Source organism: Roseivirga sp., from assembly GCF_049099775.1.
Lineage (GTDB): Bacteria > Bacteroidota > Bacteroidia > Cytophagales > Cyclobacteriaceae > Roseivirga.
The window spans coordinates 1-57,671 of the sequence record NZ_JAGDZM010000010.1; the positions used below are offsets into that span (position 1 = coordinate 1).

Consider the following 57,671-nt stretch of genomic DNA (forward strand, 5'->3'; position numbering starts at 1 on the left):
CAGAAAGACATCACTGACAGACATTTTTGATCAAATGAGGTTCGTCCCGAAGCTTCGGGACCCTCAGCGCCCACACCAAAAAGCAGTCAGATATGGCTGCTTTTTTTGTTTCTATGCACTTTGTTTATATAATATACTCTATCAATATTGACCGATTTTACATTGGGGAAACTGCAGGTTGAACTTCTTTGAGAAGCTTTTATGAGTAATTAGGATTACTCCACTTTCTTTTGCCATCCGTCATACAGGTCGTCACGATTGCCATCCTGATCCCAATCTAATATGCTTATAAACCTTGCCTGACCATCCTTGAAGTTTACATGATATGTATTCTTATAGCCGGCAGAATTTATGGCTAAAGAGTCATTAACTACTTTCCAGTCACCATTTTCTTCACCTACGGAGTTGCCTTCAAGGTCGAAATACTTGGCCACGAATGTGCCATCTTCAAAATAAGTGGTTCTGATGGGTTTAATTTGTAAAATGGATTCCCACTCACCCAATTCAATTATTAAAGTACTATCCAGGTTTGATTTGTTGTAAGATTTGATATCAACATTGAGTGTTGTGTTTTCCCAGGTGCCAACAATTTGGCTAGGGTCTAATTTAGGGCTCTTTTGGCAAGAAAAATTGACGCTCAAAATGAGGAAAAGTAGGATAGACTTCTTCATGCTAATAAATATAATACATAAAAAAAGAGGTGCTTTTCAGTACCTCTTTCTAATTCACGAAATCTTTTTCCTAAAGATTAGCCAATTTTTCTTCCAGCACTTTAATTTTTGATTCAGCGTCGGCTTGTTTTTTCTTTTCACTTGCCACTACTGCCTCTGGTGCATTATTAACAAAGCGTTCGTTGCTCAGCTTTTTGTTTACACTATTTAAAAAGCCTTTGGCATATTCAAGTTCCTTTGCGATCTCCACTTTTTCTTGTTCCACGTCAATAGCACCTTCTTGCATTGGTAGGTAGAACTCGTCTGACTTGATTACAATACTTAAGGCGTTAGATACTTTTTTATCAGTAAAGGCAAAAGTGCCAATATTGCCTAACTTTTTGATTACACCTTCAAATGCTTCATAAGCACTTTTATCGGCACATTTAATATAAAGGTCTAACTGCTCTTTTGGTGACAAGCCTTTGCTGCTTCTTGCATTTCGAATCTGCGATACCAATTCAAACACTTTATCGGCCTGATCGATCATATTACCATCAACATCTCCAATAACTGGCCAAGTAGAAACAATCAAATCTTGTCCTTCTTCTCTTGTCCTGATATTACTCCAAATTTCCTCCGAGATAAAAGGCATAAATGGGTGCAAAACTTTCATCAGTTTTTCAAAGAGGTTCAATGTTACCTGATGTGTAGCTGGGTCGATAGGTTCTCCGTAGGCAGGTTTGATCATTTCCAGATACCAAGAACAGAAGTCATTCCAAACTAACTTGTATGTGCTCATCAGTGCATCTGACATTCTGAATTTACTGAAGTGATCTTCAATTTCAGTCAATGCCTGATTGAACCTTGCATCGAACCATTGCACCGCAATTTGATTTTCTGCTGGCATAGATGTACCGCTAATCTCCCAGCCTTCAACAAGCCTAAAGGCATTCCAGATTTTGTTGGCAAAATTTCTGCCTTGTTCTACAAGTTTCTCATCATAAAGCAAGTCGTTACCCGCTGGTGAAGAGAAGAGCATTCCTGTTCTTACAGCATCTGCTCCTAGTTCTTTGATAAGGTCTAAGGGATCAGGTGAATTGCCTAGAGATTTAGACATTTTTCTTCTCTGTTTATCACGAACTATACCAGTAAGGTAAACGTGTTTAAATGGCTTCTCACCAGTGTACTCATAACCTGCTATGATCATTCTAGCTACCCAGAAAAATAAGATTTCTGGCGCTGTTACTAGCACTGAGGTAGGGTAGAAGTAATCTAGATCGGCATTCTTCCCTTTGATTATTTTCCCGGTTTCCTTATCGAAACAGTCATCATTAAAACCATCGAAAACAGCCATTGGAAACAACCAAGATGATGCCCATGTATCAAGAACATCCTCATCTTGTCTAAGATCAGCGGCCGTAAGGGCTTTGCCAGATTTTTCTTTGGCTAGTTGAAGCGCTTCTTCTGGTGTTTCGGCCACAACGTATTCATCATCTCCAGTACCGAAATAGTAGGCTGGAATTCGCTGCCCCCACCAAAGCTGACGTGAGATACACCAATCGCGCACGTTTTCCATCCAATGATTATAGGTGTTTTTGAACTTGGCTGGTACTAATTCAACTTCGTCGTCCATCACTGCCTTGTGAGCAGTTTTGGAAATTTCTTTCATGTTGATGAACCATTGGAGCGAAAGCTTAGGCTCAATTACAGAATTGGTTCGTTCAGATCGTCCAATTTTTGTCGTAAAATCTTCGTCCCCAACTAGAATTCCAGCGGCGTCTAAATCTTTGATAATCTGCTTTCGAACCTTAAAACGATCCATGCCAATATATGCTGGTACTTCACATTTTTCGTTCAGTTTACCATCTAGACTAATCGTATCTATTACTTCTAAATTATGTCTCAGACCAATCTCATAGTCATTAGGATCGTGAGCGGGGGTTACTTTCAGGCAACCTGTTCCGAACTCAATCTCAACATAGTCGTCCCCGATGATTGGAATTTCCCTGTTAATAAAAGGAACTAACGCTTTTTTGCCGATAAGGTGTTTGAAGCGATCATCCTTAGGATTAATCGCGATTCCTGTATCGCCTAGAATTGTTTCAGGACGCTGTGTAGCTATAATTACTTTCTCATCTGAATCTTTTATGCTGTACTCTACTTTGTAAAGTTTCGATTGCTCTTCTTTATCAGCATATATAACCTCTTCGTTGGAAACCGTTGTTTTGGCCTCTACATCCCAGTTTACCATGCGCCAACCGCGGTAGATGTATCCTTTTTTGTTCAAGTCAACAAATACCCTGATAACAGCTTTGTGATAGTCTTCGTCCATGGTGAAGGCTGTGCGGTCCCAATCACAGGAAGCACCCAATTTCTTCAATTGTTCGAGGATTATACCACCATATTTTTCCTTCCATTCCCAGGCATGAGATAAGAACTCATCTCTCGTGAGATCGGATTTTTTAATGCCTTGTTCGCGAAGCATACGCACCACCTTGGCCTCAGTAGCAATGGATGCATGATCAGTACCAGGTACCCATAGCGCTTCTTTCCCTTCCATTCTTGCCTTACGTGTAAGAATGTCTTGAATGGTATTATTCAGCATGTGTCCCATATGTAAGACACCCGTTACATTCGGCGGAGGAATGACGACAGTAAAAGGTTCTTTGTCAGGATTGGCTTTAGCTTTGAAATAGCCTTTTTCCATCCAATGGGCGTACCATTTATCTTCTACTTCTTGAGGGTTGTACTTTGCTGAAATTGACATTGAACTGTTTGAATAAAATTAAGGTGCAAAAATAGCGGGAATAGTCGGAAGTCGGAAGCTAGAAGTCAGAAGATTAAAACGTAGTTAGTTAGCCTGAGAATTACCTTATTTTATTCAAGGCTAAAGCAATGTACCTTATTGAAGGCAGAGAAATCCTCAGGTATTATTTGGTTATTTGCTCTCTAATTTTTCTAGTCTTTTCAAAATACTTTGAAGTGTCTCTTTTAGCTCCATATTCTCTTTTTTTAGTTTGTCTTTCTCTTTACTTTCCTGAATTAGATAGAGCGTCAATTCCTCTACTTTTTTCAAGAGCGTTGCATCCATAGCACCAAGATCAAGTCCTTTAACTTCTATTTCGGATTCAGAGGGTACTTCTGGAAGGTGCTGATTTTCTTGGATATACCGTTCGAGTTCATTTAAGGATCTTAATTCATAGTTTTTTGAAAACACATAGTCTGGCCAGCCGCTGGCTTCTACTTTTACTTTTTTAGAACGAATTGTTCCATTTACATCTAATTTGTTTCCTGGTGATGTAGTACCAATACCTACGTTGCCAGAGGAACTAATGCGCATTGCCTCATTTCCATTATATCTAAACTGGAGGTAAGTGCTGTACGGGTATACTCCATAGTCATTAAGAGAATTTCTAAGGCCAAAATTATTATCTGTATAGAAGACTCCACCTACAGCATAAATATTACCGTGGACCTGTAATTTCTGAATGGGTGAGTTGGTGCCTATGCCAATATTGCCAGAGGAGTTAATGCGCATTGCCTCATTTCCATTATATCTAAACTGGAGGTAAGTGCTGTACGGGTATACTCCATAGTCATTAAGAGAATTTCTAAGGCCAAAATTATTATCCGCATAGAAGACTCCACCTACAGCATAAATATTACCGTGGACCTGTAATTTCTGAATGGGTGAAGATGTGCCAATTCCAACTTTACCCGAATTGAAGTAAACTGGGTTTGTACCTAACCACTGGGCAGATAAAGTCGAAGAAATGAAAGTGAAGAATAGTAGAAATAGTGATTTTTTCATGTTGGTGCTATTTTAAGTGTGTTTATTTGATTCAAATATGATAAGCATCAGAAATAATTCTGAATATTTTGAGGAGTTAAATTACTATTTAAAAATAAATTATTAATAATTTAATGAGCTATTAGCTGTATGCCAATTATTTATCTTACTTACCTTACTATAGAAACTGAACCTCGGATGGATTCATTAAAGACTTGACCATTAACGTTGAATTGATAGTTAACTAAATAGGTGTATTTACCTAGACCAACTTCCTTGCCTTCAAAAGAGCCATCCCATCCATTATCTACTTGGTCGGACGAAAAAAGAGGTTTCCCCCATCTGTCATAAATCACCATCTTGAATTGATCAAGACTACAAGTAGCTACTGGTGAAAATGTATCATTAACCATATCGCTATTCGGCGAAAAGGCAGACGGAATTACAATCCTTGGAAATCTTTCAACTACTTCGACGGTTTGGCTTGTGGTACATCCATTCATATCTGAAATGATCACGCGATAAGTGCCTCTAGATAGGCCAGTTGCTATTGGACCAGTTTGCTGAGGTACAAGTTCCCAAACAAAAGAATAGTCAGGTGTGCCACCTCTAGCGCCAACCGTTACTTCACCATCTGTAGCCTGTGGGCAAATGGGGTTATTTAAAAGCTGGTCTAAATCGGGTTGTAGTAATGTAGGTTCTGTCAGCCTGAAAGTGCGGCTCGCGGTGCAATTATTGGCATCGGTTAGAATCAGCTCATAGTTACCAGCTGCTAAATTATTAGCAACCGTTGGTGAATTATCAACACTATTTCCATTCCTTCTCCAATCGTATTGGTATGGTGCTGTTCCGCCTGATACAGTGGCCTGTGCAATACCACTATTGTCTTCAAAGCATAAAAGATTAGTGGCCATAATATCGTCAATTGACAAAAGAAGAGGTTCAGTAATTGTAATAGTTTCAGAAACCTGACACATATTAGCATCGGTAACTGTATATGTATAATCGCCTGCAATCAATCCAATCCTGTTTTCGTCGGTATTGCCATCGTCCCATAGTACAGTAAAAGGCCCTAAACCACCCGTTATACTTAATTCAATACTCCCTGTATTTTCGCCAGCACAGCTGACATCGGTTTGACTGGTAATCACAAATACTTGTGGAAAGAAATTCACAGTTTGCATAGGAGAGGTTCCTTCACAATTGGCAATGGAAGGATTAAATTCTCTAAACCATACCATACCCGGCGAATCACCATTCCATCGAATGGTTACCTCGTTGGTATTATTAGAGCCAACAAATGTACCATTGCTAACAAACCACTCATAGGTTGATCCATTCGAATTAGGTACGCTATAGGTTCCTAAAGTATTGTCAGAAATACAAACGAGTAATGGGCCAGTTGGAATCGCTGGTTCTAGGCGAGTATTAATTGTAACATCCAGTCTGATAACATCCCCTTCACAATTAGCAGCATTTGTAGGGATAGCTTCTAAAAATGCATTAGGGTTCGCGCTGCCCCAATTCACTTCTATCTGATCAGTATTTCCTCCGGAAACGATAGTACCACCATTTGCCGACCAGATATAGGTATTTCCAGGGCCATTCGGAATAGTATAGACTACATTGTCAACATCTGGGCAAACCGATGAAGGGCCAATAATTTCTAAGCCTTCGGGCCTTGGAGAGAAGTTCAGTAAAAAACTGCCTATAGAGGCACAGCCATCACTAGTGGAGGTAGCACGTGCAAAAATTTCATCTCCATTGCTTGCTGAATAAATCGTGGGGAGCGGATTATTGCCCAAAGTGGCATCAGCATCATTTAAATGATAAGAAACAATTACTGTGGGAGAACCACCAGATACCAGTAAGTCTAATGTGCTTAGGTCAAAGTCTTCAGTCCCATCATTGTTGACATCGCAAATTTCTTGATCGGGAATGGTGTTTAAAGGAGGTGCGTCAACTATTTGTGCTGTACCAGTCCAAACCAAATCAAATCCCCTGTTTGAGTTGCTAAAATTGTCGATAAGGATAGTATAAACATCGCCTGCCTGCACTTGAAGTTCTGCGACAAAGCCATCACCTCCACCATCTTCAGAGTTATCAGTAGCCGAACTATTCAGTCCAGTCTGAAACCCGCTAGCAGTACTTGCGAATGAGCACCTAATCGCGTCTCCTAATGCATTACAGTCTACATTAGGACCAAAAACGGCAAAGTCAAAATCGTCATTATTGTTCGGAGTAATGTTAAACCCTAGTGTACCATCTGACGCAATAGGAACCCTTAGCCACAAGCTTTGGTTTTCTTGAACACCACAGCCCGGCTGCGGATTATCTATCGGTGCAAAATCGTCGTTACCAGGGCCTGCCGAATTAAAACTTAGATTTGTGTTTCCGCAAACTATAAGGGCATTAGAGCAGTCATTGGGGTCTTGTCCTCTTGCAATAAAAGGGACTAGAAGAATAAGAAGAACGAAAATTTTTCTAAACATCTTTGGGACAAAGCAACTCAGTATCTAAACTGGTTTGTCTTGATTTTATTTTTCAATAGCCAAGAGGGGTTCGTTATAAATATATTGCCGCCAAACATATTCAACTCCATATAAGCGATAGCGCAAATCTAAATGTTTTAAGTTATCCGTCCCCTTCTAAAGACTAAAAGCAGTTTTATGTATGTTTTTTGAAAGCACAAAAGAACTTTGAACTTGACCAAGGTTGGCAATGGTAGAAAGCTTATTCAAAATAAACGCCTCATAAACCTCCATATTCTTAACTACAATCTTTAGTAGAAAGTCAAAATTCCCAGCAATATGATAGCATTCCATCACTTCAGGGTATTGATTTACTTCGTTGACAAACTTTTCTAAGTATGACCTTGAGTGCTTTGTAAGGCTTATTGAAATAAACGCAGTAAGTACAAGGTCCAATTTTCGATTGTCGAGCAAGGCAACATATTGTTTGATAATGCCATCCCTTTCCAGTCTTTTTACCCTTTCAAATACTGGAGTGGTTGATAGATTGAGTTGATCGGCAAGCGCTTTGGTGGTAATCCTGCCATCATGCTGCATGATTTCTAGGATCTTAATATCTGTACTATCTAATTTCATAAGATGATTCGACTAATTAGCCCTTAAAAATACATCTGATTTAGTGATATCTTCTTTAAAAAGTAAATATGGTAGGCAAATCACATAATTCATTGATCATAAGCCGATGATTTACATATATCTCTTTTCTGTTGTTTAGTTTTGTTTACATCGATACAAATTCGAAATCCATGGATAGTTTATTAGAGAAATTTGAAAATAAAGCGCCCGAAATAGTCTTCGAGTGGCGCGATCAAGAAACCGAAGCTGAAGGCTGGGTAGTGATAAATTCACTTCGTGGCGGAGCCGCTGGAGGCGGAACGAGAATGCGTAAGGGCTTAAATAAACGAGAAGTCGAATCCTTAGCTAAAACCATGGAGGTAAAGTTTACCGTTTCGGGTCCTGCTATAGGTGGTGCCAAATCTGGAATCAATTTCGACCCAAAAGATCCTAGAAAAGAAGGAGTACTTCAAAGATGGTTTGCAGCAGTAAGTCCGCTTTTAAAATTTTACTACGGAACAGGTGGTGATCTTAATGTGGATGAAATCCACGAAGTCATCGCCATGACTGAGGAAGCTGGTATCTGGCATCCGCAAGAAGGTGTTTTCAATGGCCACTTCAAGCCGAATGAAGCATCGAAAATCAATAGAATCGGTCAGCTTAGAAATGGAGTAGTCAAAGTAATCGAGAATCCCGAGTTCACTCCAGACGTGTCTAGAAAGTATAAAGTAGCCGACATGATTACAGGTTATGGTGTAGCTCAAGCCATACACCACTATTATGATATTTGGGGGCAAAATTATCGAGAAAAACGCGCGGTAATTCAAGGTTGGGGCAATGTAGGTGCTGCCGCTGGTTTTTACCTTGCACAAATGGGTATCAAGGTAGTTGGTATCATAGATCGCGACGGTGGAATTCATAAGCAAGAAGGCTATAGCTTGGAAGAAATCCGAAACTTGTTTTTGAATAGGAATGGTACTCAGCTCGCTTCAGATGACATGATTCCTTATGACCAAATCAATCAAGAAATTTGGGACTTAGATTTTGAAATATTTGTTCCGGCAGCTGCCTCAAGGCTTATTACAAAAGATCAGGTAGATCGAATGATTGGGACGAAACTGGAAGTGATTTCATGCGGTGCCAATGTACCATTCAATGACCCTGAAATCTTCTTTGGCAAAACAGGTCTTTATGCCGATGATAACCTATCAGTAATTCCTGACTTTATTGCCAATTGCGGTATGGCGCGGGTTTTTGCGTATCTTATGCAAGGAGGCGTAGCATTAACGGATGAAGCAATCTTTGAAGATACTTCAGAAGTGATTAGAAAGGCATTACAAAATGTATTCGACCTTTCTCCAAGTTCACAAGGAATCTCGAAAAGAGCCTTGGAGCACTCCCTAAAACAATTAGTAAAATAAACCTGATGTCAAATGCCATTTTATCATCAACTCGGTAAAATCCCGCACAAGCGACACACCACTTTTAAAAAAGAAGATGGTGGATACTACTATGAGCAACTTTTCGGAACCATAGGCTTCGATGGTATGGCTTCGACCTTGTATCATATTCATCGACCTACGCAAGTAAAGGAGGTCATCAAATCATATGATGTATCACCCAAAATAGCGGTAGAGAAAAATATGCTTTCCTTAGGCCTGAAAGGATTTTCAGTTCCGCCGAAGGCCGATTATTTAGAAAGCAGAACACCCGTTTTGGTCAACAGTGATTGCCATATTGTGCTGGCTTCGCCTCAAAAATCATTGACAGAATACTTTTACAAGAACACGGATTGTGATGAAATGATCTTTGTTCACGAAGGGTCTGGAACTTTGAAAACACTCTTGGGGAATATAGAATTTAGTTATGGAGACTATTTGGTAGTGCCGCGCGGTATGATTTATCAGATAGATTTCGATACAGAAAATAATAGACTGTTTATCGTAGAGTCGTTCAGGCCGATCTATACTCCTAAGCGATATCGTAACTGGTTTGGCCAGTTACTAGAGCACTCTCCATATTGTGAGCGCGATCTGAGAAGGCCAACCAATTTAGAGCCGCATGATGAAAAAGGTGATTTCATTATCAAGGTTAAAAAACAAGGCATGATACACGAATATGTTTATGCCACGCACCCTTTCGATGTAGTAGGATGGGATGGATATAATTTCCCATATGCCTTTTCAATTCACGATTTTGAACCGATAACGGGTAGAGTACATCAGCCGCCACCAGTGCACCAAACATTTGAGACCGATGCATTTGTCGTATGTTCATTTGTTCCCCGATTGTTCGATTATCACCCTGAAGCAGTACCTGCGCCATATAATCACAGTAATATCGATTCCGATGAAGTGCTATACTATGTGGATGGTGACTTTATGAGCAGAAACAACATTGAACGCGGTCAAATTACCCTTCACCCAGCCGGAATACCGCATGGGCCACATCCTGGTGCCATGGAAAGAAGTTTAGGCGTAAAAGACACAGCAGAATTAGCCGTAATGGTCGATACATTTAAACCTTTGAAAGTAACAGAAGAGGCCATGAAGATATTGGTAAAAGACTACCATAAATCTTGGTTAGAGCATTAGTAAGAGATAATTTTTAGAAAATGGCAACAGAGAATACAACATATCCCGGAGAGAAAATTTTCGAAGGAGCACAAGATTTCCTTCCAATGAATGGAACAGACTACGTGGAATTATATGTAGGAAATGCAAAGCAAGCAGCCCACTACTATAAATCGGCATTTGGTTTTCAGTCTGTAGCTTATGCCGGTCTTGAAACAGGTTTGAAGGATAGAGTTTCCTATGTTTTACAACAAGATAAGATCAGGTTGGTATTAACATCGCCACTTAAAGAAGGCGGACCTATCAACGAGCATATTAGCAAGCATGGTGATGGCGTAAAAGTTATTGCACTATGGGTTGATGATGCTACAAAAGCTTGGGAAGAAACAACCAAAAGAGGAGCAGTTTCATGTATGGAGCCACATCGTGAAGAAGATGAGCATGGTTATGTCGTAAAATCTGGTATTAAGACTTACGGCGAAACGCTGCATATTTTTGTAGAAAGAAGTAATTACGATGGCGTATTCTTACCAGGCTTTCAAAAATGGGATACCGACTTTAACCCACCAGTTGTTGGGTTAAAATATATAGACCATATGGTAGGAAACGTAGGTTGGGGCGAAATGAATAAGTGGTGTGAATTCTATGAGAAAGTGATGGGATTCACTCAGCTCGTATCCTTTGATGATAAAGACATATCAACAGATTATACAGCCTTAATGAGTAAGGTGATGAGTAATGGTACCGGTCGAATTAAATTTCCAATAAATGAACCAGCCGAAGGACGAAGAAAATCTCAAATAGAAGAGTATATCGATTTTTATAATGGAGCTGGCGTACAGCACGTGGCCTTAGCAACAGACAATATTATTGAAACGATTACAGGGTTAAGAGCACGAGGGGTTGAGTTTTTGAAGGTCCCTGAAGTTTATTACGACGACGTTTTAGATCGTGTAGGAGAAATAGATGAAGATTTAGAGCCTTTGAAAAACCTGAATATTCTTATCGATAGAGATGATGAAGGTTACCTACTTCAGATTTTTACTAAACCCGTACTAGATCGTCCAACAATGTTCTTTGAAATTATTCAGAGAAAGGGCGCGCAGTCATTCGGTAAAGGAAACTTTAAAGCTCTTTTCGAGGCCATTGAGCGAGAGCAAGAATTAAGAAATACATTATAAACAAAAAACTAAGCGTCAAGCCCTGAAAATGAGGAATTTCATCTTTACGGGCATAACATTAGAGCGATAATGATCAAAGCAAATAATCCTGAATTGAAATCTTGGGTTTCAGTACCTGAAAATTCTGACTTCCCTATACAAAATATACCGTTTGGTATATTTTCAGTTAATCAATCACAATCTCATGCGGCAACGGCTATTGGAGATCAAGTATTAGACCTTGCCGCCTTACACTCGGCCGGATTATTCAATGGAATTGATCTTCCTGCGAATGTATTTGAGCAAAATACGCTTAACGACTTTATGGCTTTAGGAAAGAAAACCGCTAGGGCACTAAGAGATAGAGTTTCTGAGTTGCTTTCTGAAGGTAACACCGAATTAAAATCGTATGATGCCTTATGTGAGAGTGCTTTCCATAACATGGCAGATGTTGAAATGCATCTGCCAGTTCACGTACCAAATTATACGGACTTTTATTCTTCTGAACAGCACGCGTTCAATGTAGGAACGATGTTTAGAGGTCCAGAAAATGCGCTGATGCCAAACTGGAAGCATATTCCTGTAGGATATCATGGAAGAGCATCATCGATTGTAGTGTCAGGTACGCCTTTCCATAGGCCTAAAGGACAAACTAAAGCCGACGATGCGAATCAACCTTCTTTCGGCCCATGTAGATTATTAGATTTTGAATTGGAGATGGCTTACATCACCTGTAAGGAAAATCAATTAGGAGATTCAGTTTCTACGGAGGAGGCTGAAGATTATATCTTCGGTTTTGTTATTCTAAATGACTGGTCGGCAAGAGATATACAAAAATGGGAGTATGTTCCTTTAGGGCCTTTCTTGGCTAAAAATTTTGCTTCCCATGTTTCACCTTGGGTTGTAACTATGGATGCGCTTAAGCCATTTACTGTTGAAGGACCGGAGCAAGATCCTGAGGTATTGTCTTATTTAAAATATGATGAAAAGACACATTTCGATGTGAAATTAGAAGTGGCTATCGCTCCTGATGGTAGCGAAGAACAAACTGTATCAAACTCAAATTTCAAACATATGTATTGGAATGTGAGGCAGCAGTTAGCACACCATACCGTTAATGGCTGCAATATGCAGGTAGGTGATATGTATGGCTCTGGGACTATTTCAGGGCCAGAAGAAAGCGCTTATGGTTCCATGCTTGAACTTTCTTGGCGGGGTACTAAACCATTGCCAATGAAAGATGGATCGGAACGGAAATTTATTCAGGATGGCGATACGGTTATCATGCGCGGACATGCCGAACAGAATGGTGTGAGAATAGGTTTTGGTGAAGTAAAAGCCAAAGTTTTACCGGCTAAATAGTAGCTGATTATCGATAGAAATCAATAAACATGAGAATTGATCCTAAAGAAATTGCAACACCTGATTTACATGCTCAATTATTAGGCTGTATTGGGCCTAGGCCTATTGCTTTTGCTTCTACGGTAGATGCTGAGGGAAACCCAAACCTCGCCCCGTATAGCTTTTTCAACGTTTTTAGCACCAATCCGCCCACACTAATTCTATCTCCTGCAAAACCAAGAGATTTGCAATTGAAGCATACTTTGCTCAATGCCATGGCCACAAAGGAAATTGTGATCAATGTGGTGAGTTACCCTATTGTAGAACAAATGTCTTTGAGTAGTACGGCATATGCCAAAGGGGTCAATGAATTCGTGAAATCTGGGTTGACTGCTATAGATGCTGAAATGGTTTCCGTACCACGCGTAAAAGAGTCGATTGCTTCTTTTGAATGCAAAGTGAAAGAAGTAGTTCATTTAGGAGAAGAAGCTGGAGCAGGGAATTTGATAATCTGTGAAATTCTATTAGCGCATATTAGTGACGACGTGTTAGACGAAGAGGGTAAACCAGATCCGTTTAAGACCGATCTTGTAGGGCGTATGGGTGGCGATTGGTATTGTAGGGCCAATGGGTCTGCGATATTCAAATTACCCAAGCCGAACCGAAATTTAGGCGTAGGAGTGGATCAAATACCCGATGCCATCCGCAATAGTCCTGTCTTAACTGGCAATAATTTAGGGAGATTAGGAAATATTGATAAAATCCCCGAAAATGATCGCATATTTGCATTCTCAGAAACGCCTGAAATAGTTGAGATAAAAACACGTTTTATCAATGATCCTGAATCCTTGGAAAACCAATTGCATGAATTAGCAAAAAGCTATTTAGAAGCAAATGAAGTTGAAAAGGCATGGCTCACACTTTTACAGGCGCTCAGATAATTAGTTTACGACTAACTACATATTTTAAATAAAACATCATGAAAAAACTCATTTTAACACTAGCACTCGTTGTAATATCAGTTGGTGCTTCAGCTCAAGTTTCATTTGGGCCGAGAATTACTTTAATTTCTTCTAACCTTGACTTAAGAGAGGAAGTTGCAAACGTTCAGTCTGGCGATGCCGAATTTGGATTCCAATACGGTGTGTTTGCTAGAGTGAAAGTGCCGGTAATCGGTCTTTACATTCAGCCTGAATTATTATTTAGCCAAACAGAATCTACTATTACTTCAAGTGCTCAAGATGTCGATTTGTCATTCAACAGAGTGGATGTGCCAATTATGATTGGTGGTAAAATTGGACCATTAAGAATTAATGCTGGACCAGCACTTAGTTTCTTAACAAGTGCTGAAAGTGATATCGCTGGAGCAGTTACTGATATTAAAGATAACTATAGCAGTACGACTGTTGGATTCCAAGCGGGTATCGGTATCGATTTACTGAAGTTTGTAATTGACCTTAAATACGAAGGCGCTTTGAGTGAGAAATTTGGTGATGCAATTACCGTTGCCGGAAATTCTTTCTCTACAGACGAAAGAGGAAATCAGATTGTCTTAGGAATTGGTTTCAAACTGTTCTAAGAGATAAACAGAACGAATTTAAAAAAGAAAGGAAGCTATATAGCTTCCTTTCTTTTTTTATTAGCCTTTTTAGTGGCCTCAACATTCTTTTCAATTCTGTGACCCGGCCTTGACCATTTCACTTTTTCCGCTGCTGATTCGGTACTTTCTTCAGGTGCAAGTGGAGTAGGCTTAGCTCCCTTAGCGTAAGGTTTCATTGGGTTAATACCCAGAATTTTGAATAATTCCATATCCTCATTTACATCGGGATTTGGAGTCGTCAATAGTTTATCCCCAGCGAAGATAGAACCTGCTCCAGCTAGGAAACAGAAAGCCTGACCTTCTTTGCTCATTTCAGTTCTGCCAGCAGAAAGCCTTACCGTTGTATGTGGTAATACTATTCTCGTAAGCGCTACCATTCTAATCATATCCCAAATCGGCACCACTTGTTCCTCTTCCAAAGGTGTTCCTTCTACAGATACTAAAGCGTTAATAGGAACGGACTCTGGTTGAGGGCTCAGTGAGGATAAAGCAACCAGCATTCCTGCACGATCTTCGATCTTTTCACCCATTCCGATAATACCACCGCTACATACCGTAACATTTGTCTTACGGACATTTTTCAAGGTTTCTAGCCTATCTTCCCAGCCTCTAGTCGAAATAATTTCTTTATAGTATTCTTCTGATGAATCAAGGTTGTGGTTATAGGCATAAAGTCCAGCTTCGGCCAATCTCTTGGCTTGGTTTTCACTTAGCATACCTAAAGTACAGCAAACCTCCATATCCAAACCGTTGATGGTTCTAACCATATCCAATACTTGATCGAATTCTGGCCCATCTTCTACGTTTCTCCATGCTGCTCCCATGCATACTCTTGAAGAGCCAGATGATTTTGCTCTTAACGCCTGTGCCTTCACTTGGTCGACAGTCATTAAGTCATTTGTTTCTATATCGGTATGATAACGAGCAGCTTGCGGACAGTATGCGCAATCTTCGGGGCATCCTCCGGTTTTTATAGAAAGGAGGGTACTTACTTGTACCTCATTCGGGTTATGAAAATTTCTGTGAACTGTGGCTGCCTCGTAGACTAAATCAAGAAGTGGTTTATTATATATCTCAAGAATTTCTTCTTTGGTCCAGTCGTTTCTTATCTCGCTCATTCTCTATTTTTAAACTCTTGGCAAAATAGGCACACGCTGAATCAACTCCAATAACTAATACTATATTTGACGAATATGAGTGGCATCTATCTTTTATTGGGTACTAATTTGGGAGAAAGAGCTTCTAATTTAAGGCGCGCTTGTGAGCTATTGGTGGTAGAGCGAATTGCCATACGCAAAGAATCTTCTATTTATGAAACGGCGGCATGGGGTGTTGAAGATCAGCCGAGTTTTTTGAACCAGGTAATAGAAATAGAAACCAATAAAACACCTGAGAGATTGTTAGCTTTAGTACAAGCTATAGAAATAGAAATGGGACGAAAAAAGAAGGTAAAGTGGGGTGAACGTTTAATTGATATTGATATTCTTTACTGTAGTGACACCATTGTTAATCATCCAGATTTGGTTGTGCCGCATCCGGAAATACAAAACCGTCGTTTTACATTAGTTCCACTGGTTGAAATTGCTTCAACCTTCAAGCACCCGGTTTTAAAAGTCACACAACAAGAATTATTGGACAATTGCCCGGACCAGCTGGCAGTTACTCCTTTTGTACTCAATTATTAGATATAAAAAAATCCCTCGAGAGGGATTTTTAATAAGCTTTTATTCAAGGACTTTATTAGATGCTAGAAACTTCAGCTTCTCTGTGAATCTTTTTCACTAAACCTTGTAATACTTTGCCTGGTCCTGATTCTACAAAACTTGTGGCACCATCTGCTACCATTGCTTGTACAGATTGCGTCCATCTTACCGGTGCTGTTAATTGCAGCTTCAAGTTCTCTTTTATTTCTTCAATGTCAGTTGAAGCTTTCGCTGTTACGTTTTGGTAAATTGGGCAAACGCCTTTACTGAATGTCGTTGCGTCAATCGCTTTTTCTAACTCTTCTCTGGCAGGTTCCATTAGTGGCGAGTGAAATGCTCCACCAACGGGTAAAGGAAGTGCTCTTCTCGCTCCAGCTTCTTTGGCCTTTTCGCAAGCGATTTCAATCCCTTTATGAGATCCTGAAATTACTAATTGGCCAGGGCAGTTATAATTTGCTGCTACAACAACGTCGTCAATTGAGGCACATAAGTCTTCAACTACTGCATCTTCTAGTCCTAGAATTGCCGCCATAGTGGAAGGGTTAGCCTCACACGCTTTTTGCATGGCCATAGCACGTTGAGATACTAGTTTTAAGCCATCTTCAAAAGACAATACCCCACTCGCAACGAGTGCAGAAAATTCTCCCAATGAATGGCCTGCAACCATGTCAGGATTAAATGAATCGGAAGTTTTAGCTAAGGCTACTGAGTGGAGGAAGATTGCCGGTTGAGTTACTTTGGTTTCTTTTAGCTCTTCCGGTGTTCCTTCGAACATAATATCGGTGATTCTAAAGCCTAGAATGTCATTTGCCGACTCTAAAAGTTCTTTTATCTCAGGTGAAGATTCGTATAAATCTTTGGCCATTCCAGGAAACTGTGCCCCTTGGCCAGGAAATACATATGCGGTCATGTGATAATTTTTTTGCTAGCTACAAAGCTAATCAATAATCACTAAGCTTCCACAAATCGAGCGCGTAGCTCAGGGGTAGGCATTCTGCAAGAGTTTCTTTTTCCCCACCATCTATATCTGTTCTTGGCGATTATATCGTAAACGCCATGTCTGATAAATGGGGGGATAATTATAAAGATGTATAAGAGCGGGTAAAGGCCCGACATCTTTTTGGCTATTCTAAGTGCTGCACTACTTTTTCGATGAACATTTCCGCCACTCAAAAGCACCAAGCTATCGAATGACTCTTGGTCGTAACCAAGTTCCTTTAGTTTTTCTTGACCAAAATCTGATTGTAAAGCAGCAAACTTGAAATGTCCTTTCGGGTCATGATCAATAATCAGATTGACAGAGCTGTTACATAGGTTACAAACACCGTCAAAGAGTAAAATGTCCTGGTTCGCTATCGTATTATCTTTACCCAATTTCTAAATTCCTGAGTCCTTTTGCTTTCATCAAGTACATCAAAGGTAACAACTACATGGTAATAATATGTTCCCTCTGCTAAAGGATTGCCTGACTTATCGCGGCCATCCCAATTAATAAATATGTCTGGCTCCGTTTCACCGCATGTAGAGTAACTATAAATTTCTTTTCCTCCCCACCGATTGAAAACTCGGAACTCAACTTCTTTAACAAAACGTGGACACTCTGAATTTGGTTCGTTAAATGCACTAAAAGTATCGTTTCTAGTATCAGAATTTGGAGTAAAAGTATTTGGCAGGCGATAGAAAGGGCAATTATCAAAGCAAATGGTTTCACTGAACCCACTTTCATTTCCTGATCTATCAATTGTTGAAATTCGATAGCAACCTTTTAAAGATGATAATCCACCATGTATGTACTCTATGTCTTCTGTAAAACCTAAAAAGGTAAAACTATCAGTAAGACCACTTTCAGAAAAGTAAACTCTATAGCCGGCTAAATCAGAATCAGTATTATTCTGGTTCCACCGCACTGTATTCGAGAAGTTATCATAATTGCATGGCGTATTGGTTATGTTTTGGCAGTCTTCAGGGGTAACCAGTATTACTGAATTACCATCAATGTCTATCCGATCAGGATTGTTATCAACTAGAATGTCTGGATCGATTGGTGGAACTTCATCACCAGGTACGGCGCAGATTTCTTGAGAATTGTTAAGCAGCGGACTGTCGATTTGGGCATTGCCATAACTTCCTTGTGTGGTTACGAAATAACAATATTCAACCTCTTCTTTAAGCGCTATGCCATTAAAGCTTCCGGTATCATTGTAAATGAAGTTCGATGTCTTACTGTTAATACTATCTATTAAAATAAAGTTTTGAGCATCTGAAGCATCGGAGTCTGTACGGTTTCTATAGATGTAATGGTATGGTGCCGATTCTGTTCTATTGTTCCATGGTACATTTGCAATCCATTCAACCTCTATGGCATTTTGTATGGCTAATGCGGAAAGTCTTACAGTTGAAGCAGGTTCGGAAATGGCAATGAGGTTATCAGGGTTAGCGACAGTATAGAGCTCTACGCTATAATTATAAGATTCATCAAGCGTATTTAGATTTGTATCCACAAAGGAGTTGTCTTGTGTGGTAGTGACTAATGTTCCGTTATTCGAACCAGAAAGTCCTTCAAATCGCATGAGATTATACTGATATGGAGGTGGAAATACATCGGTATCTATATCTAAGGGAGATGTCCACCTGATGGAGATTTCACCATTGGATTCATCAGTTTCTTCAATACTAACATTCGTTATTAGTGCTCTATCAATTGGTACAGTTACACAGAATTCGGTAGAGGCATAACTTTCGCCACCTTGAGGTAGAGGAAATTTCGCTACAAGCCGGTAACAATACTTTGTTCCTGGGCTTACATCCTCATTGTCGACCGTATTTGTTTGAGCTGATGGCACTTCTTTTATTAATTCGTAGGCTCCATCAGGAATACCAGTGTTACATTCAATAGGGGAGAATTCGAAGGTGTCAATTCGTCGCCAAACTTGGATCAGTGGATTTAAGTTGGCCGCTATATATTCGTCCCAAACGAGTTGAATACCACCATTATTGGTCAGCGCGCCGCTTAAGCCAGTAGGGGCAGGTGCCACTACAGTAATATTCCATGTTTCAAAACTTGCAAGGCTCGGTCCAGCATCATCAGGGGTATCATCCGATATTTTTAACTGAACCTGATATGGGCGTTCTCTGATATGAGAAGAATTTGTTTGCCAGTTAAACTCAAATTCTTGTGGAGAGGCTACAAATGATTGATCCGGAGAAATAGTCGCTGGGCTATTATTGATTTCGAAAGGACCACCAAATGCTTCTAATGAAATTGGGTGTCCATCAGGATCGCTTCCGATAATAACCTCCCTAATGTTTGTGCCAGCTTCTACACACAAATCCATCGGTACGGTGATTTCAGGCCTTTCGTTTCGACACTCATCTTCTACAAGAATCTGCATATCACGCGTCACAAAACCCAATTGCACCCACTCTTGTCTTAATTCTGAAAAACGCCATTCTTCCACAATGAACGCGATATTGTATTCACCAACAAATTGTGGTGCATCCCATGTTAAGAGCCCCGTTTCTTGATCTATTTGTAGTAAGGCGGGGTTTGAACCATCTTCACGTTCATTAGTAATGATAGGGTCATTTAAATCGGTATAACCTAGAATGTTTTGGTTTGGGGCTAGTTGTGGCAATACAATTTTAAATACAAGGCTGTCGCCATCAGGATCAAATGCCCCAGGGTTATGAAAGTAAGCTTGTCCAACGCATGCTTTGTCAATTGGCGGGATAGATAGCTTTGGCGATGAATTGACCGCATTCCCTGGCTCTATTCGGGTTACACCTTGAATGTGAAAAGGGGTGTCTACGGAATTGGGGATATTGATAATTCCTTCATTTCTATTCTGTTCGGTATAACTGGCTATGTAAGTTCTTGGGGCTTGGTAGGTATGAACAAAGACCATAACGACTTTGCCTACTTCATTATTTATTACGGTTCTCGATATAGATTCTGCCTGAGCAATGATGGCAGCTTCTCCTTCTATGGTTGTGCCATCGCCAAAGCGAAAAATTGGGTTTCCTTGTCCTATTCTCACTTCCGATCCTAGGTCGGTATAAAGCGTGAATGTGAATCTGTAGGTAAGGTTTGTCTGAGAAATTAATTCAATGCAAACATCTCCTGCTCGAATGTGCGTTGCTTTTGCAATTGAGGATATGCAAAGGAGTAAGGCTATGCCGAGTACAGCAATTTTGCCTGATCTTTTTGAGGAAGGCATAGTAGTTTCGGTTGATTGATAAAATCATAACGAACTAATACCTTCCAAGATTGCTTGAAATAGTGCTGAATTTTAGCGAATTATTCTCACCCAGTTTTTGAATTCCTCAGTGGCAATAGATTGATCCAACACATCATATGTTACGGTAGCCAGATAATAGTAAGTGCCTGATGGCAATACATTACCATTTTTATCTGTTCCATCCCAATCGATGAAGATATTGGGTTCAACATCTTCCGTAGAGTTATAGCTATAAATTTCTTGGCCACCCCAACGGTCGAATACTTGGAAAACTACCGATTCTACAAACCTAGGACAACGTCCATTTGGTTGATCGAAAGCGCGGAAAGTATCGTTGATATTGTCACCATTTGGTGTAAATGTATTTGGCAATTCATAATTCGGGCAATTGTCGAAACAAATCGCATCGCTCAGTGAACTTTCATTTCCAGATCTGTCCACGGAAGCTATTCTATAGCAACCTTTAATTGAACTTAAACCAGTATGATCGAAGGTGTTTGTTCTGCTTGAACCGACCAGTGTAAAATCAGCTTCTGCTCCTGTTTCGGAGAAGTACACATTAAAACTTGCAATGTCATTGTCAACATCATTTACGGTCCATGAGACAGTATTAGTGAAGTTGGCAAATGCACAAGGTTCTACGGTCAGCCGCTCACAATTTTCACTTTGCAATAATATAAGCGGAAGGCCATCTGGACCAGTTATAATAACATCATCACCAGGTGTATCAATTTCTGGCTCTTCTGGTGGAACATCATCATTTGGCTGAATACAGATGATTTGCGAATTATTCTCAAGCGGAGAAGGGATTAGTGGGTTTCCATAACCACCTCTAGTCGTTACAAAATAGCAGTACTCACGATCGTCCAATAAAGCTACATTATTGAAGCTTCCATCGTCTAAATACCGCAATCCATCCACTGTAACTCTTGCACTATCTATGAGTACAAAATTGTCGACATCAGATGCTGTGGCGTCCGTTCTATTTCTATAAATCAGGTGCCAAGGATCACTTTGTATTTGATTCGACCAAGGTACATCAGCATCCCAAGTCAGGTTGATTGACCTCACCTCGCCAAAGGCATCTAATCTTACCGATGAAGCTGTCGATGAGCTATCGATTAAGTTGTCATCTACATCATAAAACCTAACACGATAGTTATAAGCTTGCGCAGAAGTGTTTAAACCGGTGTCAGTAAAAACGGTATCACTGGTTGATGTAACAAGCGTTCTGTTATCGGTGCTGTTAAAGCCATCGTAACGAATTAGTTCATATCTATATGGAGGAGGGAACAAAGTCGCGTCTATGTCAAGTGGAGAAATCCATCTTACAAATACTTCTCCATTAGTTTCACTTGTCTCTTCTACAGAAACATTGGTCATCGCAGGAACATCGAGTGGAATAGTAACACAAAATTCTTGTGAAGCATAACTTGTACCACCGCTTGGCAGTGGGAATTCTGCTACTATTCTATAACAATAATTTACGCCTGGACGGATGCCATTTTCATCTAAAAAGGATGTTTGATTAATCGGTAATTCATCTATCAGTTCATAACCAGAATTCGCCGGAATACCGATGTTACAATTTTCGGGATCGAAGTCGAAGCTATCGACACGCCGATAAACTTGCATTACCGGGTTGAAATTCGCGCCAATATAATCGTCCCAATTTAACTGAATCGAAGTACTGGAAGTTATACTGCCTGTTAAACCAGTAGGTGCTGGCGCGACGACTGTAATATTCCACCTTTCAAAATCTGTAAAAGCTGGTGCGTCTGGATCGGACGGATTATCGGATATCTTGAATTGAACTTCGTAGGGTCTGGATCTTACATGAGAAATATCAGTCTCCCACTTAAAAAGAGATTCTGCCGGTTGATCTCTAAACCTTGGTGCTGCATCTTCGTCTGGTAAGCCTACAAATTCTGCTGGGGCAATGTTTAAGTCGAAAACACCTCCAAATGCTTCTATAAGAACTTGATTATTATCAGGATCAGTTCCTCGGACAATTGCTTCTAAAAGAGTGCCTGCTTCAATACAGGTGTCCAGTGGGACTTCTAACTCTGGTCTTTCATTATTACAGTCTTCCACAACAATTTGCATGTCACGGGTAACAAAACCAATAAGTTCATAGCGGTCGTTTAGCACCGAGAACCGCCATTCTTCGACAATGAAGGCCACGTTGTATTCCCCCTCAAATTGAGGGGCATCCCAAGTCAGATCCCCAGTTATAGGGTCAATTTCGAATATGGTTCCACCACCACCTCCTTCTCTTAAAGTAGAAATAGATGCATCGTCTAGTGGTAAGTAAGTTTCAATGGCAACGCCTCTATCTTGTAGCGGGGTAACTAGTTTATAAGCTAGGCTGTCACCATCGGCATCAAAAGCACCGGCATTATGGATAAAGCGCGAACCTATACACGCTCTATCAATTGGTGGAATCGTTAAAATGGGAGTGTTATTCAAGCCATCACCCGCTTGGATTCTAATGGCTGTTTCAACGTGAAAGGCAAGGTTTTCAGATGACGCGCCTCCTAAGTTGATGATATTTGTGTTTCTGTTTTGCTCTGTAAAACTTACTACATACACTCCGGGGGCATCGAATGTATGATCGAACTGAATGGTGATGATCGAAGTATTATTTCCAATGTTTACTTCACTGATAACATTGTCAACCGCTTCAGCCCTAAGCGCGTCAAGCGTAGGCCCAATAGTTCTGCCTTGGCCAAAATTAAATACACCACCTTGGCCAAACTCAACACCTTCAGTATCTCTGTAAATGGTAAGGGTAAATCTATACCTAAGACCGGATTGTGAAATTCTAACGGCGGTAATTTCTCCTGCACGAATGTGAGTTGCCTGAGCCTCTAAAAGGAAGGCTGTAAGGAAGGCAAAGCACAGGAAAAATCTTTTGAACATACTCATGCTATTGATTTCTAATAGGACTAACGCAATATCTGCAATTAGTTGTACTTAATTTTAAAATTTCTCTTCAATGTGTTAGGCGATTGACACACATCAAAAGTAGTCTTTAAAAATACCATTTTTATTATTTAACGATCTTAACCCAGTTTTTGAACTCTTGTTTTCTTTTTGCCGGATCGAAAGTACTGAAAGTGACTGTTGCGGTATAATAATACGTTCCAGGGCTAAGAAGCTTGCCGTCTTTATCTCTTCCATTCCAATCGATAAAGGTGTTTGGAATAGCTGCCTTGCTCGAATTGTATCCATAAATTTCTTTGCCACCCCATCTGTTGAAAACTTTAAATTCTACAGCTTCAACAAATCTAGAGCACCTACCATCGTTTAAATCGAATGCTCTGAAAGTGTCATTTATTGAATCGCCATTAGGAGTAAAAGTGTTTGGTAGTTCGTAATAAGGGCAATTGTCAAAACAAATGGAGTTAGTCATTTCACTTTCGTTGCCCGACATATCGACTGAAGTAATCTTATAGCAACCCTTAATTTCAAGTAGCCCTGAATGGATAAATTCTGTTGTGGTACTTGTACCTACAAGGTTATAAGACTCTTCTTCGCCAGTTGATGAAAAGTAGACATTGAAAAAGTCCACGTCATCCAAATTATTAACCGTCCAGTTCACTGTGTTTGAAAATTCAAGTTGCTCGCAAGGTGATAGTTTATCCAACTCACAATTTGGACTGTCTATAATGTTAAGCATTGTTCCATCGGGTCCTTCTATGGTAATAATATTATCTGGTAGTTCGATTTCAGGTTCTTCTGGTGGCCGATCGTCTTCTGGTTGAATGCAGATAATTTGAGAGTTATTGAGTAAAGGAGAAACAATAGCTGAATTTCCATAACTGCCTTGTGTAGTGATGTAGTAACAGTATATCAAATCGCGATCTAAAGGAGTCGTATTAAACCGGCCATTATCGGTATAGCGTTGACCAGATGTTAGAACATTCACACTGTCGATTAACACAAAGTTATTGTCATCCTGAGCACCTAAATCAGTTCTATTTCTATAGATATAATGGTAAGGTGAAGTTTGAATAGCGTTTGACCATGGCACATTCGTTTCCCAAGAAAGGTCTACTGCTCGAATGTCTGGAGTGCCGGTAAGTCTTGGGGTTGAAGCAACATCTGCACTATCGATGAGGTTATCATCAGCATCATAAAACCTTACATAGTAGTTGTATGCCTGATCTTGTGTGTTTAGGCCAGCGTCTATTAAAACGGTATCAAATGTTGACGCTACGAGGGTTCTATCACCAGTACCGTTAAGGCCATTTTGCCTAAATAGTTCATAACGATATGGGGAAGGGAAAAGTAGTTCATTGATGTCAAGAGGAGAGGTCCATCGCGTATAAACTTCACCAGCAGTTTGGTCTGTTTCTTCAACCGAAACGTTTATCATATTTGGTACATCAGCATTGTTTTTAAGACAAAATTCCTGTGATGCATAGCTCGTGCCACCATTGGGTAATGGGAATTTAGCGACTAGCCTATAGCAATAATTCACTCCAGACATTACGTTGTTATTGTCTAAATAATTCGTTTGATCAATTGAGATTTCATCGATGAGTTGGTATCCGGAGTTTGCAGGAATACCTACGTTGCAGTTAATGGGGTTGAAATCAAAGCTGTCAATTCTTCTATATACTTGCATTACAGGGTTTAAAGCAGCAGCGAAATAATTATCCCAATCAAGTTGAATTCCGTCGGGGCTGGCAATATTGCCAGTCAACCCAGTTGGTGCAGGCGCAACTACCGTGATGCTCAAAGTTTTAAAATCAGTAAGTGGATTCTGACTTCTATCTGCCGGCCTGTCGGTTACTTTAAAAACCACTTCGTAAGGCTGATCTCTAATGTGCGAAAGCGAGGTTTGCCAAGTAAAAAGACTTTGTGCTGGCTGATCTCGAAAGCTTCTGTCATCTACCAAGTCTGGTAGAGCGAGAAAAGATGCTGGAGAAGTATTTACTTCAAAAGATCCTCCAAAGGCCTCAATAAAAACCTTGTCATTATTAATGTCTCTAGCAGTTATAATGGCCTGAATTTCCGAAAGCGCACTGATGCAAGTGTCAGCAGGTAAAATCAATTCTGGCCTATCGTTATTACAAGTCACTGCAATGATCTGCATATCTCGGGTTACATATCCGATTAACTCGGCTTCTCCCGTAACTTCAGATTTTCTCCATTCTTCTACAATGAACGCTATGGAATATTCTCCCACAAATTGAGCCGCATCCCAAACTAAAGTTCCATCAAACGGATCTATTTCAAATCGAGCAGGAGAGCCACCGTCCTCTCGCAAGTTGGAAACGGTCGCATCATTTACTGGGAGGTAAAAATTAGCGTCAATATTCCTTCCTTGTTGAGGTGTTACTATTCTATAAGCCAAACTATCGCCGTCTATATCAAATGCACCCGAATTATGAAAGAACTGCGATCCGATACAGGCTCTATCTAAAGGGGGTACGGTTAGTTGCGGTGTATTATTTGAAAACCTAGACGAAATTCTCATGAAGGTTTCAATATGAAATGGTAAGGTCCCAGATGCTCCACCACCTAGATTTATAATATTTTGATTCCTGTTGCCCTCGGTATAACTGACAATAAAATCTCCTTCATTTTGGAATGTATGATCAAATTCTACGACTACAACAGAGGTGAAATTGGCTAAGGCGGTTTCTCTAAATCCTTCTACCGAAGCGTTGGTCATCGCTTGAATTCCGGCAACTATTCTTCCATCTCCAAAATTGAAAGTGCCATTACCCACCTGAACGCCAGATTCTGTATCGCGGTAGATCACTAAAGTAAATCGATAGCGGAAACTAGTCTCTGATATTCGCACGGCAGTGATATTTCCTGCTCTTAAGTGCGTTGCCGCCAATTCTGCAACGCATGAAAGAACGAGAAATAAACAAAGAAGCAATCGGCGCGACATGGACAAGAGGGCTCGTTTGAAATGAATAACGTAAATATGTAATACTTTAGACAAAAAATCTCAACAATTGGTTGTTACATGCTGTTGTGATGACAAAATGGATCAAAGACGAATTGACTTTGATTGCAAACGTTTGAGGTATAACTTTGGATTATAAATTTAACGACTAACATAAATGAGTTGGGTTAAACAAACCTTTAGCAGTTCCATAGGTCGCAAGTTCGCCATGGCACTGTCAGCACTGTTCCTTTTAGTATTCCTTCTTCAGCATTTTACCATAAACCTAATATCGGTTTTTAGTGAGACTGCCTTTAATGAGATTTCTCATTTTATGGGTACTAATCCATTGGTGCAATTTGCTTTACAGCCAGTATTAATTTTTGGTGTGGTTTTTCACTTCGTGATGGGATTCATACTAGAATTAAAGAATAACAATGCTCGGAAGATTAAATATGCCATGAATAAAGGAGAAGCCAATTCAACTTGGTTTTCTAGAAACATGGTTTGGTCAGGGCTTGTAATTCTTGGTTTTATTTGTGTGCATTTCTACGATTTCTGGATACCAGAAATTAACGTCAAATATATTCAAGGCGATATGTCTGGGATGATCAATGGCGAATACAGGTACTACGAAGAATTGGCACACAAATTCGAAGATCCAATTAAAGTTGGTATCTACGTTTTGTCTTTTGTTTTCTTAGCAATGCACTTGTTACACGGCTTCCAGTCGGCTTTTCAGTCTGTTGGTGCAAATCATAATAAGTATACTCCGGGAATCAAGAAGCTGGGTAAGCTCTACGCTATTGCGATTCCAGCAGGCTTTATTTTCATTGCTCTATATCATCATCTAACTGCGCATTAAGAAGTAAGTATGACGACTCTAAATTCAAAAATACCAGAAGGTCCTATTTCCGATAAATGGACCAATCATAAAAACAATATCAAGCTTGTTAACCCAGCCAACAAAAGGTCAATCGACGTTATCGTTGTGGGTACGGGTTTAGCAGGTGGATCCGCAGCTGCATCCTTAGCTGAATTAGGATATAACGTAAAGGCATTTTGCTATCAAGATTCTCCACGAAGAGCGCATTCCATAGCAGCACAGGGAGGTATTAATGCCGCAAAGAATTATCAGGGAGATGGTGACTCAACTTACCGTTTGTTCTATGACACGGTTAAAGGAGGAGATTATCGCTCAAGAGAAGCCAATGTGCACAGGTTGGCAGAAGTATCTGCTAATATCATTGATCAGTGCGTAGCACAAGGAGTTCCATTTGCTCGTGATTATGGAGGGTTATTAGACAACCGTTCTTTTGGTGGTGTACAGGTTTCAAGAACCTTTTATGCCAAAGGACAAACAGGTCAGCAACTACTTTTGGGTTGTTACTCAGCCATGTCTCGTCAGATCGGCAAAGGAAAAATTAAAATGTACAACCGTCATGAAATGATGGATGTAGTTGTTGTCGATGGAAAAGCGAGAGGGATCATTGCAAGAAACCTTGTAAATGGTGAGATCGAAAGACATTCTGCTCATGCTGTAGTGATCGCATCAGGAGGGTATGGAAATGTATTCTTCCTATCGACTAATGCTATGGGGTCGAATGTATCGGCAGGATGGAAGGTGCATAAAAAAGGAGCTCATTTTGCAAATCCTTGTTATACACAAATTCACCCAACTTGTATACCACAACACGGAGATCAGCAGTCTAAATTGACTCTGATGTCTGAGTCTTTAAGAAATGATGGTAGAATTTGGGTTCCAGCTAAAAAAGAAGACGCGGAAGCAGTGCGAGCTGGTAAATTGAAGCCTACTGATATTAAAGAGGAGGATAGAGACTACTACTTAGAGCGCAGGTATCCATCTTTTGGAAACCTTGTACCAAGAGATGTAGCTTCAAGAGCGGCAAAAGAACGTTGCGATGAAGGCTTTGGTGTAGGTACAAATGAGACTGGAGAAGCTGTTTATCTTGATTTCTCTGCTGCAATAATGCGTTACGGTCAAGAGCAAGCGAATATTCAAGGTATTCACGACGCTTCTAAGGAAAAAATTCAAGCCTTAGGTACCGACGTTATTGAGAAAAAATATGGTAACCTTTTTCAGATGTATGAGAAGATTACCGCTGATAACCCTTACAAAACGCCAATGAAAATTTACCCTGCGGTACATTATACCATGGGTGGTGTTTGGGTTGATTATGACTTAATGACCACTATTCCTGGTTGCTATGCTATCGGGGAGGCAAACTTCTCAGATCATGGTGCCAACAGATTAGGAGCTTCAGCCTTAATGCAAGGTTTAGCCGATGGTTACTTCGTATTGCCTTATACTATCGGAGATTATCTTGCCGATGATATTAGAACAGGCACTATTTCTACCGATCTTCCAGAATTTGAAGAAGCAGAAAAGTCAGTAAAGAAGAATATCGATTTCTTCATTAATAATAAAGGATCTAAGTCTGTTGATCATTTCCATAAGCGATTAGGAAAAGTGATGTGGAATAAAGTTGGTATGGCTAGAAGTGAGAAAGGTCTCAAAGAAGCCATTGCCGAAATCAAACAGATCAGAGAAGAATTCTGGAAAGAAGTAAGAGTACCGGGCACATCAGATAGCATGAACCCTGAATTGGAGAAAGCTGGCAGAGTGGCCGATTTCTTGGAATTGGGTGAGTTATTTGCAAGAGATGCTTTGGAGAGAGAAGAGTCTTGTGGTGGCCACTTTAGAGAGGAGCACCGTACAGAGGAAGGAGAAGCTGTGAGAGATGATGAGAACTTTACTCACGTTTCCGCTTGGGAGTATAAAGGAGAGCCTTCGGAAGCAGTTTTGCATAAAGAGAAACTCGTCTATGAAAATATAGAACTCAAGACCAGATCGTATAAATAAGGATTTAAAGCACTAGAATTTCAAAAATATGTCAGCACAAAAAGGATTAAACCTGACACTCAAAGTTTGGAGACAAAAAAATGACAAGGATAACGGTCAAATGGAGACTTATCAGGTATCTGATATCTCTACAGACAGTTCTTTCCTTGAAATGATGGACATCTTAAACGAGCAGTTAATTGGCGAGGGCAAAGACCCAGTTGCTTTCGATCATGATTGTCGAGAAGGTATTTGTGGAAGTTGTTCTATGTACATCAATGGAGAAGCTCATGGGCCAGGTAGGGAGATTACTACTTGTCAGTTGCACATGAGAGAATTCCAAGACGGACAGACGATTTACATCGAACCTTGGAGAGCGAAGGCTTTCCCTGTAATCAAAGATTTAGTGGTAGACAGAAGCGCGTTTGACCGTGTGATGGCTGCTGGAGGTTTCGTGAGTGTTAATACATCTGGAAATACTCAAGATGCTAATGCTATTCCTATTCCAAAGGCAGATGCAGATAAAGCTTTCGATGCTGCAACATGTATAGGGTGTGGTGCTTGTGTAGCGTCTTGTAAGAATGCTTCTGCTATGCTTTTCGTATCGGCGAAAGTTTCTCAATTCGCCTTATTGCCGCAAGGTCAGGTGGAGGCAGCTGAACGTGTACAGAACATGGTGAAGGTGATGGATGAAGAAGGTTTTGGAAACTGCTCTAATACGGGTGCGTGTGAAGTAGAGTGTCCAAAAGGAATTTCACTAGAGAATATTGCTAGAATGAATAGAGAATATCTTTCTGCGAGCGTAACTGCTCCAGAATCATAAGCTATTCGTCTTAATAAAATTAAATTCAAAGCCCTCTTTCGGATACCGGAAGAGGGCTTTTTTGCATGAGGAGTCGAAGCTTAATTGTTGTGGTGCTATATTGAACAAGGTATTATTTAGAGAAATGAGTGGTTCCAGTTTGTTTAAAGGATTTGTGCTTGCCTTATCATGCGAAGTTATACTTGCCTCATGTGCGGCGAATAAAAACATTGGCCGGGGCATAGAAGGCATTTACATAGAACAAGGCTCATTCAATAAACGACTCGCATTATCAGATAATAGATATGTTTTGTCCAAGCCTTTAGGTCAGGCCGATGTAAGCCCATACAGGTGTTGTGACACACTTTCTATTGGTAATTGGGACTATGTGAAAGGAACCTCGTTTATAAAGCTTAAGAGTGATTTAAGGCCTCAAGACCCATTGCTCCCAATTGCGGTTCAAGAAAGCAATTCTTTGAGCAGTGATAGTTTATACTTTCGGATTAAAAACCCCATAGACCAAGATGATCCTCATCGAGCTTTTGAATTATTCAATTATCAATTAGAAATTACTTCTAACAATCCGGAATTTGATGCTAGAATTAGTAATCGGAGGTTCAAGTCTCCTAAAATCATCGTGAAAAGACCTGCTTCTTTGAAAATTGAAATGATAGAGTTGATAGCTATCCCTAGTATGGAAATACCTGTTCGAAGTGTAGAGGTTAGGTATATCTATACTGAGGTATACAGTCTTAGAAATAAGACTGCAAATCATTTTTTAATCAACATTCCTGATCTGACTTATCGCTTAATAAGTGAGATGAGGCTCTCAGACGATTTCATCAAAGTAATCAGCCCGACTAAGCTTGAATGGGATGGAAAAAGGTACCAGAAACAATAGAAGTAGCTCCTTTCTTAGAAGGAAACTACTTTAAATTCTGTTCTTCTGTTAGCTTGATGTTCTTCTGGTTGACACCGAATACCATCCTCACATTGATTGGTTAATTGTGTCTCGCCATAACCTTTACCTATAATTCTGTCTTCCCCTATTCCTTTTGAAACTATATAAGCTGCTGAAGAACGAGCCCTTCGGTCAGACAAGGCTAAGTTATAAGGATCGCCTCCTCGTGAATCCGTATGTGATCCCAACTCAATTGTTATGGTAGGATTGTCTGTCATCATCGCTACGATCTTGTCTAACTCAATAGCCGCATCAGGGCGGATTTCTGATTTATTTAAATCGAAATAGATGTTTTCAATTCGGATGGCCTTTCCAATAATAATTTCATCCATCTCAAGGTCGAACTTAATTGAACCGCCAGGGTCGTTTCCAGTGGCTACTTTCGTTCTGAAATTGAAATACCCTGTTTTTTGTAGAAACACATCGTATTCTGAATCTGGCTGTGCAATAAAGTATAGGAGTCCATTTTCATTGGTTCTTACACTATCCACTTCACCAGTTGTAGTTTCAGTAAACGTAACTAAAGCGTCATCCACTGGTCTACCAGCAGGAGTTATTAGATCTCCTTTAATGACAAGAAGTTCTCTTAGTGGAATGGTAATAAATTCTTTGTCTAAGGCATCATTAAAAGTAGAAGCAGAGTCTAATCCAACTGACCAATCAGGTTTTTGCGCTCTTAGATTATAGCTCTGATCCCAAGCCAATTCATATTCGAATCCACCATCGGCATTTGTAATAAATCTTACGCTGTCACCTTCTCCTGTAGAAAGGAATACTTCCGTGTCGTCAAGTGGTCTGCCTGATCGTTGATCGACAACAATGCCTTTTAAAAACACCTGTTTAGGGCGCTTTGGAATATTTATCTCAATTTGGTAGATATCGTCATTTCCTATTCCACCTGGTCTGTTAGATGTGAAATAACCAGTAGTATCATCCTTCGAAATAATGAGCCCAAAATCGTCTTTAGGAGAGTTAACTGGAATCCCCATGTTTTTCACAAAGGCAGCGGTATCATTCAAATCATATTGATAAACATCTAAACCTCCCATGCCGTAATGTCCATTGGAAGAGAAGTAAAGAACCCCTTTGTGAATGTGAGGGAACATTTCATCGCCTGGTGTATTGATCTCGCTACCCAGGTTTTCAGGTTCTCCCCAAGTGCCATTGTCGAAAGTAGATTTATAAATATCTACTCCGCCATTTCCACCTGGTCTGTTTGACGCAAAATAAAGTGTGGTTTCATCTTCTGTCATTGTCGGATGACCGGTACTGAATTCCTTGCTATTATATTCAAATGAAACGGGCTTGTCCCACTCCGCATTTATTCCACTTCTTTGCGTCATATAAAGTTGCAAATTGATAGTCTCATCACTGGCAGTACCTACTTTTTTGCCGTTATAGTTGTTTCTAGTGAAAAATGCTTTCTCATCACTATCATAAAATACCATTGGTCCTTCGTGATAGCGCGTGTTCAGCTTTTTATTAAAGAGTTTTGTGGTTTTAACAGAATCAATCCCCGGGTTTGTGAAGTATAATTCATGGAAGTTCATGTTGTTCCAACCATGGGTACGCTTTACTAACCTGAATTTCTTTCGGTTTGAAGAAAACACAAGCCCATCTTGAAAGTAAGTGGGACTGTAATCATCGGCTTCCGAATTAAAAGGAGAGAGGTTGATTTTGTAATAAGAAGAATCACTGTAAAAGCCTTCAAAATTTGTAATCCCATTCGTAAGGTTTGTTGCACGAACATCTCCTTGACTTCTGTAAAAGTTAGATAAAGCGGTTAGCGCTCTATCATATCTTTGAGCGCTCATTAATGCTTGAGCATAGTATAAAGTATGAATCGGTTTCGAAACTGATGAATCCGAAACAATTTCAGCATAGAATGGCAATGCCTGCTCAGGCATATTCATTTTACGGTAAGACTCAGCTAATTGCAATTTGGCGTAGTTGAAAGAAGAATCTCTAGCGACTAATCTTTCATAAATTTTAGCGGCAGCAGCATATTCAAAATTATCGAATAGTTTTCCTGCGCGCATAACATCTAAACGCGATCTATTCTGACCATTTACATTGAAGGAGAGTAAGATCAGAAGTGTTACCAATAAGTATTTCAAGTGTCTATTATGCATTGCTTAAAAGTATCTTGGTGAAATGATCTTTTTCTTTCCGAAAACAAAGGTGTACTGCAGCATGATTTCATGCGATCCAGAATTAACTCTTCTAAGGTCTGTCGTAGTGGCAAAATCATACGAATAACCGAACTGAAATTGCTTATTGACTTGTACTTGAAATAAGGCATCGAATGAGTCAAACGATCGGTAAGAAAGGCCTGCCCAGATAATATCCTTTATCAAGAAATTGGCATTTACATCGAATTCTATTGGTGCGTTTTCAACATACTTAATCAAGAGATTAGGCTTAAATTTTAAGTCCCTTGAAATATCAAAGACATAACCGGCGTATCCAAAATAGTGACGCTCTAGTCTTGAATCGGAGTCGCTATTGTTTACATCTAATTTACTTCTGACTAATTGAGGAACAGAAACACCTGCAAAGAACCGGTTGGTATTGAAATACAATCCGGCACCGAAATTCGGCCTATTGATATTCACATCACCATTGGCAAATACAGGGTCTGCATTGCTAATTCTACTAAACTTCGAGTTGTAATTGCTGATTCCACCTTGCAAGCCAAATGCTAGCCGAGCCGAACCACTAAACCTGATTCTATACGCAAATGCGAGATAGGCAGTCGTTTGATCGGTAACACCAATCCTATCATGAATGAGCAGCGTACCTAAATTGGCACTTCCACTTGCATTGATAGGAGAGTGCAAACTAAAGGTTTGACTCGCTGGCGCTCCTTCTAGGCCCACCCATTGTTCCCTTGCCAAAAATGTAGCCGTAATGTTATCATGGCTACCTGCATAGGCAGGGTTTATAGCCAGCCCATTAAACATGTATTGCGTAAACATGACCTGTTGCTGTGCAAGACCTACTTGCCCAAAGATCATCAAAACCAAAGCGAATGTTATGTTTCTTAAAAACTTCATGATCAGTTCCTATTATCGTTTGATGATTACAAATCCACTAAGTGGTTTGCTGCCATTCTTTAAATCTACAACATAGAAGTAAGTACCATCTGGTAGTCTTTCTCCATCTCTATTCACAAACAATCCGACAATGGCATCGCCATTCCACGCTTTGCTTGTATTGTTATATCCATCAGCTTCCCATACAAGGTTACCCCATCGGTTGAAGATTTGCACATTGTTATCAGGAAATTTGTCAATACCCTCAATAAACCATGTCTCATCACCCATGCCGTCATTGTTTGGTGATATGCCACTTCCAGGTTTTACGTCGGTGTTTTCAATGACAGTGATTGTTACAACTGCCTGATCACACTTGACTGGAATGCCATCGTCGCAAACTTCATAAGTAAATGATACCACGCCGAAGAAATCAGGATTAGGTGTGAAAGTATAAGTGCCATCTGGGTTGAATACCAGTGTGCCTCTTTCACCCGCACTTCCTGAACTCACTAATGTATAAGTCAAGTTATCACCATCTTCCTCAGTATCGTTGAAGGTTACTGTTCCGTTAGTAATGCTCGTGTTTTGTGGAATAGTAACGGCATCGTTTTCGGCAATTGGTGGATTGTTAAATGACAATTCTACCGTACTGATATTATTGTCTTCATCAGGGTCTACTTCTGTAGCTGCTACTGTTACGGTATTTGTATGTTCACCATCATCGAGCACATCTACTAAGATGGTGAGCGTTTCTGTCTGATCGATAACCAAAATACCAATGTTCCAAGTGCCGGCTACTTCATCATAAGTACCGAGTGTAGCCGATGAACTTACAAAGCTATATCCAGTTGGTAGCACTTCGGTAAGCACCACATTTGTAGCAGGGTTAGGACCGGCATTGTTTACAACAATTGTAAATGTTACCTGATCACCGCTACTTGGGTCATCATTGCTCACAGTTTTAATAGCCGACAAGTCAGCTCTTGGCAAGGTAATTCTGCGCTGCGCTTTGTTGTTTGTCAAGTCTGGATCAAATTGATCTGCTTTAGTAATCGCTGCTTCATTTAAGTAGTCACCAGCTGCGTTCACTGTTACGGTTATACCGAGTGTTGCTGTGGCATCTACCGCTAATTCAGGGATACTCCAGATTCCGCTAGTCATATCATAAGAACCAGTACCTGCTGCTATACTCACGACTGTGTAACCACTAGGTACAACTTCTAACACTTCAATATTTGTAGCTCGATTCGGTCCATTATTAGCGACAGTGACGAAGAATGTTATTTGGTCATTGAGTTCAGGCCTTGAATTACTTACAGTTTTCTCTATCTGTAATTCTGCAATATCTGGTAATACTTTAGCAAACGCTTCGTCATTGGCAGTGTTCAGGTCTGTTTGATCTATTGACTGCACACTGGCAATGTTCAAATAACTACCTGTTGGTAATACTTCTGCTCTTATTTCTAGCGTGGCTACCTCACCAAGTCTCAATGTATCTACTTTCCATACTCCTAGATCTGGTTCGAATGATCCAATGGCAGTGAATCCTATGAAACGATATCCATCAGGTAATACGTCACTAACAATTACATTCGTCGCCGTTTCAGGACCAGAATTCGACATAACTACTGTAAATGTCACTTGATCCCCTATCAGCGGGTTAATGTTATTTACAGCCTTTGTTAATCCAACATCTGCTTGCTTGATCGAAGTAAATGCGGAAGACAAGTCATTATTTGCATTTACATCAAATTGATCAACCGAGATCAGTCTTGCCGTATTGGTATAGCTTCCTTCACCATTTACTGTTACCCTAACGAGTAAGAAAGCGCTACTGCCTTCAATTAGCTGATCGATCGTCCAATCACCCGTTTCGGCATTATATGATCCGATACTAGCAAATGCATCTACGAAGGTATAACCCGTTGGTAGTACATCTGATATCAGGATGTTTGATGCGCCGTCTTGGCCTACGTTTCTTACAAGGATACTGAAGTTAACTTCATCACCAATATTGGCTTCATCATTATCGATCGTTTTAGTCACCGCGATATCGACAGTAGGAGGATTCACTTCAATCTCACTCACATCATTATCTGCATTACTATCTTTCTGATCTAGGCTGCTGATAGTTGCTGTGTTATCATGATCTCCATCCACAAGCACTTTGGCTACAATTTGTAGGTTCAACGTTTGTCCATTGTTTATACCATCTAATAACCAAGCCGATTGACCAGCATCATAAGCGCCTGCATCGGCAGTCGTACTTATAAGCTCGTAGCCAGATGGCAATTGATCTGTAACGGTTATGTTGGTTGCATCATCTGGCCCGTTGTTGGTCAGGGCAATTGTAAATGTCACTTCATCACCAATGTTCGGCGTTGTATTGTCTACAGTTTTCTCAACACCTAGATCAGCCGAACGAGGTGAGATACTGGCAGTGGAACTATTATTTGCCGTATTCGGATCAAATTCATCAACATCATTAACGCTAACTGTATTCGAGAAGCTTCCTTCAGATTTAGTTTGAACTTTCACCGTCAAGGTTGCTTGCTCATTGAGCGCCATCGCGTTGATTGTCCATAGGCCGGTACTCGGATCGTAATCTCCCTTACTGGCTTCAGTTCCGATCAGTACGAATCCACTTGGAATTCGCTCGTTGATTTCAATATTATTCGCAAGATCTGGTCCATTGTTGGTTAAAGTGATCGTGAAGTTCACTTCCTCACCAATATCAGCTCTTGTTATATCAGAAGACTTCGTCAATGCTAGATCAGCAGACGGGAAGATTACTTCCGCAGATGCTTCATCATTGCTAGTATCCGGATCAACTTGATCACTATTGCTGATACTTGCGGTATTGACCATATCTCCTGTCGATAACACCTCTGCTTGAACTGAGAGTGTAACCGTATCATTGGCAGCTAATGTACCGATAGTCCAAACACCTGTAGCTTCTACATATGTACCTGATTCTGGTGTTGCTATTTCTAATTCATAGCCATCAGGAATCAAGTCTATTACTTCTAGGTTGGTCGCCGCATCAGGTCCTTCATTGAATACATCCACAGTGAATATTACGCTTTGACCGACATTGGCCGTAGGGTTGTTCACTGTTTTAAGTATACCAACATCGGCAGTTTGAACAACTACAGTTTGTTGAGAACTATTATTTGTTTCGTCAGGGTCAAATTGATCCGATCCACTTATCGTAGCAATGTTTGTATGATCTCCTGTTGGCTGGGCTTCAGTAATGAAGTTGATAACCGCACTGCCACCATTAGCTAAATCACCCACAGTCCAAAGACCTGTCGCAACATCATAACTTCCTTGACTTGTTGTAGTACTTGTGACAACAAATCCATTCGGTACGTTATCCAATACTTCCACATTAGTGGCAGGAGAAGGGCCGTTGTTAGTAACAGTTACCGTAAACACTACTTGCTCATCAATAATCGGCGTAGACTGGTTCACAATCTTGTCTATTTGTAGATCAGATTTTAAGGCAGTTACACCTTCACTAGCGCTGTTATTCGAATCATCTGGATCTTCTTGATCTGCAGATGTAACAGTTGCTGTATTGGTGAACTCACCAGTTTCTAATACGGTAGCAGTTACCGATAGAACGGCATCTTCATTCAGAGCAATTGCTCCAACACTCCAAATACCTGTGCTGCTATTATAAGTTCCGTGCGATGCACTTGCACTTACTAGTGTATAACCTGAAGGTAATTCGTCAATCGCCGTAACGTTCGTTGCTGCATCTGGACCAGCATTAGACAGCGTCACCGTAAAGATGACATTCTCTCCAACATTAGCATCTGTATTGCTGACTGCTTTAGCCATGCTTAGGTCAGCGTTCTGCGCTACTATACTCGCACTTGCTGTGTTGTCACCTAAATTAGGATCAAACTGATCAGAGTTTGTGATCTGTGCTGTATTTGTAAAGCTTCCGGTCGCATTGACTGTTGCCGTCATGGTGAATGTGGCTGAAGCACCATTCGGTAGCGTACCTATATCCCATAAGCCTGTCGAACTATTATAGTTTCCTTGACTTTCAGTAGTCGATACTAAGGTGTAACCATCAGGCAGAACGTCTGTAACTTCTACATTCGTAGCATCTGCTGGGTCAGGACCATTATTAGTCACAAGGACAGTAAATGTTACTTGATCGCCAACATTCGGATTGTTTGCATTAACCGCTTTAGAAATACTCAAGTCTGACCTTGGCGGTACAACCTCAATTGATGCTGAATTATTTGTTTTGTCATCATCAACCTGATCTGCATTGACTACGGCAGCAACGTTATTGTAGTCTCCCAATGAAAGTACTGTACCGGTTACAGATAGGGTAGTAGATGCGCCATTGGCTAAATCACCGATTGTCCATACACCAGTTGTACTGTTATAAGATCCAGTGGCTGCACTTTCACTTACTAGTGTGAATCCGTTTGGTAATAGATCATTCACAACCAAACTAGAAGCTGCATCTGGTCCAGCATTACTTATAGTAACCGTAAATGTCACGTTTTCACCAACATTCGCTACTGCATTGTTTACAGTTTTGGTAACACTGATATCAGCTCTTTGGATCGTTACAGGTCTGTCGGCTGTGTTATTAGTTAAATCCGTATCGAATTGATCTAAGGCAATAATCGAAGCTGTATTATCGTGAATACCCGTTTCGCTAGTTCTAACTCTGAGCGTAAGCACAGCATTTCCACCGCTCACTAAGTCACCCACAGTAAAGATTCCAGTATCTCGATCGAAAGATGCGCCTGGTGTTACATTGTTACTAACTAGGGTGTATCCGTTCGGTAAAATATCCTCTACTACAACTCCACTTGCTCTTGCTGGGCCATTATTAGACACCGTAATGGTGAATACAATTTCCTCGTTGATGATCGGCGTGTCATTGTCAACCACTTTAGTAATCACAAGGTCGACTAACTGAGGAGGTGCAGATGTAGTAGATGTATTATTAGCTGTGTTCGCGTCAAATTGATCTACCGCATTTACCGAGGCAGTATTTTCATAAGTACCTGTGTTGAGTACCTGCGCTCTGACTACTAAGCTTTCACTTCCTCCGCCATTTAAAGTTCCTATAATCCATAGCCCTGTGGTTTCATCATAAGTACCAATACTTGGATCGGCACTCACAAAAGTATAACCGCTAGGAAGAAGGTCTAGAATCTCCAAGTTAGTGGCAGCATTTGGTCCCGAGTTCGCTACGTTAATGGTAAAGTCGACGTTGTCACCAACATTTGGTTCAGCATCATCAACCGTTTTCACAACAGATACATCAGCTCCTTGTAGTGTTACACCTGCAGAAGCACTATTGTTATTCAAGTTCGGGTCGAATTGATCTGCACTACCAATAGCAGCCGTAGCTGTATAGTCGCCCGTTGGATTAACAGTTGCAATAACTGTAATAACATCTAATGATCCTGTTCCTTGATCGCCCAAGTTCCAGATACCAGTTGTAGGCTCATAGCTTCCTTTACTTGGGTTCGAGCTTACGAAGGTGAATCCACTAGGTAGTAAGGCGTCTAATGTAATGCCTGTGCCATCTTCAGGTCCGTTGTTTTGTACAGTGAAGGTAAAGGTCACTTCATCACCGGCATTCGGATTAGAATCATCTATAGAGGCCATCACTTCAAGGTCTACTTGAGGAGGTGATACATTCGCATCAGACTCATTATTTGCTAAGTCTGCATCAAACTGATCTAGTGAAGTAACTGTTGCCATATTATTATAGTCACCAGTGCTCTTCACTGTTGCAGTTACTGTTAATGTAGCTTGTCCACCATCGTCTAAATCTCCAATGGCCCAAATACCCGAGGTGCTTGTGTAAGTACCAATACTTGGTATGGCACTTACTAAGTCGTATCCATTTGGCAGTTTATCGGTAATGCTCAATCCCGTTGCCTGATCTGGACCATCGTTATTCACCGTAATGGTAAAGACTACATTATCACCAACATTAGGGAATGGTAAATTCACCACTTTAGAAACGCCTACGTCGGATGATGCTACATCTGAACCAGCAGATGCTTCATTGTTAGTTAGGTCCGGATCGAATTGATCGGCAAATTCTATGGAAGCGTTGTTCTGTAAGTTTTCATTAGAAATAACCGTGGCTCGAATATTCAATACGGCATTGGCAGATGCTACTAGATCTCCGATTGCCCAAAGTCCTGTGGTTTCATCATAAGTGCCTACGCTTGCTGAGCTATTTACTAATTCGTAGCCTGCAGGCAGTGCATCTGATGCTTGAACATTGGTTGCTGCATCAGGGCCATTATTGGTTACAGTTACCGTGAAGAATACATCATCTCCAACTCTTGGGTTTGAAATATCTACCACTTTGGTAATGCTCAAATCAACAATCTGTGGATCGACCGTTACTGTACTGATGTTAGAGGTAATGTCTGCATCAATTTGATCTAAGTTGGCAATAGTGGCTGTATTGATATAGTCACCAGTTGATCTAACAGTGGCTTTAATATCCAAAGTAACAATACCATCTACCGCGATTGAACCTATGTCCCAAACGCCTGTAGTACCGTTGTAACTTCCTGTGGTACTTGTGCCTTCTACAAAGAAGAAGCCGTTTGGAATAGCATCGCTAACTCTAACACTTGTTGCAGGGTCAGGTCCATCGTTGAGTACTTGAATCGTAAATGTTATTTCATCGCCAACATTCGGTACATCATCATTAACCATTTTCGTAATGATCAAATCAGACGTTTGTAGACCAACACTTACAGATGCCAAGTTATTTCCTTCATTCGGATCAAACTGATCGGCATCAGTTACTTCTGCTACGTTGGTGAAAATTCCAGTTGTTTTCACTGTAGCGTTAATGGTTAAAGTAGCAGTACCATCTTTTACAAGCGAACCTACTATCCACAATCCAGTGGTTGGGTCATATGTTCCTTGACTTACAGCTGGTGTTCCTACTAAGTCATATCCGTTTGGTAGTTTATCTACTACTTCAATTCCCGAACCTGTAGCGTTATCTGGACCAATGTTCGTTACGGTTACTGTAAATACGACTGGGTCACCATCATTCGCATTTTGATTGTCAACTGTCTTAGCAATCGCCACATCAACTTTCGGTGAAGTTACGGTTGCAGATGCGGTATCATTCGTACTGTTACTATCTACTTGATCGAGTATCGAGATAGAAGCTACATTTTCAAATTCACCCTCAAGAAGAACTCTCGCTTGAACGTTGAATTCAACAGAATTACCATTAATTAATGATCCTATGATCCACTCGCCTGTGTTCTCGTTGTATACTCCATTACCATTTGTATTGGTGCTAATTACGGTATAGCCTGATGGTATTTGATTTAGTACTCTAACTCCTGAAGCGTCATCAGCGCCGTTGTTAGTTACAGTTACAACAAAATTCACGAACTCACCCACATTGGCAGTCGCATTATCTACTGTGATATTGACACCAAGATCGGCTTGTTGTAGTGTTATGTCCTGAGAGGCTTCATCGTTTGTCGCATTCTCATCAAGTTGATCTACTTCAATGATCTTCGCTATGTTATTGTAAGCTGAAGAACTCGTTACAGTAGCAATAACACTTAGTGTTGCAGTACCCGAAGTTGGTATAGTACCAATGCCCCAAATACCAGTTACTGCATTGTAACCTCCTTGGCTTACTGCACTGCTCACAATTTCATATCCAGCAGGAACAAGGTCATCTACAACAACGCTTGTTGCTTCATCTGGACCGTTATTCGTTACGGTCATTGTGAAGGTTACTCGATCTCCAATATTCGGATTGTCGTTATCGATAGTTTTCGTAATACCGACATCTGCTTTCTGAAGAATTATCGATTGACTGCTGTTGTTGTTCGTTACATCTGGATCGAATTGGTCAGATGCTGTTACTACTGCAGTGTTTTCAAAGTTTCCAGAAGCATTTACGCTTACACTCATCACCAATACCGCACTACTACCATCACCTAGTGTTCCTAGACTCCAAGTTTTAGTATTTGGATCGAACGTACCTTGAGATGCAAACGCGCTTTCTAAGTTGTATCCACTTGGTAACTGATCTTCAATTTCGACCCCTGATGCTGCATCTGGTCCAATGTTAAAGGCAGTTACTAGGAATGTAATTATATCGCCTGGATTAGGGTTCGCATTGTCCACAGTTTTGCTTATCGTAACATCTGCACGTTGCGGTCTTGGTGTAGAACTTGCGCTGTTGTTTGTTACGTCAGGATCGAACTGATCTACATTCAATAAAGAAGCGGTATTCTGGTAAGTACCATCAGATTTCACAGTTGCCGTTATCTCTAAAGTTGCAGAGGAACCATTAACCAAGTCTCCAACTGTCCAAACACCATTGATGTTGTTAAATCCACCTTGGCTAGGGTTAGCCGAAATAAATGTATAACCATTTGGCAGTTGATCTTCTAGCGTGATGCCTGTTGCAGCATCTGGTCCATCGTTAGTTACCGTAATTGTAAAGATTACGTTTTCACCAACATTTGGTCCGCCGTTATCTACTGCTTTTTCAACAATGATATCTGTTTGAGTAGGGAAGATGGTCACATCAGCGGCATCATTTTCTTCTACTTCATCATGTTCAATAAGGTCCGTTACTATTGAGTTATTATCGTAAGATCCACTAGATAATACTTTGGCAGTAATGGTAATCGTTTCGGTATCACCATTCGGAATATTTCCTATTGCCCAAATACCACTACTGGCTGTATAGGCACCTTGACTTGGATTGTCTGAAACAAATTCTAATCCATCAGGTAGGAGGTACGTGATTTCAACATTTGAGGCATCGCTTGGTCCATTGTTTACTACTGTTACAGTTACTTGAACTTCTTCACCAACATTTGGTCTTGAAACATCAACTACTTTTTGTAGGCCAATGTCTGCTCGAGGAGCGTTGACGAATGTGCTTGCTGTGTTGTTGCTTTCGTCAGGATCGTTCTGATCCAATTCTGTAACGGTAGCCGTATTGCCATAGTCTCCAGTGGCTAGAACGGTACCCGTAATATTTAGCGTAATGTTTGAATTACTAGTAATAGTGCCTGCTTCCCAAATTCCTGTGAACCTATCATAAGTTCCTTGAGAAACTGTCGCATTGACAAATTCATAACCAGAAGACAATCTATCGGTGATTTCGACATTAGTCGCTGCATCAGGACCGTTATTGGCAATTGTAACTGTAAAGACTACAGCTTCACCCACATTAGCGGCATCGTTATCAACAACTTTAGTCACTAATAAATCAGATACCTGAACTGTTGCGCCTTGGCTAACACTATTGTTTGAAGCATCTGGATCATATTGGTCTACTGCATTGATATTCGCCACATTTAAATGCGAACCGGTTGCCAATACAGTTGCCCTAAGTGTCAATACTGCACTAGAGCTATTCACTAATGTGCCTACCGTCCAAATACCAGTACTCGCATTATAACTTCCTGTACTTGTAGTAGAAGCTGCAAAGTCGAAACCGCTTGGTAACCTATCGCTTACTTCAACATTGGTAGCGGCGTCTGGTCCGTTATTAGTGACTGTTATAGTATAAACAACTTGTTCACCTGGAATTGGTGTTGTATTGTCGATCACTTTTGTGATGCTCAAGTCAGCTCTTTGAGGAGTTACATCTACAGTTTGTGTATTGTTGATTGGTTGCGGATCGTCTTGATCGCTGCTAGAAATCGTTGCCGTATTATCGTAGTCGCCAGTTACTCTTACTAAGGCTACAATTTCAAGGGTGGCTGTTGCGCCATTGTTTACTACTCCAGCAGACCAAAGTCCATTAGTTGCATTGTAAGAACCAAATGAAGTAACTGCATTCACAAAATCGTAGCCACTTGGTAGTACATCTGTTATTTCAACATTCGTTGCTGCATCAGGACCATCATTTGTTACAGATAGGGTAAAGGTTACTTCTTCTCCAATATTAGGTGTTGCACTGCTCACGGTTTTCGTAATGCCGAGATCAGCAGATTGCGCTACAATACTGGCACTTGCGGTATTGTTACCAGCATTCGGATCAAACTCTGTGGCTGCTGTTATACTTGCCGTGTTTGTGAAGTCGCCTGCCGCACCTACAGTTCCAGTTATGGTCAATGTCGCACTTGCATCTTTAGCTAAACTTCCGACTTCCCAGATTCCACTCGATGCAGTATAAGTTCCAACGCTCGGTGTAGCTGTTCCTAAAGTATATCCTGAAGGGAGTTGATCAGTTACTTCTATTCCTGTGGCATCAGCTGTACTAGGTCCATTGTTAGTTAAAGTAACTGTGAAAGTCACTAGGTCACCCACATTTGGATCTGTCGCATCTACCACTTTTTGTAATACTAAGTCAGCTCTAGGAGGATTTACTGTGGCTGTCGCAGCGTCATTCGCATCGTTAGGATCGTTTTGGTCTAATGCACTTACAGTTGCTGTATTGGCATAGTCTCCAGCAGCTTTCACTGTGGCTATTACTGTTAAAGTAGCAGTGGCCGCATTGTCTAATGAACCGATATTCCATAGCCCTGCACCACTACTGTATGCACCCTTAGTGGTAATGGCACTTACTAAGTCATAACCTGAAGGAATTACATCTTCTAGCGCAAGTCCTGTCGCTTCATTTGGTCCATTATTGGTCGCTACAACGGTGAAAGTTACTTCGTCTCCAACGTTAGCTACACTATTACTTACTGTTTTAGCAATGCTAATGTCAGAAGTTTGAAGCGTAACACTTGCTGATGCGCTATTGTCCGTGTTGTCAGTATCGAATACATCCGATCCCGTTACTGTCGCAGTATTTGTGAAGATACCGGCTGACTGAACTGTTGCTCTTATAGTTAAAGTAGCAGAAGCATTGCTGCCCAGACTAGCCAATGACCAAATGCCTGTTGAACTTACATAACTACCAACTGAGGCTGTTGTATTTACAATGCTGTAGCCATCAGGAACTTGGTCGGTTACTTCAATATTAGTGGCATCATTCGGTCCTTCGTTCAGTAAAGTCACCGTGAAGATCACATCTTCTCCAGGCACTGGCGAAGTGTTATCTACTGTTTTGCTGATGTTTAAATCAGCAAACTGTGCTGTTACATTGACTGTTGCATCGTCATTGTCAGTATCAGGATCATCCTGATCGGCTGCTGTAATGCTAGCCGTATTATCGTAATCACCTGTTGACTTGACTTTAGCCACAAGGTCAATAGTCGCTGTTGTTCCATTTCCAATCGACCCAATAGTCCATAATCCTGAGTTATTGTTGTAACTACCAAAGGATGTGTTGGCTTCGACGAATTCATAACCAGATGGAATTTGGTCTGTTACTACAACACCAGTTGCAGCATCTGGTCCATTGTTAGCGACGCTAATGGTAAATGTTACATTTTCATCCACATTAGGAGTGGCATCGCTAATCACCTTAGTTAAGGCAAGGTCAGCGGATTGTGCTACTATACTGGCGCTTGCTGTATTATCACCTTCGTTTGGATCAAATACATCGGTTGCAGTTACACTTGCAGTGTTCGTGAAATCACCGTTTTCTCTTACTGTCGCCTGAATTGTTAATGTTACTTGCGCATCTTTAGCAAGCTCACCAATCGTCCAAATACCATTTACATTATTGTATGCTGTGCCAGGAGTAGTGGTGGCATTGGTAAGCGCATAGCCTGAAGGTAATTGATCTGTTACCTCAATTCCTGTAGCAGGATCAGTACTTGGGCCATTATTAGTCAATGTGACGGTAAACGTTACTTGGTCCCCGACATTCGGATTATTCGCATCTACAACTTTCGTCAAATTCAGATCGGCACGTGGAGGTGCAACGCTTTCAGTAGCCGTATCATTGTTTGCGTCTGGGTCAACTTGATCGAGCGCACTGACAGTTGCTGTATTGGCAAAGTCACCCGAAGCTAATACTGTAGCAGTTACTTCTAACCGTGCCTCACCTGCACTATTCAATGTTCCGATAGCCCATTCTCCTGTAGCACTTATAAAAGTACCTTGTGTAGATGTAGCACTTACAAATGTGTAACCTGAAGGCAGTTGATCCGTCACGTTTAGACCTGCCGCTGTATTAGGACCGGCATTTGAAGCTGTGATTGTGAACGTAACATTCTCACCCACATTAGCGGTGGCATTATCTACTGTTTTCGTTAAGCTGATATCCGAAGTTTGTACCGTTACTGCTGAACTTGCCGTGTTATTCGAATTGTCTAAATCAAACTGATCGGCAGCTGTGATAGACGCATTATTGGTGAAATCTCCAGTTGCTTGAACAGTTGCTCTTACTGTCAATACTGCACTTCCAGAATTCCCAATGCTTGAAACAGACCAGAGGCCAGTTGTGCTGTTATAAGTTCCAATAGAAGCATTGCTGCTCACTAAATCATAACCGTTCGGTATAAGATCAGTTACTTCAATATTCGTGGCAGTGTTCGGTCCGTTGTTTGCGACGGTAATTGTAAAGATTACATCATCTCCTGGTACTGGCGAACTGTCATCGACTGTTTTGGTGATGTTCAAATCAGCAAATTGAGCTACAACTTCTACTGTAGAAGTATTGTTAGCATCTTCCGGATCGTCTTGATCTGCTCTTGTGATGGTGGCTGTATTATCATGATCTACCGTTTGATTTACGGTAGCCACAATAGTTAAGGTCGCCGTCTGTGCGTTGGCAATTGAACCAAGTGACCATATGCCGGAGTTCTCGGCATAAGTACCAAAGTTAGTTACAGCTGAAACGAAGTCGTATCCACTAGGAATCTGATCTGTTACTTGAACGCTTGTCGCAGGGTCAGGACCAAGGTTGCTCAAGTTGATCGTGAAGGTGACGTCATCGCCAATATTTGGCATTTCATCGCTAATTGATTTTGTAACCTCTAGATCAGAGGCCTGAGCTAATATACTTGCGCTTGCCGTATTATCTCCTTCATTTGGATCGAAAACATCGTTGGCAGATACCCTTGCCGTATTGGTGAAGTCGCCCGTTTCATTGACTGTCGCAGTCATGGTAAGTGTGGCCTGCGCCGCGTTGGCTAAAGCACCTACTGTCCAGATTCCTGAGTTACTATCATAAGTACCTACTGAAGCAGTTGGTGTAACTAGTGTATATCCTGATGGCACTACGTCTGTAACTTCTATGCCTGTGGCATCGGAAGTACTCGGTCCGTTATTGATTAGTGTTACGGTAAACGTGATCAAGTCGCCAACATTTGGACTAGTATTGTCTACCGTTTTAGTGATAGCTAAGTCCGCTCTTGGAGGAGCAACGGTGGCACTTGCTGAATCATTAGTATCAGTAGGATCAATTTGGTCTAAGCTATTTACCGAAGCTGTGTTTTCATATTCTCCAGTAGATAATACGCTGGCAGTCATTGTTAAGGTGACCGCATCTCCGTTTTCTAACTGACCAATTGTCCATATGCCGGTCGCTGAAATGTAGTTTCCAGCACTAGGGTTGGCAGAAAGTAGGTTGTAACCTGTTGGCAACTCATCCAAAATTGAAAGGCCAGTTGCTCTATCAGCACCATCGTTCGTTACCGTTACGGTAAAGTTTACGGTCTCACCAACATTTGCTTCATCATCATCTACTGATTTCGTGATGTTGATATCAGCAGACTGCAATGTAATCGCACTACTTGCAGTGTTATTAGTATTGTCATTGTCAAACTGATCGACAGCGGTGATTGTCGCTGTATTGGTAAAGTCACCACTAGATTGAACAGTTGTTCTAATCGTCAATGTAGCTGTTGCGCTATTGGTTAAGCTATTGATGGTCCATGCACCTGTGTTCGTATCGAAGTTGCCTTGTGAAGCAACTGCGCTTACTAAATTAAATCCACTAGGGATTTGATCTGTAACGGTAATGTTAGTAGCTGCATCCGGTCCAGCATTAGAGAGGTTGATTGTAAAAATCACATCTTCGCCTGGAACAGGATTAGCATTATCGACTGCTTTTGTTATGCTTAAATCAGCAATCATAGGATCTACTGTTACTGACGCTGTATTGTTCGTGTTGTCAGTATCGTTTTGATCAACTGCTGTGATGCTAGCTGTATTCACGAAGTCACCTGCAGATAGGGTAGTAGCGATTACTTCTAATGTTGCTACTCCCGCATTATTCAGACTTGAGAACATCCAAATGCCATTGGTGTTGTCGTAAGTTCCTCTCGAAGGACTTGCACTTACAAACGTAAATCCGCTTGGCAATTGATCAGTAATTGAAACGTTTGTGGCGGCATCTGGACCTGCATTGTTCACCGTGATAGTAAACGTTACATCATCTCCAACATTTGGCGTAGCATCGCTGACAACTTTAGTTATGCTTAAATCAGAATTTTGTATTCCAGATGATACCGTGGCCGTATTATTCGCGGTTTGTGGATCAAATTCATTAACACTTGTTATTGATGCTGTATTTGCTCTGTCGCCGCTAGCATTAGCAGTTGCCAATACTTCTAGGGTAGCGACCCCATTGTTGGCTAAGTTTCCAAGCGTCCAAATGCCAGTTGTCGAAACATAGCTTCCTTGACTTTCCGTAGCGTTCACGAAAGTGAATCCGCTAGGCAACTGATCTGTCACTATAATGTCAGTGGCTTGACTTGGTCCATCATTCGTTACCGTAACCGTAAAAGTTACATTGTCACCCACATTAGGACTTGCGTCATCAATCACTTTAGTGACAACAAGGTCTGCATTCGGTGGTGTTACTGTGGCAGTAGCACTATCATTAGTGTTGTCCGGATCGTTCTGGTCAACACGTTGGATGCTGGCGACGTTATCAAAATCGCCGGTTGCTTCTACCGTTGCTACAATTGTAATATTAGCGTTGGCTGCATTGTTAATAGTACCGACTGTCCAGATACCGCTTACTGAGTTATAAGCACCTTGACTTGCCGCAGCACTTACGAATGTATAGCCTGAAGGTACTTTATCAAGCACCTCAATGTTTGTAGCTGCATCAGGTCCTGCGTTGGCCGCGGTAATGGTAAACGTTACACTTTCTCCAACGTTCGCTACGTTATTACTTACAATTTTGGTTATGCTAACATCAGCCACTTGAACAGTGGTAGAGGCAGTTGCACTGTCATTTGAATTGTCGGTGTCGAAAGTAGTATTTCTAGTAATTGAAGCGGTATTCAAGTAATCTCCTGCTGCATTAACTGTAGCTCTAATGATCAGCGTTTGCGTAACACCGTTACCTATGCTACCAATATTCCAAATACCTGAAGTATCGTCATAAGTTCCTTTTGTTCTTGTAGCATTTACAAAAGTGAAACCGCTTGGTAATAGATCAGTCACTTGTACTTCTCTAGCACTATTTGGTCCAGCATTGACTGCAGCAATTGTAAATTCTACTGATTCACCAGGAATAGGAGTGGTATTACTCACCTCTTTCGTGATTGAAACATCTGAAAGTAATGCCGTAATCGTTGTACTGGCTTGATTATTTGTATTGTCAAGGTCAGTTTGGTTGGCAGAAACTACCGAAATAGTATTAATGTAATTTCCAGTGCTTAAGACTTTACCTACTACTGTTAAGTTGGCTGTTGCACCGTTTGGTAATGCACCGATATTCCAAGTTCCTGTTGTTTCATTATAAGAACCAAAGTCTTGGTTCGCAGAAACAAACTCGAAGCCATCAGGAAGAATATTATTCGCTATTATACCTGTAGCTGCATCCGGACCATTGTTTGTTAATGTGATCTGGAAAGTAACTTCTCCATCAACATCTTGCGTAGTTACATCTGGCGTGATCGTTACGCCTAAGTCAATCGCCTGAGAATTGGTACTAACCGTGGCTGTATTATTACCCTGATCTGCATCGAACTGATCTGAACCAGTAATTCTTGCAATGTTGGTTAAGTCTCCACTCGCATTTACGGTCGCGTTTATCGTTAAGGTAGCACTTGCGCCATTGGTAACTGTGCCTACACTCCATAAGCCTGTAGCGTTGTCATAACTTCCTGAGGCTGTATTCGCACTAGCGAATGTGTAACCACTTGGAAGGACATCGGTTACTACCACGTTTGTAGCATCAGCAGTACTTGAAGATTCGCTCGTTACAACTAGTGTAAAGATTACCTCTTCACCAACAGTTGGTGTATTCGTATTTACACCTTTTGAAATTGAAAGATCAGCAATAGGAGGGGTTACCGTGGCGTTCGCCGAATCATTTGTATCCGCCGGATCAATTTGATCTAATTCATTTACCGAAGCTGTATTCACATTGTCATCTACAGAAGATACTGTAGCGGTTATTGTCAATGTTGCATTAGCAGCGTTGGCTAAGGTTCCAACAGTCCAAATGCCTGTTGCATCGTCGTAACTGCCAGTAGCCGTATTGCTCGAAACGAAGGTGTATCCAGCAGGTAAATCATCACTGATTTCGAGGTTAGTCGCTGCATCAGGACCTGCATTGCTGGCCGTTATAGTAAATACTACATTCTGCCCAACATTTGCACTTGCGTTGTCGACAGTTTTTGTGATGCCAATGTCTGATGTTTGAACTGTAACACTTCTCGAAGCTGTATTATCTGTATTGTCATTGTCGAACTGGTCGGAGTTGGTTACAGATGCTGTATTGTTATAGTCACCTGTTGCTAGTACTCTTGCCCGAATTGTCAATGAAGCACTACCTGCATTCGCCAAAGTACCTACTGTCCATACACCACTTGTAGTTACATATGTTCCTTGCGAGGTAGAGAAGCTTACCAATGTATAGCCTGAAGGAAGTTGGTCAGTAATCTCGATGCTTGTTCCAGCACCTGTTCCTTCATTAAGAACTGTTACTGTGAAAATTACATCGTCGCCAGGTATCGGGTTAGCATTATCAACGGTTTTGGTCAGGTTAAGATCAGCAACTTGTGGCACCACATTGGCAGTAGCTGTATTATTGCTAGCTGTTCCATCTGCCTGATCGATTGTTGAAAGCGTGGCGGTATTGTTATAGTCGCCTGTTGCTTTAACTGTAACTGTTAAGTCAATCGTTACTGAAGTACTAGCAGCGATTGTTCCAACTGTCCAAATTCCATTATTATTATCATAACTACCATTCGCTGTTGTGGCACCCACAAAGTCATAACCGCTTGGTAGGGCGTCTGTAATTGTAATTCCAGTGGCTTCATCTGTTCCTGTATGCGAAGCAGTGATTGTAAATGTGATGTTATCTCCAATTTGTGGAGAAGCATTATCTACAACTTTCTCAATCGCTACATCTGCATCTTGTTTCACAGTCGATGCGCTTGATGTATTATTTGATGTATCAGGGTCGAATTGGTCCGCGGCGGTAAGGCTAGCAGTGTTTTCAAAGTCGCCAGTTGCATTTACTGTTGCAGTAATAGCAAGCGTTGCACTTGTGTTACTACTCAAGTTTCCGATGGTCCAAACCCCAGAACCCGGCACATAAGTACCTTGACTTGGTGTATTTCCAGTGATGGTGTAGCCACTTGGCAATTGATCAGTTACTACAACGCCTGTAGCATTTTCGGTGCCGTCATTATTTGTTGCAGTGATTACGAAAGTAATTTCATCACCCGTATTAACACGCTCTTGATCTACTGTTTTATCTAAGCTGATATCTACTCTAGGCGGCGTAACAGTTTCTGTGTCTTGATCATTCGAACTGTTATCATCGACCTGATCTAGATTGCTCAATGAGGCAGTATTACCATAATCACCTGTAGCATTTACAGTGGCTACAACAGTTAATGTTGTCGATCCGCCATTGGCTAAAGTTCCAACTGTCCAAACACCAGTGGTGGCGTTGTAAGTACCTGTCGCTGGCGACTGACTTACTAAAGTATATCCGGAAGGGAGAAGGTTATCGATGACAAGGTTAGTTGCATCATCTCCGCCGTTGTTATCTACAGTAATTGTGAAGGTTACGGCTTCACCAACATTCGCAGCGGCATCATCAACTGCGACAGTCACAGCAATGTCAGATTCTTGTAAAGTGAGACCTTGACTTGCGCTGTTGTTGCCATTGTCCGGATCAAATTGATCAGCACCTTCAATAATTGCCACATTGGTAAAGTTACCAGTGGTCTGAACAATTCCTGTCAAGGTTAATACAGCACTCGAGCTATTCACTAAGTTGCCTACTGTCCAAATTCCAGTGTTCTCGTCGTAAGATCCTGTACTAGCTGTGAAACTAGCAAATGTAATTCCGCTTGGTAGTCTATCGCTCACCTCTACGGAAGTGGCTGCATCAGGACCGTCATTTGTTACTGTGATGGTGTATACGACAGTTGCACCAGGAATTGGATTATTGTCGTTGAGCATTTTCGTTATACTCAAGTCAGCAATTTGCGCATCTACATTGGCTGTGTTGGTATTATTACCGGTTGTCGGGTCATCTTGATCTGAAGCGGTAATCGACGCCGTATTATTGTAAGTACCTGTTGGTAATACTTTGGCTCTAATGGTCAACTCAGGCGTTTGCGCCGTTGTTACATTTCCAACTGTCCACAAGCCTGTTGTAGCACTGTAGTTTCCGAATGATGTATTAGAACTTACAAACTGGTATCCATTAGGTAGGATGTCCGTAATGGCCACGTTCGTCGCTAAGTCAGGTCCAGCGTTCGCAAGCGACAACGTAAAGGTCACTTCTTCATCAACATTAGGCGTAGCGTTATCGACAACTTTAGTTAATGATAGATCGGCAGACTGCGTGACTATAGTAGCCGTAGAACTGTTGTTTCCAGTATTCGGATCAAATTGATCTGCATTTGTAACGGTTGCTATGTTCGCAAAGTCTCCTGTCGAAAGTACTGTCGCTGTAATCACTAATGTAGCATTAGCATCCTTGGCTAAACTTCCAACTGTCCATAAGCCAGTTCCATTGTCATAAGTACCGATGCTAGGTGTAGCAGCGCTAAATGTGTAACCAGAAGGAAGTACATCTACCACTTCAATTCCTGTTGCTGAACCGGCAGTAGGACCGTCATTAGTTAAAGTTACCGTGAAGGTAATGAGGTCGCCTACATTTGGACTACTGTTACTTGCTGTTTTCTCGATGGCTAAGTCCATTACTGGGGCCGTCACAGTTTCAGAAGCACTATCATCCGTATTGTCTGGGTCTTGCTGATCTAGGGTGTTCACCGAAGCTGTATTTGTGAAATCACCACTTGAAAGTACAGTGGCAGTAATCGTTAATGTAGCAGATGAAGCATTGCTCAGTGAGCCAATCGTCCAAACCCCTGCACCACTGTTGTAAGTACCAGACGAGGCCGTTGCATTTAAGAAACTATACCCTGATGGAATAGACTCATTGATGCTCAAGTTGGTAGCATCGTCCGAACCAGTATTAGAAACAGTAACGGTAAACGTTACATTCTCTCCAACATTGGCGGTGGCATTATCAACCGTTTTTGTAATGGCGATATCTGATGTTTCTAAGGTTACAAGTGCAGAATCAGAATTGTCAGAGTTGTCATCATCAAACTGATCGGAAGCGGTAACGCTTGCAGTGTTGGTATAGTTTCCGGTGGCTTGTACTGTGGCTCTTAGTGTAAGTGTCGCTGTACTTGCATTGGCAATGCTATTTACTGTCCATAAACCTGTTGAAGCTACATAGCTACCTTGGGAAGTTACTGCACTCACAAGGGTATATCCGCTTGGTAGTAAGTCGGTCACTTGAACACCTGTAGCAGTAGCTGTGCCTTCATTCAATACATTTACCGTAAAGATTACATCGTCACCGGCGTTAGGTGTGGTATTATCAACTGATTTAGTAACGTTCAAGTCGGCGACCATTGGTACTACCGTGATTGTACTTGAATCGTCAGTATTATCAGGATCATTTTGATCTAGTGAAGTAACAGATGCAGTGTTGGCATAAGACCCAGTAGATAATACTGTCGCAGTAATTTGAAGCGTCGCAGTACCTGCATTGTTTAACGTTCCAATGCTCCAAACACCTGTTCCTGATACATATGAACCTCTGTCTACGGTATGGCTCACATAAGTAAAGCCATTCGGTAATTGGTCAGTCACTATTAAGTTATCAGCAGCATCTGGTCCGGCATTATTAGCTACTACGGTGAAGACCACTGATTCCCCAATGTTTGGCGTAAGGTTATTGACAGATTTCGCTACAGAAATGTCAGAGCTTTCGATGAATGCAGCTGCTGTAGCTGTGTTATTAGCTGTGTTAGTATCAAATTCAGCAACGGCAGATACAGTGGCTGTATTTGTTAAGGCACCAGCCGCATTCAATGTGGCTACTATTTCTAATGATTTAGCAACATCTTTGGCTAAAGCGCCTACTGTCCAAATACCAGTTCCGTCATCATAAGTTCCTTGGTCTGCCGTTGCACTTACGAAAGTATATCCAGCAGGAAGTTGGTCAGTTACACTAATTGAAGAAGCCGCATCAGGGCCTTGGTTTTCTAAAAGAATAGTGAAGGTTACTTGATCCCCAACATTTGCTCCGATAGGAGAGACAGATTTAGTCAATGCGAGATCAATGTTCGCTGGATCAACCGATTCTGAAGCACTATCATTTGTAGAAGTACCATCGAATTGATCTAATGACTGAACACTTGCCGTATTCGTGTAAGTCCCTGTTGAAAGTACGGTTGCCTCAATGGCTAGCGTAGCATTTGCACCGTTGTTTACTGTCCCAACAGCCCAAACGCCTGTTCCGGCAGTATAGGTACCTTGACTAGGCGTTGCTCCTGCGAGTATATATCCAGAAGGGAGTTGATCTAATATATTGACGTTCGTTGCGTTGCTAGGCCCTGCATTGCTTACTGTAATTGTAAACGTAGCGTTTTGCCCTACATTAGTCGTTGCGTTATCCACAACCTTTGTAACGCTTAAGTCTGATTGCTGCATGGTGACAGATTCAGAAGCAGTGTTATTTGCCGCATTGGTATCGAAAGTATTGTTTCTCGTAATCGTCGCTGTGTTAGTATAAGTTCCTGCTGTATTTACAGTAGCTCGGATTACTAATGTTTGACTTCCAGACGCTGCAATATTCCCGACATCCCAAATACCAGAAGTACTCGTGTAAGTACCCGCAGTAATAGTTGGCGTACTTACGAAAGTATATCCTGAAGGAAGCACATCAGTAATTTGAACGTCTTGTGCAGATGCAGTACCACCATTAGTAGCCACTATTGTGAATTCTACTGTGCCATTTGGAAGTGGGGTGCTGTTGTCAACCACCTTAGTAATACCGACTTCTGACAAGAGTGGTGCCGAAACGGCATTGTCTGAATCATTTGCACCATTAGAATCTGTTTGATCTGCAGATGTGACAGATGCCGTATTTGTATAAACTCCAGTGGCGTTGATGGTAGTCCGGATTGTTAAAGTTGCTGTTTCTGCATTAGCAAGGCTTCCAACTGTCCAAACACCTGTGCCCGATACGTAGGTGCCATGTGATACCGTACTGGAAACAAATGTGTAACCCGAAGGTAAAAGGTCATTGGCGATAATATTGGTAGCTAAGTCAGGGCCATTGTTCAATAGAGAAACAGTGAATATTACGCTTTCGCCAACATCCTGAGTTGCATTATCAACAACTTTACTCATCTGAAGGTCGATCGACTGTACCGATGGACTAACAGATGCAGTATTATTTCCACCGTTCGGATCGAACTGATCTGAAGCAATTATACTGGCAACATTCGTATAATCAACAACGGCTGTAACAGTAGCATTAATGGTTAGGGTAACCGAACCTCCATTGGTAATAGTACCAATATCCCATACACCTGTACCAGAATTATATGTTCCCTGACTTGGCGTGTCACCTGTATAGGTGTATCCAGCAGGTAAGAGGTCTGTAACTGTCACGTTTGTAGCATCAGCTGTACTTGCTGCTCCGCTTGTTACTGTAATTGTAAAGACAACTGGATCTGTTGGCGTAGTCGTCACCACATCTACAGTTTTAGTAATACCCAATTCTGCAATTGGAGGTGTTACTGTAGCTGAAGCTGAATCATCAGTAGCATCTGGATCCAACTGATCTAGTGATTCTACTGATGCTGTATTTGTATTATTATCTACGTTTACAACAGTCGCTGTAATATCTAAAGTAGCTGAACCGCCATTTGTTAATGATCCAAGCGTCCATAGACCCGTTGCGTTGCTGTAACTTCCTGTCGCGGTATTACTCGAAACGAAGGTAAACCCTGCCGGAAGTTGATCTTCAATCACAACATTTGTAGCATCATTTGGCCCTTGGTTGGTAGCAGAAATTGTGAATACTACATTCTGACCAACATTTGCTGTGGCATTGTTTACTGATTTAGCCAAGTTGATATCAGAATTCTGAACAGTTACCGATTGGCTTGCACTGTTATCAGTTCCATCGCTATCAAATTGATCAGATGTTGTGACAGTTGCGGTATTGTTGTAGTCTCCGCTAGTTTTAACAGTTGCTCTTAGCGTCAACGATGCACTCGCTCCATTCGCAAGCGTACCTACAGTCCAAAGACCGGTATCTGATAGGTAACTTCCTTGAGAAGTTGAAGCACTCACAAAAGTGTAGCCAATCGGTAGCTGATCTGTAATGCTAACATTCGTTGCTTGCCCACCACCTTGATTCAAAACGGTGACTGTAAAGATGACGTCTGCACCTGGAATAGGAGAGGCGTTATCTACGGTTTTACTCATGTTTAAGTCGGCAAATTGTGTCACCACAACTGCTGTAGCTGAGTCGTTTCCGGCATTACTATCAGCTTGATCTATTGTCGTCAAACTCGCTGTGTTATCGTAAGTTCCAGTTGAAAGTACTGTTGCCGTAATCGTTAAGGTCGCCGAAGCATCAACTTCAATCGATCCTACATTCCAAACGCCTGTGCCACTATTATAGCTACCCTGTAAAGTGCTCGCGCTTACAAAAGTGTAGCCAGTTGGTAGTGCATCCGTAATGGTTACGCCAGAAGCGGCATCATCGCCAGCATGTGTAGCTGTAATGGTAAACGTTACTTGATCACCTACCTGAGGTGCCGCATCATTAACTGTTTTGGCTATCGCAATGTCTGCTGATTGTTTGGTTGTAGAAGCAGATGCATTATCGTTTGTTGTATTCGTATCGAATTGATCAACAGCAGTAATAGTTGCGGTGTTTGTGAAATCACCTGCACCATTTACAGTTGCGTTTATCGTTAATGTAGCCGTCGTATTCTGCGCTAAGCTGCCTACTGTCCAAACTCCGGTTCCATCTACATAAGTACCTTGGCTTGGAGAATCACTGGTGTAAGTGTATCCAGATGGCAAAAGATCAGTTACCGAAATTCCTGACGCGTCTGTAGTTGTACTGTTATTTTTTACCGATAACGTGAAGCTTACTGCGTCTCCAGTATTAACTCTTTCTCTATCAACCGATTTCTCCATGCTGATGTCGACGCGTGGAGGTGTTACCGTGCTAGTCGCTTGATCATTCGTCGACGTATTGTCTTGCTGATCAAGGCTGCCTACGGCAGCGGTATTGCCATAGTCGCCCGTAGACTGGACGGTTCCTACAACGGTCAGGGTGGCATTGGCTCCATTATTCACCGTGCCAACGGTCCATACTCCAGTTCCCGAAACATATGTTCCTTGACTTGGTACGTGGCTGACAAATGTATATCCCGAAGGAAGTAAATCATTCACGACCAAGTTAGTAGCATTATCAGGTCCGGCATTGGCAGCGGTAATTGTAAAAGTTACGTTCTCACCAACATTTGCAACGTCATTGTCGACCACTTTTGTAATAGAAATATCAGACTGCTGAAGTGTATAAGTTTGGCTTGCGCTATTATTCGAGATGTCGGTATCAAACTGATCAGCACTTTCTATATTGGCTACATTGATACTGTTGCCAGAAGTTAAGACAGTACCTGTTAGCGTCAAAACAGCAGAAGAGGAGTTGGCTAAATTTCCAACTGTCCACACCCCCGTACCAGAATTATAAGTGCCGGCACTTTCAGTAGATGATACAAATGTTAATCCAGA

Annotated in this window: 25 protein-coding genes (1 of these 25 running past the window's edge); 11 read left to right on the top strand and 14 right to left on the bottom strand. The window is 41.2% G+C overall.

Annotated features, from left to right (window positions below; genetic code table 11):
* Positions 1 to 215: 215 nt before the first annotated feature.
* The 5 genes from JXQ92_RS16485 to JXQ92_RS16505 form a co-directional block, all read right to left on the bottom strand.
* The gene (locus tag JXQ92_RS16485; protein ID WP_421987742.1) at positions 216 to 671 is read right to left on the bottom strand and encodes a hypothetical protein; all 456 of its coding nucleotides are present in this window, start codon (positions 669 to 671) and stop codon (positions 216 to 218) included.
* A gap of 70 nt (positions 672 to 741) precedes the next feature.
* Positions 742 to 3,420 carry a valine--tRNA ligase gene (locus JXQ92_RS16490; RefSeq protein WP_421987743.1) on the bottom strand — a complete coding sequence of 893 codons (2,679 nt, stop codon included), beginning with the start codon at positions 3,418 to 3,420 and terminating at the stop codon, positions 742 to 744.
* Between the two features lie 171 nt (positions 3,421 to 3,591).
* The gene (locus JXQ92_RS16495; protein ID WP_421987744.1) at positions 3,592 to 4,464 is read right to left on the bottom strand and encodes a hypothetical protein; all 873 of its coding nucleotides are present in this window, start codon (positions 4,462 to 4,464) and stop codon (positions 3,592 to 3,594) included.
* 149 nt (positions 4,465 to 4,613) lie between these two features.
* The gene (locus tag JXQ92_RS16500) at positions 4,614 to 6,935 is read right to left on the bottom strand and encodes a T9SS type B sorting domain-containing protein (RefSeq protein ID WP_421987745.1); all 2,322 of its coding nucleotides are present in this window, start codon (positions 6,933 to 6,935) and stop codon (positions 4,614 to 4,616) included.
* A gap of 156 nt (positions 6,936 to 7,091) precedes the next feature.
* Complete coding sequence (locus JXQ92_RS16505; RefSeq protein WP_421987746.1) at positions 7,092 to 7,550, bottom strand: Lrp/AsnC family transcriptional regulator; 459 nt, start codon at positions 7,548 to 7,550, stop codon at positions 7,092 to 7,094.
* A gap of 170 nt (positions 7,551 to 7,720) precedes the next feature.
* Between JXQ92_RS16505 and JXQ92_RS16510 the strand changes: the two genes are divergently transcribed.
* The 6 genes from JXQ92_RS16510 to JXQ92_RS16535 all read left to right on the top strand — a co-directional run bounded on the left by JXQ92_RS16510 (position 7,721) and on the right by JXQ92_RS16535 (position 14,182).
* Positions 7,721 to 8,950, top strand: a complete 1,230-nt coding sequence (locus JXQ92_RS16510; RefSeq protein WP_421987747.1) for a Glu/Leu/Phe/Val dehydrogenase dimerization domain-containing protein — start codon at positions 7,721 to 7,723, stop codon at positions 8,948 to 8,950.
* A gap of 12 nt (positions 8,951 to 8,962) precedes the next feature.
* Complete coding sequence (locus JXQ92_RS16515) at positions 8,963 to 10,123, top strand: homogentisate 1,2-dioxygenase (protein ID WP_421987748.1); 1,161 nt, start codon at positions 8,963 to 8,965, stop codon at positions 10,121 to 10,123.
* A 20-nt stretch (positions 10,124 to 10,143) separates the two neighbouring features.
* Positions 10,144 to 11,283, top strand: a complete 1,140-nt coding sequence (gene hppD / locus JXQ92_RS16520; RefSeq protein WP_421987749.1) for a 4-hydroxyphenylpyruvate dioxygenase — start codon at positions 10,144 to 10,146, stop codon at positions 11,281 to 11,283.
* A gap of 69 nt (positions 11,284 to 11,352) precedes the next feature.
* Positions 11,353 to 12,624, top strand: coding sequence for a fumarylacetoacetase (fahA, locus tag JXQ92_RS16525; protein ID WP_421987750.1), 1,272 nt, complete (start codon positions 11,353 to 11,355; stop codon positions 12,622 to 12,624).
* A 29-nt stretch (positions 12,625 to 12,653) separates the two neighbouring features.
* Positions 12,654 to 13,544, top strand: a complete 891-nt coding sequence (locus tag JXQ92_RS16530; RefSeq protein ID WP_421987751.1) for a flavin reductase family protein — start codon at positions 12,654 to 12,656, stop codon at positions 13,542 to 13,544.
* 38 nt (positions 13,545 to 13,582) lie between these two features.
* A complete protein-coding gene (locus JXQ92_RS16535; RefSeq protein ID WP_421987752.1) occupies positions 13,583 to 14,182 on the top strand; it encodes an outer membrane beta-barrel protein in 600 nt (199 codons plus the stop codon).
* A 35-nt stretch (positions 14,183 to 14,217) separates the two neighbouring features.
* On the opposite strand, the gene bioB is transcribed toward JXQ92_RS16535, so the two are convergent.
* On the bottom strand, positions 14,218 to 15,321 hold the full coding sequence (bioB, locus tag JXQ92_RS16540) for a biotin synthase BioB (RefSeq protein ID WP_421987753.1): 1,104 nt from the start codon (positions 15,319 to 15,321) through the stop codon (positions 14,218 to 14,220).
* Between the two features lie 75 nt (positions 15,322 to 15,396).
* Here bioB and folK point away from each other — a divergent pair, with 75 nt between their 5' ends.
* Positions 15,397 to 15,888, top strand: coding sequence for a 2-amino-4-hydroxy-6-hydroxymethyldihydropteridine diphosphokinase (folK, locus tag JXQ92_RS16545; protein ID WP_421987754.1), 492 nt, complete (start codon positions 15,397 to 15,399; stop codon positions 15,886 to 15,888).
* 55 nt (positions 15,889 to 15,943) lie between these two features.
* Here the strand turns inward: folK and fabD are convergent, their stop codons facing one another.
* The 5 genes from fabD to JXQ92_RS16570 all read right to left on the bottom strand — a co-directional run bounded on the left by fabD (position 15,944) and on the right by JXQ92_RS16570 (position 26,055).
* The gene (gene fabD, locus JXQ92_RS16550) at positions 15,944 to 16,816 is read right to left on the bottom strand and encodes an ACP S-malonyltransferase (RefSeq protein WP_421987755.1); all 873 of its coding nucleotides are present in this window, start codon (positions 16,814 to 16,816) and stop codon (positions 15,944 to 15,946) included.
* 41 nt (positions 16,817 to 16,857) lie between these two features.
* Positions 16,858 to 17,280 (bottom strand): thiol-disulfide oxidoreductase DCC family protein, encoded by a 423-nt coding sequence (locus JXQ92_RS16555; protein ID WP_421987756.1) that lies wholly within the window; start codon positions 17,278 to 17,280, stop codon positions 16,858 to 16,860.
* Complete coding sequence (locus JXQ92_RS16560; RefSeq protein WP_421987757.1) at positions 17,259 to 20,123, bottom strand: gliding motility-associated C-terminal domain-containing protein; 2,865 nt, start codon at positions 20,121 to 20,123, stop codon at positions 17,259 to 17,261. Before JXQ92_RS16560 ends, JXQ92_RS16555 begins: the two co-directional genes overlap by 22 nt.
* Positions 20,124 to 20,195: 72 nt before the next feature.
* Complete coding sequence (locus tag JXQ92_RS16565) at positions 20,196 to 23,066, bottom strand: gliding motility-associated C-terminal domain-containing protein (RefSeq protein ID WP_421987758.1); 2,871 nt, start codon at positions 23,064 to 23,066, stop codon at positions 20,196 to 20,198.
* 130 nt (positions 23,067 to 23,196) lie between these two features.
* Positions 23,197 to 26,055: a gliding motility-associated C-terminal domain-containing protein gene (locus JXQ92_RS16570; protein ID WP_421987759.1), complete on the bottom strand. Its 2,859-nt coding sequence runs from the start codon at positions 26,053 to 26,055 to the stop codon at positions 23,197 to 23,199.
* Positions 26,056 to 26,230: 175 nt separating this feature from the next.
* Here JXQ92_RS16570 and JXQ92_RS16575 point away from each other — a divergent pair, with 175 nt between their 5' ends.
* The 4 genes from JXQ92_RS16575 (at position 26,231) to JXQ92_RS16590 (ending at position 30,618) form a co-directional block, all read left to right on the top strand.
* A complete protein-coding gene (locus JXQ92_RS16575; RefSeq protein ID WP_421987760.1) occupies positions 26,231 to 26,917 on the top strand; it encodes a succinate dehydrogenase cytochrome b subunit in 687 nt (228 codons plus the stop codon).
* Between the two features lie 9 nt (positions 26,918 to 26,926).
* The gene (locus JXQ92_RS16580) at positions 26,927 to 28,936 is read left to right on the top strand and encodes a fumarate reductase/succinate dehydrogenase flavoprotein subunit (protein WP_421987761.1); all 2,010 of its coding nucleotides are present in this window, start codon (positions 26,927 to 26,929) and stop codon (positions 28,934 to 28,936) included.
* A gap of 28 nt (positions 28,937 to 28,964) precedes the next feature.
* On the top strand, positions 28,965 to 29,738 hold the full coding sequence (locus JXQ92_RS16585; protein WP_421987762.1) for a succinate dehydrogenase/fumarate reductase iron-sulfur subunit: 774 nt from the start codon (positions 28,965 to 28,967) through the stop codon (positions 29,736 to 29,738).
* A gap of 100 nt (positions 29,739 to 29,838) precedes the next feature.
* On the top strand, positions 29,839 to 30,618 hold the full coding sequence (locus tag JXQ92_RS16590) for a hypothetical protein (RefSeq protein WP_421987763.1): 780 nt from the start codon (positions 29,839 to 29,841) through the stop codon (positions 30,616 to 30,618).
* 14 nt (positions 30,619 to 30,632) lie between these two features.
* Here JXQ92_RS16590 and JXQ92_RS16595 read toward each other — a convergent pair whose 3' ends face one another.
* The 3 genes from JXQ92_RS16595 to JXQ92_RS16605 form a co-directional block, all read right to left on the bottom strand.
* Positions 30,633 to 32,810 carry an OmpA family protein gene (locus JXQ92_RS16595; protein ID WP_421987764.1) on the bottom strand — a complete coding sequence of 726 codons (2,178 nt, stop codon included), beginning with the start codon at positions 32,808 to 32,810 and terminating at the stop codon, positions 30,633 to 30,635.
* A 3-nt stretch (positions 32,811 to 32,813) separates the two neighbouring features.
* Entirely contained in the window at positions 32,814 to 33,734 is a 921-nt protein-coding gene (locus tag JXQ92_RS16600; protein ID WP_421987765.1) for a type IX secretion system membrane protein PorP/SprF, read from the bottom strand.
* 12 nt (positions 33,735 to 33,746) lie between these two features.
* Positions 33,747 to 57,671: part of a gliding motility-associated C-terminal domain-containing protein coding region (locus JXQ92_RS16605; protein ID WP_421987766.1), annotated on the bottom strand (this coding region is incomplete at its 5' end). 1,166 nt of the annotated region lie beyond the right edge of the window; the window shows 23,925 of its 25,091 annotated nt.

What these genes read in the sequence shown, in the direction of transcription:
- JXQ92_RS16485 (WP_421987742.1), bottom strand. Translation starts at nt 671, where the DNA reads ATGAAGAAGTCTATCCTACTTTTCCTCATTTTGAGCGTCAATTTTTCT.
- JXQ92_RS16490 (WP_421987743.1), bottom strand. Translation starts at nt 3,420, where the DNA reads ATGTCAATTTCAGCAAAGTACAACCCTCAAGAAGTAGAAGATAAATGG.
- JXQ92_RS16495 (WP_421987744.1), bottom strand. Translation starts at nt 4,464, where the DNA reads ATGAAAAAATCACTATTTCTACTATTCTTCACTTTCATTTCTTCGACT.
- JXQ92_RS16500 (WP_421987745.1), bottom strand. Translation starts at nt 6,935, where the DNA reads ATGTTTAGAAAAATTTTCGTTCTTCTTATTCTTCTAGTCCCTTTTATT.
- JXQ92_RS16505 (WP_421987746.1), bottom strand. Translation starts at nt 7,550, where the DNA reads ATGAAATTAGATAGTACAGATATTAAGATCCTAGAAATCATGCAGCAT.
- JXQ92_RS16510 (WP_421987747.1), top strand. Translation starts at nt 7,721, where the DNA reads ATGGATAGTTTATTAGAGAAATTTGAAAATAAAGCGCCCGAAATAGTC.
- JXQ92_RS16515 (WP_421987748.1), top strand. Translation starts at nt 8,963, where the DNA reads ATGCCATTTTATCATCAACTCGGTAAAATCCCGCACAAGCGACACACC.
- hppD (WP_421987749.1), top strand. Translation starts at nt 10,144, where the DNA reads ATGGCAACAGAGAATACAACATATCCCGGAGAGAAAATTTTCGAAGGA.
- fahA (WP_421987750.1), top strand. Translation starts at nt 11,353, where the DNA reads ATGATCAAAGCAAATAATCCTGAATTGAAATCTTGGGTTTCAGTACCT.
- JXQ92_RS16530 (WP_421987751.1), top strand. Translation starts at nt 12,654, where the DNA reads ATGAGAATTGATCCTAAAGAAATTGCAACACCTGATTTACATGCTCAA.
- JXQ92_RS16535 (WP_421987752.1), top strand. Translation starts at nt 13,583, where the DNA reads ATGAAAAAACTCATTTTAACACTAGCACTCGTTGTAATATCAGTTGGT.
- bioB (WP_421987753.1), bottom strand. Translation starts at nt 15,321, where the DNA reads ATGAGCGAGATAAGAAACGACTGGACCAAAGAAGAAATTCTTGAGATA.
- folK (WP_421987754.1), top strand. Translation starts at nt 15,397, where the DNA reads ATGAGTGGCATCTATCTTTTATTGGGTACTAATTTGGGAGAAAGAGCT.
- fabD (WP_421987755.1), bottom strand. Translation starts at nt 16,816, where the DNA reads ATGACCGCATATGTATTTCCTGGCCAAGGGGCACAGTTTCCTGGAATG.
- JXQ92_RS16560 (WP_421987757.1), bottom strand. Translation starts at nt 20,123, where the DNA reads ATGCCTTCCTCAAAAAGATCAGGCAAAATTGCTGTACTCGGCATAGCC.
- JXQ92_RS16565 (WP_421987758.1), bottom strand. Translation starts at nt 23,066, where the DNA reads ATGTTCAAAAGATTTTTCCTGTGCTTTGCCTTCCTTACAGCCTTCCTT.
- JXQ92_RS16570 (WP_421987759.1), bottom strand. Translation starts at nt 26,055, where the DNA reads ATGTCGCGCCGATTGCTTCTTTGTTTATTTCTCGTTCTTTCATGCGTT.
- JXQ92_RS16575 (WP_421987760.1), top strand. Translation starts at nt 26,231, where the DNA reads ATGAGTTGGGTTAAACAAACCTTTAGCAGTTCCATAGGTCGCAAGTTC.
- JXQ92_RS16580 (WP_421987761.1), top strand. Translation starts at nt 26,927, where the DNA reads ATGACGACTCTAAATTCAAAAATACCAGAAGGTCCTATTTCCGATAAA.
- JXQ92_RS16585 (WP_421987762.1), top strand. Translation starts at nt 28,965, where the DNA reads ATGTCAGCACAAAAAGGATTAAACCTGACACTCAAAGTTTGGAGACAA.
- JXQ92_RS16595 (WP_421987764.1), bottom strand. Translation starts at nt 32,810, where the DNA reads ATGCATAATAGACACTTGAAATACTTATTGGTAACACTTCTGATCTTA.
- JXQ92_RS16600 (WP_421987765.1), bottom strand. Translation starts at nt 33,734, where the DNA reads ATGAAGTTTTTAAGAAACATAACATTCGCTTTGGTTTTGATGATCTTT.